Annotated in this window: 48 protein-coding genes, 1 tRNA gene and 1 other RNA gene (1 of these 50 running past the window's edge); 14 read left to right on the forward strand and 36 right to left on the reverse strand. The window is 65.8% G+C overall.

Features of this window, described 5'->3' with window-relative positions; genetic code table 11:
* A partial coding sequence (locus IWX81_RS09035; RefSeq protein ID WP_334593663.1) for a Z1 domain-containing protein occupies positions 1-1918 on the forward strand: 1918 nt, incomplete at its 5' end.
* Positions 1919-1932: 14 nt separating this feature from the next.
* Positions 1933-2997, forward strand: coding sequence for a PD-(D/E)XK motif protein (locus IWX81_RS09040; protein WP_199281012.1), 1065 nt, complete (start codon positions 1933-1935; stop codon positions 2995-2997).
* A 241-nt stretch (positions 2998-3238) separates the two neighbouring features.
* On the opposite strand, the gene IWX81_RS09045 is transcribed toward IWX81_RS09040, so the two are convergent.
* The 10 genes from IWX81_RS09045 to IWX81_RS09090 all read right to left on the reverse strand — a co-directional run bounded on the left by IWX81_RS09045 (position 3239) and on the right by IWX81_RS09090 (position 10613).
* Complete coding sequence (locus IWX81_RS09045; RefSeq protein WP_199281013.1) at positions 3239-4138, reverse strand: HNH endonuclease signature motif containing protein; 900 nt, start codon at positions 4136-4138, stop codon at positions 3239-3241.
* A 156-nt stretch (positions 4139-4294) separates the two neighbouring features.
* Entirely contained in the window at positions 4295-4519 is a 225-nt protein-coding gene (locus tag IWX81_RS09050) for a hypothetical protein (RefSeq protein ID WP_199281014.1), read from the reverse strand.
* 57 nt (positions 4520-4576) lie between these two features.
* Positions 4577-4789 carry a hypothetical protein gene (locus IWX81_RS09055; protein WP_199281015.1) on the reverse strand — a complete coding sequence of 71 codons (213 nt, stop codon included), beginning with the start codon at positions 4787-4789 and terminating at the stop codon, positions 4577-4579.
* A gap of 106 nt (positions 4790-4895) precedes the next feature.
* On the reverse strand, positions 4896-5042 hold the full coding sequence (locus IWX81_RS09060; protein WP_199281016.1) for a hypothetical protein: 147 nt from the start codon (positions 5040-5042) through the stop codon (positions 4896-4898).
* Positions 5043-5316: 274 nt separating this feature from the next.
* Positions 5317-6483 (reverse strand): hypothetical protein, encoded by a 1167-nt coding sequence (locus IWX81_RS09065; protein WP_199281017.1) that lies wholly within the window; start codon positions 6481-6483, stop codon positions 5317-5319.
* A 44-nt stretch (positions 6484-6527) separates the two neighbouring features.
* On the reverse strand, positions 6528-7814 hold the full coding sequence (locus IWX81_RS09070; RefSeq protein WP_199281018.1) for a type II toxin-antitoxin system HipA family toxin: 1287 nt from the start codon (positions 7812-7814) through the stop codon (positions 6528-6530).
* Positions 7815-7817: 3 nt separating this feature from the next.
* Complete coding sequence (locus IWX81_RS09075; RefSeq protein ID WP_199281019.1) at positions 7818-8186, reverse strand: helix-turn-helix transcriptional regulator; 369 nt, start codon at positions 8184-8186, stop codon at positions 7818-7820.
* 317 nt (positions 8187-8503) lie between these two features.
* Positions 8504-9940 (reverse strand): MDR family MFS transporter, encoded by a 1437-nt coding sequence (locus tag IWX81_RS09080; protein ID WP_199281020.1) that lies wholly within the window; start codon positions 9938-9940, stop codon positions 8504-8506.
* A gap of 35 nt (positions 9941-9975) precedes the next feature.
* Positions 9976-10365, reverse strand: a complete 390-nt coding sequence (locus IWX81_RS09085; protein WP_199281021.1) for a type II toxin-antitoxin system VapC family toxin — start codon at positions 10363-10365, stop codon at positions 9976-9978.
* The gene (locus IWX81_RS09090; protein WP_199281022.1) at positions 10362-10613 is read right to left on the reverse strand and encodes a type II toxin-antitoxin system Phd/YefM family antitoxin; all 252 of its coding nucleotides are present in this window, start codon (positions 10611-10613) and stop codon (positions 10362-10364) included. Before IWX81_RS09090 ends, IWX81_RS09085 begins: the two co-directional genes overlap by 4 nt.
* A gap of 77 nt (positions 10614-10690) precedes the next feature.
* Between IWX81_RS09090 and IWX81_RS09095 the strand changes: the two genes are divergently transcribed.
* Positions 10691-11596: a CPBP family intramembrane glutamic endopeptidase gene (locus IWX81_RS09095; RefSeq protein WP_199281023.1), complete on the forward strand. Its 906-nt coding sequence runs from the start codon at positions 10691-10693 to the stop codon at positions 11594-11596.
* A gap of 190 nt (positions 11597-11786) precedes the next feature.
* Here the strand turns inward: IWX81_RS09095 and IWX81_RS09100 are convergent, their stop codons facing one another.
* Positions 11787-12995 carry an MFS transporter gene (locus tag IWX81_RS09100; protein WP_199281024.1) on the reverse strand — a complete coding sequence of 403 codons (1209 nt, stop codon included), beginning with the start codon at positions 12993-12995 and terminating at the stop codon, positions 11787-11789.
* Positions 12996-13111: 116 nt separating this feature from the next.
* On the opposite strand from IWX81_RS09100, the gene IWX81_RS09105 reads away from it, so the two are divergent.
* Both IWX81_RS09105 and purU read left to right on the forward strand, forming a co-directional pair.
* Complete coding sequence (locus IWX81_RS09105; RefSeq protein WP_199281025.1) at positions 13112-14311, forward strand: low temperature requirement protein A; 1200 nt, start codon at positions 13112-13114, stop codon at positions 14309-14311.
* Positions 14308-15162 carry a formyltetrahydrofolate deformylase gene (gene purU / locus IWX81_RS09110; RefSeq protein WP_199281026.1) on the forward strand — a complete coding sequence of 285 codons (855 nt, stop codon included), beginning with the start codon at positions 14308-14310 and terminating at the stop codon, positions 15160-15162. Before IWX81_RS09105 ends, purU begins: the two co-directional genes overlap by 4 nt.
* Here purU and IWX81_RS09115 read toward each other — a convergent pair.
* From IWX81_RS09115 to ffs, 7 genes are all read right to left on the reverse strand, one after another.
* Entirely contained in the window at positions 15159-16223 is a 1065-nt protein-coding gene (locus IWX81_RS09115) for an aspartate-semialdehyde dehydrogenase (RefSeq protein ID WP_199281027.1), read from the reverse strand. The two genes, purU and IWX81_RS09115, sit on opposite strands and share 4 nt — an antisense overlap.
* A 419-nt stretch (positions 16224-16642) precedes the next feature.
* Positions 16643-17908: an aspartate kinase gene (locus IWX81_RS09120; RefSeq protein ID WP_199281268.1), complete on the reverse strand. Its 1266-nt coding sequence runs from the start codon at positions 17906-17908 to the stop codon at positions 16643-16645.
* A 115-nt stretch (positions 17909-18023) separates the two neighbouring features.
* On the reverse strand, positions 18024-18623 hold the full coding sequence (gene recR, locus IWX81_RS09125) for a recombination mediator RecR (protein ID WP_199281028.1): 600 nt from the start codon (positions 18621-18623) through the stop codon (positions 18024-18026).
* A 3-nt stretch (positions 18624-18626) separates the two neighbouring features.
* Positions 18627-20663, reverse strand: coding sequence for a DNA polymerase III subunit gamma and tau (locus tag IWX81_RS09130; protein ID WP_199281029.1), 2037 nt, complete (start codon positions 20661-20663; stop codon positions 18627-18629).
* 147 nt (positions 20664-20810) lie between these two features.
* Positions 20811-21929, reverse strand: coding sequence for an acetate/propionate family kinase (locus IWX81_RS09135; protein WP_199281030.1), 1119 nt, complete (start codon positions 21927-21929; stop codon positions 20811-20813).
* Positions 21926-24013: a phosphate acetyltransferase gene (gene pta / locus IWX81_RS09140; RefSeq protein ID WP_199281031.1), complete on the reverse strand. Its 2088-nt coding sequence runs from the start codon at positions 24011-24013 to the stop codon at positions 21926-21928. The genes IWX81_RS09135 and pta overlap by 4 nt, the downstream gene beginning before the upstream one ends.
* Before the next feature lie 24 nt (positions 24014-24037).
* Positions 24038-24134: signal recognition particle sRNA small type (gene ffs, locus IWX81_RS09145), an RNA gene on the reverse strand.
* Between the two features lie 82 nt (positions 24135-24216).
* On the opposite strand from ffs, the gene IWX81_RS09150 reads away from it, so the two are divergent.
* Positions 24217-24301: transfer RNA gene (locus tag IWX81_RS09150), tRNA-Ser, on the forward strand.
* A gap of 58 nt (positions 24302-24359) precedes the next feature.
* A complete protein-coding gene (locus IWX81_RS09155; RefSeq protein WP_199281032.1) occupies positions 24360-24989 on the forward strand; it encodes a hypothetical protein in 630 nt (209 codons plus the stop codon).
* Here the strand turns inward: IWX81_RS09155 and IWX81_RS09160 are convergent.
* The 5 genes from IWX81_RS09160 to IWX81_RS09180 all read right to left on the reverse strand — a co-directional run bounded on the left by IWX81_RS09160 (position 24986) and on the right by IWX81_RS09180 (position 30722).
* The gene (locus IWX81_RS09160; RefSeq protein WP_199281033.1) at positions 24986-26752 is read right to left on the reverse strand and encodes a helicase HerA-like domain-containing protein; all 1767 of its coding nucleotides are present in this window, start codon (positions 26750-26752) and stop codon (positions 24986-24988) included. The genes IWX81_RS09155 and IWX81_RS09160 overlap by 4 nt on opposite strands.
* 155 nt (positions 26753-26907) lie before the next feature.
* Positions 26908-27504: a GNAT family N-acetyltransferase gene (locus tag IWX81_RS09165; protein ID WP_199281034.1), complete on the reverse strand. Its 597-nt coding sequence runs from the start codon at positions 27502-27504 to the stop codon at positions 26908-26910.
* Complete coding sequence (locus IWX81_RS09170; RefSeq protein ID WP_199281035.1) at positions 27501-28772, reverse strand: saccharopine dehydrogenase family protein; 1272 nt, start codon at positions 28770-28772, stop codon at positions 27501-27503. The genes IWX81_RS09165 and IWX81_RS09170 overlap by 4 nt, the downstream gene beginning before the upstream one ends.
* A gap of 9 nt (positions 28773-28781) precedes the next feature.
* Positions 28782-29444: a phosphatase PAP2 family protein gene (locus IWX81_RS09175; RefSeq protein ID WP_199281036.1), complete on the reverse strand. Its 663-nt coding sequence runs from the start codon at positions 29442-29444 to the stop codon at positions 28782-28784.
* 48 nt (positions 29445-29492) lie between these two features.
* Positions 29493-30722, reverse strand: a complete 1230-nt coding sequence (locus IWX81_RS09180; protein ID WP_199281037.1) for a multidrug effflux MFS transporter — start codon at positions 30720-30722, stop codon at positions 29493-29495.
* A 170-nt stretch (positions 30723-30892) separates the two neighbouring features.
* Between IWX81_RS09180 and IWX81_RS09185 the strand changes: the two genes are divergently transcribed.
* On the forward strand, positions 30893-31855 hold the full coding sequence (locus IWX81_RS09185) for an acetylxylan esterase (RefSeq protein ID WP_199281038.1): 963 nt from the start codon (positions 30893-30895) through the stop codon (positions 31853-31855).
* A 58-nt stretch (positions 31856-31913) separates the two neighbouring features.
* Here the strand turns inward: IWX81_RS09185 and IWX81_RS09190 are convergent, their stop codons facing one another.
* The 5 genes from IWX81_RS09190 to IWX81_RS09210 all read right to left on the reverse strand — a co-directional run bounded on the left by IWX81_RS09190 (position 31914) and on the right by IWX81_RS09210 (position 38999).
* Positions 31914-33404: a glycoside hydrolase family 43 protein gene (locus IWX81_RS09190; RefSeq protein WP_199281039.1), complete on the reverse strand. Its 1491-nt coding sequence runs from the start codon at positions 33402-33404 to the stop codon at positions 31914-31916.
* Positions 33405-33450: 46 nt separating this feature from the next.
* Positions 33451-35691, reverse strand: coding sequence for a glycoside hydrolase family 3 N-terminal domain-containing protein (locus IWX81_RS09195; protein ID WP_199281269.1), 2241 nt, complete (start codon positions 35689-35691; stop codon positions 33451-33453).
* Between the two features lie 133 nt (positions 35692-35824).
* On the reverse strand, positions 35825-36691 hold the full coding sequence (locus IWX81_RS09200) for a carbohydrate ABC transporter permease (protein WP_199281040.1): 867 nt from the start codon (positions 36689-36691) through the stop codon (positions 35825-35827).
* Complete coding sequence (locus IWX81_RS09205; RefSeq protein ID WP_199281041.1) at positions 36691-37704, reverse strand: carbohydrate ABC transporter permease; 1014 nt, start codon at positions 37702-37704, stop codon at positions 36691-36693. Before IWX81_RS09205 ends, IWX81_RS09200 begins: the two co-directional genes overlap by 1 nt.
* 11 nt (positions 37705-37715) lie before the next feature.
* Entirely contained in the window at positions 37716-38999 is a 1284-nt protein-coding gene (locus IWX81_RS09210) for an extracellular solute-binding protein (protein ID WP_199281042.1), read from the reverse strand.
* 204 nt (positions 39000-39203) lie between these two features.
* On the opposite strand from IWX81_RS09210, the gene IWX81_RS09215 reads away from it, so the two are divergent.
* The 4 genes from IWX81_RS09215 (at position 39204) to xylB (ending at position 44598) form a co-directional block, all read left to right on the forward strand.
* Entirely contained in the window at positions 39204-40208 is a 1005-nt protein-coding gene (locus IWX81_RS09215; protein ID WP_199281043.1) for a LacI family DNA-binding transcriptional regulator, read from the forward strand.
* Positions 40209-40295: 87 nt separating this feature from the next.
* Positions 40296-41462: an ROK family protein gene (locus tag IWX81_RS09220; protein ID WP_199281044.1), complete on the forward strand. Its 1167-nt coding sequence runs from the start codon at positions 40296-40298 to the stop codon at positions 41460-41462.
* Positions 41463-41831: 369 nt separating this feature from the next.
* A complete protein-coding gene (gene xylA, locus IWX81_RS09225; protein WP_199281045.1) occupies positions 41832-43022 on the forward strand; it encodes a xylose isomerase in 1191 nt (396 codons plus the stop codon).
* Between the two features lie 175 nt (positions 43023-43197).
* Entirely contained in the window at positions 43198-44598 is a 1401-nt protein-coding gene (xylB, locus tag IWX81_RS09230) for a xylulokinase (protein ID WP_199281270.1), read from the forward strand.
* Between the two features lie 38 nt (positions 44599-44636).
* Here the strand turns inward: xylB and IWX81_RS09235 are convergent, their stop codons facing one another.
* Complete coding sequence (locus IWX81_RS09235) at positions 44637-45680, reverse strand: LacI family DNA-binding transcriptional regulator (protein WP_334593681.1); 1044 nt, start codon at positions 45678-45680, stop codon at positions 44637-44639.
* A gap of 145 nt (positions 45681-45825) precedes the next feature.
* Here IWX81_RS09235 and IWX81_RS09240 point away from each other — a divergent pair, with 145 nt between their 5' ends.
* The gene (locus IWX81_RS09240) at positions 45826-47853 is read left to right on the forward strand and encodes a beta-galactosidase (protein WP_334593683.1); all 2028 of its coding nucleotides are present in this window, start codon (positions 45826-45828) and stop codon (positions 47851-47853) included.
* On the opposite strand, the gene IWX81_RS09245 is transcribed toward IWX81_RS09240, so the two are convergent.
* The 5 genes from IWX81_RS09245 to IWX81_RS09265 all read right to left on the reverse strand — a co-directional run bounded on the left by IWX81_RS09245 (position 47850) and on the right by IWX81_RS09265 (position 54298).
* Entirely contained in the window at positions 47850-49907 is a 2058-nt protein-coding gene (locus IWX81_RS09245) for an alpha-galactosidase (protein WP_334593685.1), read from the reverse strand. The two genes, IWX81_RS09240 and IWX81_RS09245, sit on opposite strands and share 4 nt — an antisense overlap.
* A gap of 47 nt (positions 49908-49954) precedes the next feature.
* Complete coding sequence (locus IWX81_RS09250; RefSeq protein ID WP_334593687.1) at positions 49955-51250, reverse strand: ABC transporter substrate-binding protein; 1296 nt, start codon at positions 51248-51250, stop codon at positions 49955-49957.
* A gap of 90 nt (positions 51251-51340) precedes the next feature.
* A complete protein-coding gene (locus IWX81_RS09255) occupies positions 51341-52234 on the reverse strand; it encodes a carbohydrate ABC transporter permease (protein WP_199281048.1) in 894 nt (297 codons plus the stop codon).
* Positions 52231-53157 carry a carbohydrate ABC transporter permease gene (locus IWX81_RS09260; protein WP_199281049.1) on the reverse strand — a complete coding sequence of 309 codons (927 nt, stop codon included), beginning with the start codon at positions 53155-53157 and terminating at the stop codon, positions 52231-52233. Before IWX81_RS09260 ends, IWX81_RS09255 begins: the two co-directional genes overlap by 4 nt.
* 208 nt (positions 53158-53365) lie before the next feature.
* The gene (locus tag IWX81_RS09265; protein WP_199281050.1) at positions 53366-54298 is read right to left on the reverse strand and encodes a phytanoyl-CoA dioxygenase family protein; all 933 of its coding nucleotides are present in this window, start codon (positions 54296-54298) and stop codon (positions 53366-53368) included.
* Between the two features lie 122 nt (positions 54299-54420).
* Here IWX81_RS09265 and IWX81_RS09270 point away from each other — a divergent pair, with 122 nt between their 5' ends.
* Entirely contained in the window at positions 54421-55257 is an 837-nt protein-coding gene (locus tag IWX81_RS09270; protein ID WP_199281051.1) for a helix-turn-helix domain-containing protein, read from the forward strand.
* A gap of 70 nt (positions 55258-55327) precedes the next feature.
* On the opposite strand, the gene IWX81_RS09275 is transcribed toward IWX81_RS09270, so the two are convergent.
* Complete coding sequence (locus IWX81_RS09275) at positions 55328-56428, reverse strand: substrate-binding domain-containing protein (RefSeq protein WP_199281052.1); 1101 nt, start codon at positions 56426-56428, stop codon at positions 55328-55330.
* A 49-nt stretch (positions 56429-56477) separates the two neighbouring features.
* Positions 56478-57671, reverse strand: the 3' portion of a protein-coding gene (locus tag IWX81_RS09280; protein ID WP_334593692.1) for an ABC transporter permease subunit. The gene runs 192 nt beyond the window's last position; only the last 1194 of its 1386 coding nucleotides appear in the window; its start codon lies beyond the right edge, outside the window — the gene reads right to left on this strand; its stop codon occupies positions 56478-56480.

Consider the following 57671-nt stretch of genomic DNA (forward strand, 5'->3'; position numbering starts at 1 on the left):
GGCCCAACGAAGTCCACTATGGTTATCAGCAGCCAGCCCTGGCAGCGTAGACGAATCCACTAATTCCGCTGTCCGAAATCCCCGCAGCAGCCCAGTTTACTACGACCGCGGCGCGTCGGCCGGACTGTGTGTAGAACTGACTGGTCAAGCCTACGAGGACCTCGCCGAGTCGCTTCGTGCGTTTCTGGTGGCCGGGGCAATCAGGCTCTATCGATCGGCCAACGCGACCGGACCTGGATCACTTGCGAAATCTTCGTTTGCGAGCCTTGAGGAAGTGGTCGCCGCGTCGCCTGATCCCCATTCAATGCTTTTCCACCCGTCAGCGAACACCGACAAACACTTTGCTGGTGCCGAGGATGTGTTGCTTTGGGCCGGCGTAAGCGACCGCAGCGCGGCGCGGCAATTGGTTGAATCGGGAGACGCACGTTTACCCAAGACCCTGGTCGCGAGAATGAATACTGAACCAGCGCTCTGGGAGGCTTGGATCGATCGATACCGCCATTCGTCGAGCGAAATCGCTAGAGAGTTCAACGTAATTGATCCGAACCCAATCCCCGACTGGCCGACTGTCCGGCACCTCCTAGAGACAGAAATAATTCCCGGTACACGGGTATCTGTCGTGAATAGCGACGAGAGGGCTGACGATCGACCTGAGTACAAGCCGCGTTTCGATGAGACCACTGGATTGTGGTACGCAGCTCGAGACCTATCGACGATCTTCGTTTCTGGAAACGTGATGGCAAGAGGCTTAACTCTTGAGGGAATGACGACTGCGTTATTTCAGCGGGGATCAAGTAACCCATTTGCAGACACTCAGATGCAGATGCAGCGCTGGTTCGGATACCGCGGAGACTACATTGAGCTTTGCCGGATCTTCGCCACCCGACAGCAACTTGACCTATTCGGTGCCTATCACGATATCGATGAAGCCTTGCGTGAAGGGATTGCCGCCAAGATGGCCGGGCAGGCTCCATCCCCGATTGTGCTGCATGGCATGGACTTTCTCGCCACGGGGAAGATCGCGAACCTCGGCCGCCTTGCGTTGTGCCCAAGCGCAAAACCGTTCGTAACCATTGCCAACGAAGGCCGACTTGTTGATCCGAATGTCAAAACAGTGGCTGACCTTTTTTTAGGCGCGCCATCATCGGACGTCAACGTCGGCCGGAGCACGAGGGGTCGCGCACTCGACGAGACCATGTCGCTTACAGAAGCTGCGGACGTACTCGACAAGCTGGTGTACGAGTCCTACCGCCCGAGTGTGGAAAGTCGACTCGGAGATCTGTGGGCGCAAGTGCAGGCTCGTGTCGCGGCGACGCTGCCTCTCCCTGCAGGCACGCATCTCTACAACCCGCCCGGGTCTGCCTCTGGTAATTCGTCGCCGCCCCGGACCAACTGTCCGTTCGCCGTTGCGGCGTATCTGCGCCTTTGGGACGCATGTCTGACCCGACCTGTTAAGGGACTCTTTGTCACGGGCGTGCCATCGGGCAGATGGTCGTTGGTCGACCTGCGGAGCAAGCAAGCTAGCCAACCGAGGTTCACAGTAGGCATTCGGTACGGCGCTGGGGTGTCCATCGCTGACGGTGCGCTGGCGGATTTGGACTTCACGGTGCCGGCGACTACGAAGCGCGTAGGGTCAAACTTTGAGCTTGAGACGACCTGGGGTGCAAATGATCCGTCCGCGAGTTCCCTTGATTATCGCGGCGACGAATTTTTTGACTATTACCACCGCGACGAGCCGGTACCCCCGCATGCTGGAGAAGGTCCCTGGCGACCCGCCGGCTCTTTTGGTCAGATTCTGTTCTACATTAACCAGTTGCCGGGGCAAGCGCACCCTGTGGTAGCTGTTGGCGTATGTGTGCCCGCGGGTGGCCCAGAGCAATTTGCGGCAATCCGCGCAGGCTCGCTTGGTTCGGCGTAACGGAGTATCAGCCCGTGACGAACTACGAGGCAGTCCGCCGCTTGATCGAGAGCGTGCCGAGTGCAACCTCTCACCGAATCCGTGACATCCGGTGGGTAACTGAGGCACACATCATTGGAGTGTCAAGAGACCCCGATGGCCATATTGAGGTGTTTATGGCAGGCCCCGAACTGATCTCCACATCGGCGGCAGTTCGCGAAGCGCTCGAGTTCAGGACAGTGCACCGGGAAGGACAGCCGTCCTTCGACGCGAACCGGCTCGCGCTGCCAGTCCCTACGCATTTCGATCAAGTAGCGGCTTTTATCTGCACTGAATTATTGCGAAGCGGTGCGGATACCTCGCTTGCGGGGGCGTTCGCCGCGACCGAGCCAATCATCGAATTGGCAATTGAACGACTACTGGTCTTGGATCGAATAGTAGTCGGACTGCTGGGCGAACTTTTGTTGCTCGAGGCTCTTTGCCGACGCTCGACACCTACACACGTCGCACAACTCGTCGAATCGTGGGACGGTTGGAGGAGATCATCGCGCGACTTCACTCTGGGATCTCTCGGCATTGAGGTCAAGACGACCGCGGGCAACACCTCGTCCCATATCGTCGAGGGGGTCCACCAGGTCGAACGAAACACTATTGCTATGGACGGGGATGCCGAAGACCGCCTTCTTCTTGTGAGTATCGGCGTACAAGCGAATACGGGCGAAACGAACTCCGTCACGATCCCCGGGCTGGTGGACCGAATACTCGGGCGAATGGTAGACGCCGGGATGGACGAGACTGCGGTGGGCGCTTTCCTTTCCCACCTCGCGGAGTACGGTCGAGATTCTGGCGGTGGGTATGACCACAAAGAGAGAACTTCAAATGCTGCCTTTTCCAAGAGCTTCCTCACGACCTTCTTCCGTGCATATGACATGGCAGACGACGCAATTCAAGTTCTCCGTCGACAAGACGTCACGGTCCGCGCCCACGTCGATGTCGGCTCGGTGAAGTTTCGAATTGACCTCCCAGCGGCGGTCAGCGCTGAAAATCCAATGGTGGGCGCGAACCAGGTCGCTTTGGCCATACTTGATGAGCTTGCATAGAGTTGGAGCTGCAGGGACGTGCCCGCACGCGGACCGTTAAGCGGCTGGATCATCGGGGCTCGGCCCGATCCTCGCTCACGATGATGATGAGGCGTGGGTGGCAAGAGGCAGGAACGTGCCGGGGCGACGCCATTGCAACCACACGTCCAGCCATCTGGGATTGGTTGCCGGTCCCACACTTCGGACGAGCTCCGACATTCAAATGACTCGTTTCTCCTGCGCTTCCCGAAAGAGCCTCTGACTAGCTAGTCCGCGATCGGTGCCACTCCATGTATGAAGCACCCGGGCGGATTGCGCTTTCGGATAAGAGCAAAACAGGAGAGAGCCCTCCTGGTCCGAAATTTCGGTTCACGATTGGATCTGCAACTGCAGCGCTGGCTAGCGCAGTGCCGAGCACGACTTCCATCGTTGGACTGATCGTAAATAGGTGTCCGTCGAATCCCGCGTCATGTGTCGGGCAGGCGGCTAGCCCATTCGCCACGTCCAAGCGCTCGGCGCTTTCGCTATGTCGCCAGGCCTTTATATGACTTGCAATCAGCATCCGCGAAGGGGGCATCTCATTCTGGCGGAGACCCAAACCGCAGAAAACGCAGCCGAAACCGCCGTTCTCGAGAACCCTACGCGCGAACTGTTTTTGCCCCACGCGCGCTGAACCGATCATCGCGCGCTCGGTCTCGATCGGGTCCTCGCCGGGGTGTCCATCAATCCACCCTCGAAGCTTCTCCTCGATTGACTCCCGCAGGGCCGAAGACGAGACACGGTCAGCGCCAAGTACAGTTTCCATGGAATTAGACTCCCACCCCAGGAAGTCAGGTAGCCGTGCTTCATCGAGTCCAACAGCTCTCGCAGCACGGATAATGACCGAGTAGAGGTGTAAATAGTCGTTTAGGTCGCTGGAGGCGGTAAGAGCATTCCAGAGCAGTTGCTCATGCTTGGCCCCGTTCGCTCGTCGACCATCGAGATTCGCCAGCTTGAGAGCGAGGCTGCCGGGGCTGCGATTGGCGAGCATCGCTAGCTTGATGGTGGTGGGGTCGGACTCCCGGATATTTACTTTGCCGGAGGCGTTCGGATGGCCGACCAGACCCAGACCGAAACACAGCAGCGTCTCGATCGGGACAAAGGGTTCTTGCTTTTTGCCCACTGGAACGGCGACTCTCCTCAAAAGAGAGAGCCATTGACCGCGCGCGTCCGCGTCCGTCAGGAGTAGGTAATCCCGTAATTCCAGCATTGGTTCCCGTCACATCACCGGTGAATCAGATACATGGCGTTCGTCCTTTAGCGCCTGCGAAGCAGATCACTAGGCTCGCGGGTCGACCGAATACTGCTGCGTCTCCGGTCTTCCGGGCTTGACCGCCGGGTAGTGAAACTCGCGCAGCCCACGTCGGACTGCCCGCCAGATAATCGCGTACAGCAAGATGACGCCGAGCATGAACACCCCCGCCGCCACCGCAAGCGACAGGATGATTCCGACCATCGAGCCGCTGAGCATCGATGATATACCGGGCTCGTACTGACTGAACATTCTTCGACATTAGTGACTGCGGCGCAACAATCGCGCACCCCAGTTCGGGACGCGAGACTACGCAGCGAGCGCGTGCTGCCTGTCCGCAGCGACATCCTCGGCGGCCTCGCTCAGCGTGCCGTCCTCGTTCATGTGTAGCGTCACCGACGGGGTCAGCTCCGGCTCCACACGGGTGCGCGCGATCAGGAAGAACACCAGCGCGACGATGATCGCGGCGGCGAGGGGCATCCCCAGAAGGAGCAGGCCGTCAGCCAGCGAAAATTCCAACATGTGATCTCCCGTTCTCGAGCCCCGGTGGGGACACTTTTCACGGTATCCGCGGCGCTGGCGCTGGGCGATCCCCAGTCGGGGTGGCGCCGGTCCGGGGGTGGAACGGTTACTCTTCCGAGGGCTGGGCGAGAACCGGCGTGCACGGCATCGGCACGGTCGCAATCACGGTGGCGACCGCGACCACCAGCACCGCGACGAAGACGGCAGCCGAGCCGGCGGTGATCGTCGCGGGTGGGAGGTCTGCGGCATCCACTGGTCAAAGCTGGAGGGGTTTGCGCAGGTATCGGAACTCCCGTGTTGCCGATGCGAGCGATGACATCGGAACGATCACGGCGCAAATAGACGAATCGGATGATCGCTAACAGCAGGAGTCCGAGGAAGATCCACGGCAGCACTTTGAGGGCACCCCTGCAGCGCTCGTCGCCGGGCGATCCACCCTCACCGGCAAGCACCTCGGGGCCAACGTCGAGAGCTAGCCGATCGCGCGTCGAGAGGAGGCCGCGTACCTCCCGCTCTCAAGCATGCCGTCAGGGGATCCACACCGTCTCGGTGGAGACGCTGATGCTCGATACCTCGCCGGTCATCGATGCCCAGAGCTTGATGTCGTCGCCGGGCTGCTTCTGGTACGGCTTGCCATCGCGGTCATGGCAGTCGAATCCGACCTCTACCTCGAACGAGACCCCGATGCCGTAGGTGTGGCCGCCCTGAAGTTGCAGCAGCACAGAGAGATCGTCGAAGGCGTGGTGGTCGCTGCGTATCGCGGTTCCTCCATGCCCGCTCTCGCGATACTGGAAGAGCACCCGAGACCCGAACGGTCGCAGCAACTCCCATTGCCCGGTCGCCGGGCTGATTTCCCAGCCCGAAATGTAGACGGTGCCGCGGTAGGAGAAGTTCGCGAAACCGGCAGACGGACCAACGAGATACCACCAGCGGCTCTCGGCCACCAGATCGACGTGGGCACTGACTCGCACCGTCGAGAGCGAGTTCGTCGGCACGATCCGCACGCCGACACCCGCAGCACCGGTGTAGCTCGGGTTCAACCCCGACACGTTGGTCCAGCTGAACAGGCGCCCGGTCTTCTCTGACGCGCTGCTGGCGGTCGGCTGCGGATCGGTCCACCGGTAGCGATAGCGGTGATCGGCAGGCGGTGCGGTGATCCAGTACGTCGCCGGGTCTGCATCCGCGGGAATGTAGAGACTCGACGGCCAGGCCAGCGTGAAGATCGGCCGGTCGATGACGTATCGATCGAGGAGGGCATCCCGGTAGGTCAGCAGCGGATCGATAACTCCGGGGCCGTCGAGGGTATGACGCTCGAGCTCTCGATGGACCGTATCCAGAGCACCGTGATACGACCTACCCAGCGAGCTTGCCGGTCCGCCGGCATCATCGTGGATCACAGACTCGGGAGATTCTTCGCTGGCAGCCGACATGGTCGCGCCTTCTTCCTCATAGTGGAGTGAATGCGAACAATTGCTGGCAGCAGCGTAGCGCGCAGACTCGTCTTCGGCTAGGCATAATGTGGCCTGATAGTCCGTCGATTCGGAGGTCTGGGGGCAGTGCCGAGCCAGCAGCGATGGTCGCGGGTGAGAGGTCAGCGGCATCCCCCTCCCCGAAGGGGTGAGGTAGGAGCCGACCCGGGTGCGCGCTATGAGCACGAAGACCAGTGCGACCACGATCGTGGCGACGATAGGCATGCCCAGCAGGCCCACGGCCTCTCACCGCCGCGGCAACCGCGGGCTCAACGTCGGAGGTCGGCGAACTCCGATGCGATGCTGTCGATCACGGCATTGTCGAGCTGGGCCTCAGCGGCGAACTCGGGCCAGGCGTCGAGGGCGTCAGCAACTGCGCTGATGGCTTTTTTGGCGCCGGGAATTGCGAATCGGTCTGCCACGGCCAGCAGATCGGCGCGACTGATGTCGTGGAACTTTCCGTTCACGCTCATCAAATGCTGGTTCGGCCACACGCTCTTCGCGTCCCGCGCGTAGGTCACGTCGTAGGCGGGAGCAAGCTCCCAGTTTCCGTTCTCGCGCAGGAGAAACGAGTGATTTTTGGAGTGGTCATCGTGATTGGCGGCCGCGACGTTGAACGCCATCCGTCCAAAAATCTCGGTCATTGCCTCCTCACCGAGCCCCAGTTGCTGGGCGGCGGTGAACAACTGTGAGTAGTCGTTGGTCTCTCGCAGATTGAAGTCGACCGCGCTCAGGCCACACAGCGACTGCATATGGATGCGGGTGTTCGGCTCCCGATCGAACCTGCGGGTCAGAAAGTGGCTTCGACCGTTCTCGGCGAGCAATCTCGTAGGTGCCATGGTGAGGCCCGCCGCTCGCACCATCAGAGAATATGCGTACTCAATCCGGGTGTACTGCTGAGACTCCCCGAGCTGGCGGTCGGCGCCCACACCGTCGAACTTGAGGAGCCACGCCTGCTCTCCCGGGCCCGGCATCGTGTGACCCGCCCGTATCTCCTGGGTTGCGTCATTGATGTTGACTACAGCCTTCGCGCGGGCGCCACCCGCGCTGGTACCCACGGAAATGATCTGATGGAGCAGTTCGCCGGTCTGCACCTCATCGGCGAGAGTGCCAGCCATGACCGCTCGCGCGGCCTCGATCAGCCGCCCCAGATCGAGAGCAGTCGGATCCGGTGCATTCGGACCCCGATCCGGCACGAACTCCAGGGCTCCCATACCCCGGCTGCCGAGGTAGGCGAGCCTGTCGAGGGCGCTGATCTCGGATCGCCCAACGCCCTGCGTTGCGAGCCAGGCGTCGACGATGCTGTTGCCGAACCTGTCGGGAAGCGCGTCGGCCAGCATCGGAGGTAAGCCGTAAAAGGTCTCGTCGCTGAGGCTTCTGAAGCTGAATACACCGCGCCGATCTGTGGTGGGCATGAGCAGGGGGCTCAGCTCGATCGCGCCGCGTTTCCACTCCGGCGAGTATTCGAATCCGTACCCACGAGTTGTTCCGCTGACTGCACCAACCCTGGTGCCCCAGATCCTGACCTCGACAACTCGTGCAGACTCGTACACCACGGGCTATGCCCCCGGCCCCTCGGGAACCTGGGGCTTTTTCTGTCGCGGCTTCGAAACACGGTGTTGCGTGCGACGCGCCTCGCGCTGCGCATCGGCAAGAACCTGCAACGGGGTCGGCCCGACCTCGGGCATGATGCTCTCGAACGCATCAGAACGATCGAGCGCACGCAGCACTGCGAGCATCGTGCGCAGCCGGGTGCCCCGCCCCTGTTCCAGTGCCTGAATGGATGACCGGGAGAGGTTCGCCCGGTCGGCGAGCTCGACCTGTCCTAGCCCGGAACTGATCCTCAACTGGCGGATCGCATCGCCGATCTCACGTTCCCACTCTCCGATCGTGACGTTGGAGCTTGCGATATCGATCATTGTTGCCATAAATCACTATAAAGCTTGCTATATCATGCACACAAGGGCGCCGCTGACGAGAACGACCAATCCCCGCCCAAGCTGTGCGCCGACAACCTTGCCCCCGGCATCGCGCTCGAGGCTGGCGCAGTCGCGATCACCTACCTGCGGGCCGCGAAAACGAGCAAACCCTGACCGATCGGATGTTCCGCAGGTCATCCTGAGCGGAGCCGTTCGGTCGCGACCCGCCTCGAAACTCCACCTTCTACGCCGTTGCGCGGCAGGAACGTCGCGACTGGAGTTTCGGCCGGGTTCGTGGACGCTCGGTGCCGCATACCTCCCGAGCCTCAGTTCGCGTCCGCGCCAGTTGCCACATCCGCGGGCTGGGCGAGCACCGGCGTGCGCGGCATCGCCACGGTCGCGATCACGGTGGCGACCGCGACCGCCAGCACCGCGAGGAAGACGGCGGCCGAGCCGGCGGTGATGGTCGCGGGTGAGAGCTCGGCGGCATCCCCCTCGCCGAAGATGGAGTTGGCTATCGCACCGAAGATGGCGACGCCGATCGCGCTGCCGATGGAGCGGGCGAACAGGTTGGTTCCGGTGACGACTCCACGCTCATCCCATCCGACACTCGACTGGGCGGCAATCAGGGTGGGCACGGCCACGAAACCCATGCCGAGACCGACGATGAAGCAGCCGATCGCCACGATCGCGATCGACGGGGTGGCCGCGAAGAGCGCGACGGTGAGGGTGCCGATCACGACCAGACTGATGCCGATGAGCCCCGTGTTCTTGAAGCCGATGCGCAGGTAGAGGCGCCCGCAGAGCGCCGCCGCGATCGGCCAGCCGATGGTGAGCGCACCGAGGGCGAGACCGGCGACGAGGGGCGGGGCATCCACCGACCCTTCGAGGTACGTGGGCACGTAGGAGGTCAGGCCGATCAGAATCGCGCCGACCCCGAGACTGACGAGGGTGGTGGTGAGCAGCAGCCGGCGTGAGAACACCCACAGCGGCAGGATGGGCTCGACAGCCCGTTGCTCGACGAACATGAACGCCAGCAGCACCAGCCCGCCGATCGTGAAGGCGCCGATCGACTGCGGAGAGTTCCACGCCCAGGCCTGCCCGCCCTGGAGCACCGCGAGAATGATGAGGGTCAGTGAGACGGTCAACAGCACCGCTCCGAGATAGTCGACCTTATGTCGGCGCGGCTCCACCTTCTCGTGGAACGACCTGATGAGCGTCCATCCGGCGATCACACACAGCGGGATGTTGATGAAGAACACCCCGCGCCACGCGTCGAGCTGCGAGAAGATGCCGCCCAGCAGCGGGCCGACCACCGACGAGATGCCCCACACGCTCGCGAGGTAGCCCTGCACCCTTGCGCGCTCCTTCAGCGAATAGATGTCGCCCACGATCGTGATCGCCATCGGCTGCACGGCCCCGGCGCCGAGACCCTGCACCGCGCGGAACGCGATCAGGGCTGGCATGCTCCACGCGAAACCGCACAGGATCGAGCCCAGCAGAAACAGGCCGACACCGATCAGGATGATGGGCTTGCGCCCCACCACGTCAGACAGCTTCGCGTAGATCGGCACGGTCACCGCCTGGGCCAGCAGGTACACGCTGAACAGCCACGGAAACAGCGCGAAATCGCCCAGGTCGTTCACGATCGTCGGGATCGCGGTGGCAAGAACCGTCGAGTCAATCGCCACCAGCCCGGTCGTCACCATCAGCGAGATCAGGATGGGGCCGCGCTCGGAGCGGAAGCCAACGTCGGAGGTCATTACTGGTGCAAGCACTGCCAGAGGCGCGGCATTCCCTATTCGAGAACGTTGATCGCAAGCCCCCGAGCGGCCTTGGCTAGCCGAGCGTCATTGGTCCACAATTCGTCGCAACCCGCGAGTTGAGCCGCGGCCAGATGGAGCGCATCGGGGGCACGCAGGCCGTGACGAGCCCTCAGCTGGGCTGCTCGCTGGAACTGGTCCTTGCCGAGGTCAAGAATGGTGAACTGCTCGAAAGCCCTGAGATACAGGTCGTGGAGCGCGAGGTTGTCGTCTCGTAATGGCCCGACCAGGCATTCCATGGTGACGAGATGGGTGACGACGATCTCCGCGTCTCCCGCACCTGCCAATCGTTGGCGAACCGCGGAACCGCGCTCGCCCTCATCCTCGACCGCATAGATCACGATGGAGGAGTCAAGGTAGATCACTCCCACCCAGTTCGTTCGGCCGCGATCTGCGCATCCAGGTCTTCCGCACTGCGAGTGGCATGTGGCGGCACGTGATTCACCGTCAACCATTCGGCGGCGCGCGCCGCGGAGTGCACCTCGGGCTCGATCGCGACGAGTCGCGCCACCGGCACACCCCGCTTGGCTATGACAACCTCTTCGCCGGCGCTCGCTGCCGCCACCAGTTGCGACAGGTTGTTGCGCGCGGCGAGGATGTTCACGGTCTCCATGTACCCCATTATGGCTAGGAGTTCTAGCCATGTCTACGCTCTCGAGACCTTTCAGCTTCCCGTGACAGCATGACTGCATGCTCGATCCGAACTGGGCCGCGACCCGGCCGCTGCTGTGGATCGCGCTCGTGGTCATGCTCGTGCTGCTGGTGCTGCGCACCATCCGCAAAGACCGTCGCGAATACCAGCGCTTCAAGCGGTACCGCGGCACCGTGAAACGGCAGGCGACGTTCCGGCGGTGGCTGCGGGAATCCTTCCTCACGTTCGGCGGGCTGTCGATCGCGCTGCTGCCGCTCGCGGGCTCGTACGTCGGCCCGCTACTGGCTGAGCTGCAGGGCATCGACTGGGTTCGCGGCATCCGGAACTTCCTGGGCGGCTACCTCTGGATCTTCGCCGTCGTGGCGCTCGCCTTCGTCGTGCTCACCTGGCTCGGGGTGCGCGCTGCCCGGCGAGAAGATGCGGGCATCACGTCGGTCGGAGACATCCAGGCGATGCTGCCCCGCAACCGGCAAGAGGTGCGGCTCGGCGCCCTGCTGTCGATCAACGCCGGAATCGTGGAGGAGCTCGCGTTCCGCCTCGCCATCCCCGCCCTCGTCTTCGGCGCGAGCGGCAGCGCGATCGCCGCCGTCGTCGCCTCGGTGCTGCTGTTCGGCGCGCTGCACCTCTACCAGGGCGCCGCCGGCATCATCGGAACCACCATCATCGGCGCGTTCATGATGGCGCTCTACGTCATCTCCGGCAGCATCGTGGCACCCATCGTGCTGCACGTGCTCGTCGACCTGCGTTCGCTCGTGCTGATCCCGGTCGCCGTCATGGGAGTGCATAAAGTGGATGGCCGCAAGCAGCCCTGGCTGCCGGCCAAGCCGCGCACCCCGCGTCCGGCCGAGGCCGCGCCCGCCGAGGCCGCGCCAGCCGCCGAGGCCGCGCCAGCGCAGGCCGCGCCAGCTGCCGCCGAGGCCGCGCCGCAGCCGCCCGCGCGTTGAACCGCGGCTCGCGCGGCGACATCCACTCTCCCCCGGTGTGAGAGCGCAGTTTCCGCCGTTACAGGTCGACAGAAGGGCAGAAACTGCGCTTTCAACGGGGAATTGGCGCGCGAAAACCCGCAGCAGCGCGGCTCAAGCAGCAGCGCGGCTCAAGCAGCAGCGCAACTTGGGCAGCAGCAGCGCGGCCACCTCAGTGGACGCGCCGGGCTCCTCGCCGCAGCCACACGGCGACCACGATGATGAGGGCGAATCCGACGACGGTGATCGCGACATCCACGAAGGGCAAGACGGCGATGCCCCAGGTGTCGAGCAGCACGCCGCCCAGCAGCGCACCGCCGCCGATCGCCACGTTGAACGAGGTCGTGAAGTAGGCGGCAGCGGCATCCCGCACCCGCAGTGACGCGGTGTGCATCATGCGCGCCTGCATGAGCGACGGGAGCGCGCCGAACGCCATGCCCCACACGAAGATCGCCACGAGCACCACGGGGGTGACCGAGGTGAAGGTGCCGATCACGAGCACGGCCACCATCACGAGAGCCACGGAACCGATCAGCGTCGACTGCGGGAACCTGTCGCCGAGGGTGCCCGCGAGCACGAGACCCAGAGCGCCAGCGACACCATAGAGGAACAGCACCCCGGCGACGGATCCTGAATCGAAGCCGACGGGGCCGATCAGGTACGGCGCGATGTAGGTGTAGAAGAGGTTATGCCCCAGCGCCACGAGGATCAGGATGACGCCGACCGCGATGACCGCCGGCACCGTGCGGTCCTTGCGCATCGGGATGGGGATCTCGCCCGTCGAGAGCACGACCCCGTGCGAGACAGCGGGCAGCAGCTTCGCCGTGACGAGGGTCAGGATGACGATGATCGCCGCGATGATCCCGAACGCGAGCCTCCAGCCGACCGCGTGGCCGATGGCGGTGCCGAGGGGCACGCCGAGCACGAAGGCGGCCGTTCCTCCACCGCCGGTAATCGCGATCGCGCGACCGAGCTGGTGCTTAGGAACGAGGTGGGCAGAGTATGCCCCGACCACCGCCCAGAACAGTCCGTGTGCGAGGCCGCCGATCACGCGGGCTCCGATGAGCAGCTCGTAGGTGGGGGCAATCGCCGCGAGCACGTTCGCGACCGCGAACACCATGAGCACGACGATGACGAGCGACTTGCGGGAGTAGCGACGCGTGAGCACGCTCAGCGGCGCCGCGCTCAGCACGACGGTGCCCGCGAAGACCGTCACGAGCAGGCCGACCTGCGATTCCGAGACGTCGAGCTCCGCGGCGATATCCGGAAGCAGCCCGGTTGGCAGGAACTCGCTGGTGACCGACGTGAAGATCAGTGCGGAAAGGGTGAGCAGACCCGCCCAGGGAAAAGTGGTGGATGTGGTGTTTCGTGGCGCGCCCATGAAGGCGGAATCCGTTCGGTGGAAGTGGTGCGTTCGCCGCCCGCGGGACGACGCGGGCCATGCGCCGTCAGCCTAAGGATACTCTGATATGACAGTCCGGCGAGGGAGACGAACTCATGGCATCACGGCGCGGCAGCCTGCTTCGCGAGGAGAAGGACGGCCACTACGAGCCGTCACCGGTAGAGCTGCTCTTCGACCTCGTCTTCGTCTTCGCGGCGACCCGACTGTCGCTCTTCCTGGTGGAGCATCTCGACGTCACCGGGCTGCTGGAAGCATTCGTGCTGCTGCTCGCGGTGTGGTGGTTCTGGGATCACGTCGTGTGGACCACCAATTGGTTCAACCCCGATAAGTGGCCGGTGCGGCTGTTCCTCTTCGCGGCGATGGCGCTCGGGCTGGTCATGAGCACGTCCATCCTCGGTGCGTTCGAAGACCTCGGCGTCGTGTTCGTGGTCGGGTACCTGGGTATGCACGCGCTGCGGGCGGCGTTCATCATCGTGGCAGGATGGCGCGACAGTCGTGAGCTCGCGCTCAACATGGTGCGGGCATCCATCTGGGTCGCCGTCTCATCGCCGCTGTGGATCATCGGCGCGGTCGGAGACCCCGAGCAGCGGGTCTGGTGGTGGCTCGCCGCCATCGCGCTCAACTATCTCGCGCCCGCCGTGCGCTACTGGCTTCCCATCATGGGGCGCTCCCCGATCGAGAGCTGGGCGGTCTCGGGCCACCACATCTCCGAACGCGCGCGGCTGTTCGTGATCATCGCGCTCGGAGAATCGGTGCTCGTCATGGGATTCACCTTCGCCGGCGACTGGGCGAAGCCCGCGAGCGCCTTCGGCCTGTTCGCCGCCCTCGTGGGGACCCTCCTGCTGTGGCTCATCTACTTCAACAACACGGCCGGTGTCGCCCAGAAGTATTTCGAGAAGGCCAGGGAGTCAGGGCGCGTTGCGGCCAACTCGTACACCTACCTGCACCTGCTCATCGTGGCCGGGATCGTGCTCGTGGCCGTCGGCGACGAGCTCGTGCTCGCGCATCCTGACGACCCGCTCGACCCCGCGACCGCTGCCGTCGTCTTCGGGGGCCCAGCCCTCTACATCCTCGGAAACCTGCTGTTCAAGCGCTCGGTCGGCTACCGCTGGCTCAAGTCGCACATCATCAGCATCGGGGTCTTGATCGCCCTGTTCGTGCTCACCACCGCCCTTGGCGTATTCACCCCGCTCATCGCCACCTGGCTCGCGAACGCCGTCATGCTGGCCGTCGTAATCGGCGAAGAGGTGGCGCACCGCAGAAGCTCCGCGGTCGACGCTAGCCTTGCATCGTGACCGCAACTACCCACTGGATCCTCACTCTCGTCTGCGACGACAAGCCCGGTATCGTCAATGCCGTGAGTGGCGCCATCGTCGACGCCGACGGCAACATCACCGAATCGCAGCAGTTCTCGAGCGCAGACACGGGCCGCTTCTTCATGCGCCTGCAGGTGGAGTCAGCGGCATCCAGAGACCGCTTCGAGGCGGCGCTCGCACCGGTCACGGACAGGTACAGGATGACCTGGGAACTGGATGTCGTCGGGCGCCCCCTGCGCACCCTCGTGCTGGTCTCGAAGGCCGGCCACTGCCTCAACGACCTGCTCTACCGCGAGCGAGCCGGGCAACTCGCCATGGACCTTCCGCTCGTGATGAGCAACCACTCAGACCTCGGCAGCCTCGCCGCGTTCTACGACGTGCCGTTCGAAGCCCACCCCGTGACGAGCCCCGGCCAGAAGCTCGCGTTCGAGCAGCGCGTGCTCGAAGTCGTCGAGGAACACGACATCGAGCTCGTCGTGCTGGCGCGCTACATGCAGATCCTCTCCCCCGAGCTCTGCGCTGCTCTCGGCGGCAAGGCCATCAACATCCACCACTCGTTCCTGCCCGGATTCAAGGGCGCGAACCCCTACCGGCAGGCGCACGCCCGCGGCGTCAAGCTCATCGGGGCGACCGCGCACTTCGTCACGAGCGACCTCGACGAGGGGCCGATCATCGAGCAGAACGTCGTGCGGGTCGACCACTCCCGCGACGCGAGCGAACTCGTCGCCATCGGTCAGGATGAAGAATCGCGCACCCTCACGCAGGCCGTGAAATGGTTCGCCGAACACCGGGTGCTGCTCGACGGCGCGCGGACGATCATTTTCCGCTAGGAAACGCTCGCAGTCAGCTTCGCGGCGACGAGCTCTGCGATCTGCACCGCGTTCAGCGCTGCACCCTTGCGGAGGTTGTCGTTGCTGATGAACAGGGCGAGTCCGCGTCCATTCGGCACGCCCTCATCCTGGCGGATGCGACCCACATAGCTCGGGTCTGTGCCGGCGGCCTCGAGCGGCGTCGGGATATCCGTGAGCACCACGCCCGCGGCATCCTGCAGCAGCTCCTTCGCGCGTGCCACGCTCAGCGGGTTCGCGAACTCGGCGTTGATCGACAGGGAGTGGCCGGTGAAGACCGGCACTCGGACGCAGGTGCCGCTGACCAGCAGTTCAGGCAGTTCGAGGATCTTGCGGCTCTCGTTGCGCAGCTTCTTCTCTTCGTCGGTCTCGAACGAACCGTCATCGACGAGATTGCCGGCGAAAGGGATCACGTCGAACGCGATGGTCTTCGGGAACGTCTCGGCGACCGGGAAGTCCACGGCGGATCCATCGTGCACGAGACTGCGCGGATCCTGCTCGATCGCGGCCTTCGCCTGCGCGTAGAGCTCCTCGCCGCCGACGAGACCGGCACCGGAGACGGCCTGGTAGGTGCTGACGATGAGTCGCTGGAGACCGGCCTCGGCGTCGAGCACTTTGAGCACGGGCATGGCCGCCATCGTGGTGCAGTTCGGGTTGGCGATGATGCCGTTTCGCGCCTCGTCGATGGCGTGCGGGTTGACCTCGCTGACGACGAGCGGCACATCCGGGTCCATGCGGAACGCCGAGGAGTTGTCGATCACGGTGACCCCGGCGGCGGCGAACCGCGGAGCCTGCGCGCGCGAGGTGGTGGCGCCGGCGGAGAAGATCGCGATGTCGAGCCCGGCGGGATCTGCCGTCGAGGCATCCTCGACCGTGATCTGCTCGCCCTTGAACTCGAGGGTCGTGCCAGCGCTGCGGGCGCTCGCAAAGAAGCGGATCTCGGCGATGGGCACATCCCGCTCGACGAGAAGGCGGCGCACCACGGCGCCGACCTGGCCTGTGGCACCGACGACGCCGATACGGACGGGAGTGCTGTTGCTCATGTCGATAATTCTCGCACGCCGGGCGCGGCCGTTTCGGCGCGGTGGTGGGGCGCTGCTGCCCCGTGTTCATAACTCCTGCAGCGCGGGTTGCCGCGGCGCTCACTTCCCCGGAATGCCGGGTCTGCGCGGGCCGGTGCGCTGCGATGTGCAGGAGTTATGCGCACGGGGGGTGCGGCAGCCGTTCGGCGTTCTGGCACCCTGCGGCGGCGGGCGGGGCGGCCGGCCGAGGCGGCCGAACTCCAGTTCTGACCGATTCGGCGGCGCTGCACGCAGAAACTGGAGTTTCGCGGGGTGCGGCGGGCGCGGCGCAGCGCGGCAGCGCGGCGCAGCACGGCGGGCGCGGCGCAGCACGGCAGCGCGGCGCCGCGCGGGAGTCTGCGGCGGCGCGGCGGCGCCGCGCGGGATTCCGGGGCCGGGGTCTAGCGGCCGGTGCCGCCGTGCACGATGGCCTCGACCTCGCCATCGAGGCCGAAGGCGGTGTGCACCACCCGCACGGCGTCGTTGACGGTATCGGCGCGGGTGACGACCGAGATCCTGATCTCGCTGGTGGAAATCATCTCGATGTTGATGCCGGCCTCGAACAGCGCAGTGAAGAGCTTCGCCGAAACTCCGGCGTTCGTGCGCATGCCGGCTCCCACGACCGCGAGCTTCGCGATCTGGTCGTCGTGTTGCAGCGACGTGAATCCGATGTCGGCCTTCTGGGCGGTGAGCGCTTCCATCGCCGCCTGGGCGTCAGACTTCGGGCAGGTGAACGAGATGTCGGTCAGGCCTGTGCTGGCGGATGACACGTTCTGCACGATCATGTCGATGTTGACGTTCGTGCGTGCGATCAGGGTGAAGATCTGCGCGGCCTTACCCGGCATGTCGGGAACGCCGACGACCGTGATCTTGGCCTCGCTGAGGTCTGCAGCGACTCCGGTGACGATCGGCTCTTCCACGTTATCTCCTTCGATCGGGTTCACGACGAGCGTGCCCTCGTTGTTATTGAACGACGAACGCACGTGCAGTGTCACACCGTGCCTGCGGGCATATTCCACCGCGCGTATGTACAGCACCTTGGCGCCGGTTGCTGCGAGTTCGAGCATCTCTTCGCTCGTGATCCTGTCGAGCTTGCGAGCGGATGGCACCACTCGCGGGTCCGCGGTGTAGATGCCATCCACATCGGTGTAGATCTCGCAGACGTCGGCATCGAGGGCTGCGGCGAGGGCGACAGCCGTCGTGTCCGAGCCGCCGCGGCCGAGGGTCGTGATATCCCCGGTGCCCCGGTTGAACCCCTGGAAACCGGCGACGATCGCGACGGCTCCGTCGTCGAGGGCCTCGCGGACGCGCTTGGGCGACACCTCCACGATGCGCGCCGACCCGTGCTGGGCATCCGTCACCATGCCGGCCTGGCTGCCCGTGTAACTGCGGGCTTCGACGCCGAGGCTGCGGATGGCCATGGCGAGCAGCGCCATGGAGATGCGCTCGCCGGCAGTCAGGAGCATGTCGAGCTCGCGACCGGACGGAATCGGGACGACCTGCTTCGCGAGGTCGAGCAGTTCGTCGGTCGTGTCGCCCATCGCCGACACGACGACGACGACCTCGTTGCCCGCCTTGCGCGTCTCGACGATGCGCTTCGCGACGCGCTTGATGCTCTCGGCATCGGCGACCGACGAGCCACCAAACTTCTGGACGATGAGGCTCACGTGGTTCTCCTGCGGAAAGGGATGGCCTGAAAGATGGCCCAAGCTGCGATTCTAGACGGTTCGCCTCGGCGTTGAGTCAGCGTTACGGGACCAGCGTGTTTCGGAAACGCGCACCTTACGCCTGCACGACCCGACGGCCCTCGAAGGCGCGGCCGAGCGTGACCTCGTCGGCGTACTCGAGGTCTCCCCCGACGGGAAGGCCGGAAGCGAGTCGTGTGACTCGGAGGTTCGGGTACTGCAGCAGCCGGGTGAGGTAGGTGGCCGTCGCCTCCCCCTCGAGGTTCGGATCCGTGGCGATGATGACCTCGGTGACCGATCCATCGGCCAGCCTCCCGACGAGCTGCTTGATGCGGAGATCGTCGGGACCGACGCCGTCGATGGGGCTGATCGCGCCGCCGAGCACGTGGTACAGGCCCTTGAATTCGCGCGTGCGCTCGATCGCGACGACATCCTTCGCTTCTTCGACGACACAGATCGTGACGTGGGAGCGGCGCGGGTCGCGGCAGATGGAACAGGTCTGCTCTTCGGTGACGTTGCCGCAGATGTCGCAGAAGCGCACCTTGTCGCGCACATCACGCAGCACCTCGGAGAGCCGCGTGACGTCGAAACTCTCGGTCTGCAGGATATGGAACGCGATGCGCTGAGCCGACTTCGGACCGATGCCGGGCAGGCGCCCGAGCTCGTCGATCAGTTCCTGGACGATTCCGTCGTACATGGCTTAGTCGTCTTTCGGCATGGGGACGACGCGGGGTGCGACGGCCTGCTCTTCGATGAACGTGGCATTGAGCAGCTGGCGCACCACGGCCTCGCCGTAGCGGGCATTCACGGGGGCTGCGGTCGGGGTCGTCCCCGCGGGTGGAGCCGCCGGAGCCTGTGCTTTCCGCGGAGCGGCTGGCGGAGCGGCGGGCGGAGCGGTGACTGGTGCTGCGGCGGGCTTCGAGTCGCGCAGGCCGGAGACCGTCGCGGGCTCCGGCATCGGCTCGGAGTCCGGGATCGACACGACGGCCCAGCCGCCACCCTCCGTCGGCGGATATTCGTCTCGAGGCGGCTCGTCGACGGGAGGCGCCTCGGTGGAGACCGGCGGCACGACGTGCTGCTGGGCGGCCGAGGAATCCACTCTCGCAATGAAGGCGGGCTCGAAGCCGAGCACCTTCACGAAAGCCTTCTTGAGCAACTCGCCGACGCCCTGTCCCGGGGCCGCCTGCTGCTTGAGCGCGTCGACATCCTTCTGGCTGGCAAACGAGAGCACGAGCACGTTGTTCTCCCGCAGCTCGAGCGGCTTGGCCGTGAAGACGACCATCCAGGCGTTCAGTCGAGCGTCTTTGACCACATCGAGGATCTCGGTCCACGCATCCTTGACCTGCGCGAGCGTGACGGGCCCGACCGGGAGGGAGACCACCGGATCGACGGAGACGATGTCGGCTGCCGGCTGGGCCGTGGGGACCTCGACGGGCGTAGCTGCTGGCTTCTCCACGGGCGGCGCGACCACCTTCGGCGGCGCGGCTACCTTCGGCGGAGCGGATACCGTCGGCGGCGCGGCTACGGGAGTGGCTGCTGGCGCGGCGGCGCCCGACGTCTCCACCCCGATACGGCGCTCCAGGCGCTCCACCCTGGCGAGCGCTCCACGCTGGCTGTCGTCGCTGGCCGGGACCAGGATGCGCGCGATCATGAGTTCGAGATGGAGCCTCGGCGACGTGGCACCCGTCATCTCCGTCAGGGCGGCGTTGACGACATCCGCAGCCCTGGAGAGTTCGGCCTGGCCGAACGCCGCCGACTGGGCAGCCATGCGATCCAGCTGGTCCTGGGGCACGCCCCTGAGCACGGATGCGGCGTTGCCCGAGGTCGCGGCGACGATAATGAGGTCGCGCAGTCGCTCAAGCAGGTCCTCGACGAACCGGCGCGGATCCTGTCCGGTCTGGATGACGCGATCCACCGATCCGAACGCCGCAGCGGCATCACGGGAACCGAGTGCGTCGACGACCTCGTCGAGCAGGGCGCCGTGGGTGTAGCCGAGCAGCGCGACCGCGCGTTCGTACTTGACCTGCACACCGTCGACCGGATCGTTCTCTGAGCCGGCGATCAGCTGGTCGAGCAGCGACAGGGTGTCGCGCACTGAGCCTCCGCCCGCGCGCACCACGAGCGGCAGCACACCAGCCTCGACGTGCACCTTCTCGCTCTCGCAGAGCTGCTGCACGTAGTCGAGCATCTGCGCCGGCGGCACGAGGCGGAACGGGTAGTGGTGGGTGCGAGAGCGGATCGTGCCGATGACCTTCTCCGGCTCGGTCGTCGCGAAGATGAACTTCACGTGCTCCGGCGGCTCTTCCACGATCTTGAGCAGGGCGTTGAATCCCTGCGGCGTGACCATGTGCGCCTCGTCCAGGATGAAGATCTTGAACCTGTCGCGGGCGGGGGCGAACACTGCGCGCTCCCGCAGGTCGCGGGCATCATCCACGCCGTTATGCGACGCTGCGTCGATCTCGACGACATCGAGGGAGCCGCTGCCGTCACGGGCGAGCTCCACGCAACTGGGGCAGACGCCGCAGGGGGTGTCGGTGGGGCCCTCAGCACAGTTGAGGCACCGGGCCAGGATGCGGGCCGAGGTCGTCTTGCCACAACCTCGAGGCCCGCTGAACAGGTAGGCGTGGTTGACGCGGTCGGTGCGCAAAGCTGTGCGCAGCGGATCCGTCACCTGTGACTGGCCGATCAGTTCGGCAAACGTCTCGGGCCGGTAACGGCGATACAGGGCAGCAACCACGAGTCAACAGTAGCCGCCACCGCCGACGTTGAGTCACGGGCATCCACCGGTCCATCGAGCTGACGCCAGCAGTGGCTATCCCCGGCGAATAACCACCGTTTGCGTCACCTCGGCGGAGGATTCAGGCGGAGGATTCAGGCGGGGAAATCAGGCGGCGACCACGGCGATCGACTGGCGCGCGATCTCCAGCTCCTCGTTCGTCGGCACGACCAGCACGCTGATCGCCGAGGCCGCGGTCGAGATGACCCTCGCGTCGCGGGAGGTGCGGTTGTTGGCGAAGGTGTCGAGCGAGATCCCGAGCCAGTCGAGTCCGGCCAGTGCCGCTGCCCGAGTGGGGGCGCTGTTCTCACCGACTCCGGCCGTGAACACCACGGCATCGGCTCCCCCGAGCTGAACGAGGTACGCCCCGAGGTAGTGGCGGAGGCGGTGATAGTAGACGTCGAGCGCGAGGGTGGCCGCGGCATCCCCGGCCAGAGACGCCGCCTGGATGTCGCGCATGTCGCCGATGCCGCCGACCCCCAGCAGCCCGCTGCGACGGTTCAGGATGGTGTCGAGCTCGGGCAGGGTAAGCCCGGCCCTGCCGAGATGGAACAGGATGCCCGCATCGATGTCGCCCGAGCGGGTTCCCATCACGAGGCCCTCGAGCGGGGTCATCCCCATGGAGGTGTCGACGGAGCGCCCGCCGTCGATCGCGGTGACCGATGCCCCGTTGCCGAGGTGGAACACGATGAGCTTCAGTTGCTCCAACGGTCGCCCCAGCAGGCTCGCGGCCCTGGCTGCCACGTACTGGTACGAGGTGCCGTGGAAGCCGTAGCGGCGGATGCTGTGCGCATCGGCGAGCTCGGCGTCGATCGCGTAGGTGTACGCCTCGGGCGCGAGACTCTGGTGGAAGGCTGTATCGAACACTGCGACGTTCGCGACGCCGGGGAAGGCGGCGCGGGCAGCCCGGATTCCCGCCAGGTTCGCGGGGTTGTGCAGCGGCGCGAGGGCGGCGAGTCGCTCGATCGCGGCCTCGACCTCGTCGGTCACGAGAGTGGCGCGGGTGAACTCGTTGCCACCGTGCACCACACGATGGCCGATGACCGAGGGATGCTCGCCGCCGAGTTCGCCGAGAATGCCCTCCATCGCCTGCGCGTGGTCGGCCGCGGCTCCGGCCTCCCCGATGCGCTCGACGATCCCACCCCGCAGCCGGCGCTCCGTGTCGACATCGACGAGTTCCCACTTGATGGACGACGAGCCCGAGTTCACCACGAACGCTGTGATCATGCCGACACCCCCTGTGCCTGGATCGCGGTGATCGCCACGGTGTTGACGATGTCGCGCACGAGCGCGCCTCTCGACAGGTCATTCACGGGCTTGCGGAGGCCCTGCAACACGGGCCCGATGGCGACGGCTCCCGAGCTGCGCTGCACGGCTTTGTACGTATTGTTGCCGGTGTTGAGGTCGGGGAAGATGAACACCGTCGCGCGGCCGGCGACCTGCGAGTCCGGCATCTTCGCCTTCGCGACGGCAGCATCGGCCGCGGCGTCGTACTGGATCGGCCCCTCGACGAGCAGGTCGGGGCGGCGCTCACGCACGAGAGCGGTGGCGGCTCGCACCTTGTCGACGTCGGCGCCGGAGCCGGACTCCCCCGTCGAATACGACAGCATCGCAATCCTCGGTTCTATGCCGAACTGCGAGGCCGTTCCCGATGACGAGATCGCGATGTCGGCGAGCTGCCCGGCGTCGGGATCGGGGACGATGGCGCAGTCGCCGTAGACCAGCACACGGTCATCCAGCGCCATGAAGAAGACGCTCGACACGACGTCGACGCCATCGGAGGTCTTGATGAACTGCAGCGCGGGGGTGATGGTGTGCGCTGTCGTGTGGGCGGCTCCGGAGACCATCCCGTCGGCAAGTCCGAGGTGCACCATCATGGTGCCGAAGTACGACACATCGGTGACGATGTCGCGAGCACGTTCGACAGTCATGCCCTTATGGGCGCGCAGCCGGGTGTACTCCTCCGCGAACCTTTCCCGCAGTTCGGGAGTGGTGGGATCGGTCACGGTCGCTGCGCTGAGGTCCACGCCGAGCCCGGCCGCCCTGGCCCGCACCTCGGCCTCGTCGCCGAGAATCGTCAGGTCGACGACGTCGCGGCGCAGCAGGGTTCCCGCGGCGAGCAGGATGCGGTCATCCGATCCCTCGGGCAACACGATGTGACGGCGGTTCGATCGCGCGCGCTCCAGAAGCGCATATTCGAACATGAGCGGAGTGACCGCCGTCGTCTCGCCTGCGCCCAGTTCCGTCGCGAGCAGGTCCGAATCGATGTGCTTCTCGAAAAGGGCGAGCGCGGTATCGATCTTGCGCTGGGATGTCGCGGTCAGCCTGCCTCGCGTCTGCACTATGCGCTGCGCGGTGGCGTACGTTCCGTACTCCGTCGTCACGATCGGCAGGGTCTCGTCGAGCCCCGCGATGAGGCGCTGGATGACCGGGGACAGCTCGAAGCCGCCATTCAGCACGATGCCGGCCAGGGACGGGAAGGTCCCGGATGCGTGTGCCGTCAGTGCCGCGAGCACCATCTCGCTGCGGTCGCCCGGGATCACCACCACGCTGCCTTCGATGAGCCTCGGGAGCACGTTCTCCATCGACATCGCCGCGATCACGACGCCGAGGCTTTCGCGGGCGAGGAGTGCCGTGTCGCCCTTCAGGAGGGTGCCGTCGACGGCCTCCATGATCGCTTCGACGGTCGGGGCCATCATGAACGGATCCTCCGGCACGGCCCACGCCGTGACGCCCGTGACGCTCGCGACGGCGTCGATGATCTCGTGGAGGTGGTCAGGGTCGGCCCGGTTGGCGATGACGGCGAGCAGGCTCGCGTGGGCTGCGGTCAGTTCGGGCAGGCTCAACTCGGCCACCTGGCGCAGCTCGTCGGCGGTGCGGGCACGTGATTCTGACGGCTCCCGGCCCGTCAGCACGAGCAGCACGGGGGCGCCGAGGTTCGCCGCGATGCGGGCGTTGAAGCCGAGTTCGGTCGGTGTGGCGACGTCGGTGTAGTCGGAACCGACGATCACGACGGCGTCGCACGTGCTTTCCACGGCTTTGAAACGGTCGACTATGCGTGAGAGGGCGGCATCCGGATCATCGTGCACGGCCTCATAGGTCACGCCGACGCATTCGTCGTACTCGAGGTTCACGCCGTCGCGGCCGAGCAACAACTCGAGCACATAGTCGGGTTCGTCGGAGGTTCTCGCGACCGGCCGAAACACGCCGACTCTCTCGACGCTGCGCAGCAGGGTATCGAGCACCCCCAGGGCGATGGACGACTTGCCCGAGTGGCCTTCAGCAGAAGTGATATAAATCGATCGAGCCATGGGCTTAAGCCTACGTGCCGAAAATGCAAAGACCCCTCGCGCACCCGCCAGAGCCCGGTTACCCTTGCTACGTTTCCGTCCTGGGGGAGTTGGCCAAGGTGGCGCCACGCGAGGAGCCACCACGATTGTAGCTCGTGCAGGAGGTTCGTGATTCAACGGCTATGATTTCCTGAGGTCATTGCAATGCAGTGGATGACCGGCCAGGAGAATTCGCCTAGTGGCCTATGGCGCCAGCTTGGAAAGTTGGTTGGGTGCAAGCCCTCGGGGGTTCGAATCCCCCATTCTCCGCTCAAGCTTCAGCAGCTATGGCCCCGGAATGTTGGTCTGCCGGGGTTCGGGGGGAATTGTGGCGGCAGTGCGCGGCAGCGACTCGATCCGCCTGCGCCCCCATGCCTCCCTGATCTCGCAGGGCCTCATCGCCGCGACCGCTTTCCTCGCCCCTGTGTTCCTGGTGCTGTACTACCTCACCGTTCCCGACGGTCCGTGGCTGCTCATCGTGTACGTCCAGATCGCTGCGAGCCTGGTCGTTGCGCTTGCGGCATCACGCTATTACCGGGCAGCGATCTGGGTCGACGAGACCAGCATCTCCGAGCGGGGCTTCTTCCGCTCCAAAACGCGTTTCGAATCCAGCCAGATCGGCTCGATGCTGTTCGTCATCACGCTGTACTCCTCGCAACCGCTGGGCGCCCCGCAACTGTTCGTCTGCGACCATGACGGCCGCCAACTGGTGAGGATGCGCGGCCGATTCTGGTCACGCGCCGATATGGACACTGTCAGCAGCACCCTCAACGCGCCGTACGTTCGACTGGGCCAGCCGATGTCGACGTCGGAGATCCATGAGCAGTATCCCGGAATCGGGTACTGGTTCGAACGACGACCCGTGGTGGCCGCGCTGGTCTTCATTGCGTCAGCCACCGCAATCGGTGCTGTCAGCATCCTGGTCGTCTGGCTCGTCGGCCCGCTTCCCGGCAACTAGCGGCGTTTGAGGGTCGAGAAGATCCCGCGCAGCACTTCCCTCACGACCGTCTGGCCGGCGCGTGAGCCGAGAATGTCGCCAATCGGGTTGTCGTCGGCCCGAGGGCGCGTGGTCGTGCGTGTGGTGGTGCGTGGCTTGGTTTTCGGGGCCGACGACGTCGCCATGTCCCTGACGGCCCTGTCGTAGTCGGCCTGGGCCTTCGCTGCTTCTTTCGCCTGCTGGGCGGCGGATTTCTGCGCCTCCACCTGCGCGATCGCCGCTGCCGCGGCATTCATCTTGACCGCAAGCATCTCCCGCGCCGACTCCCGGTCGACGGGGGTGCCGAACTGCGCCAGCAGCGGGCTCGACGAGACTGTGGCCTGCATGGTTTCGATCGGCGTGGGCGACATGGATCCCTGCGGCGCGCGAAGTCTCGTCCACGCCACGGGCGACGGAGCGCCTTTCTCGTTCATGACCGTGATGATCGCCTCGCCTGTCGCAAGGGTGGTCAGCACTTCTTTCAGGTCGTAGCCCGAGGTCGGGTACGTCGATACCGTGGCCCTGAGCGCTTTGGCGTCATCCGGTGTGTGCGCTCGCAGCTGGTGCTGCACGCGGGACCCGATCTGGGCGAGCACCTCGCTCGGAACATCCTTGGGCGTCTGCGTCACGAAGAAAATGCCGACCCCCTTCGACCTGATCAGCCTGACCGTCTGGGTGATGGAGGCGATGAAGTCGTCGGATGCGCCGTTGAACAGCAGGTGGGCTTCGTCGAAGAAGAACACCAGCTTGGGCTTGTCGATGTCGCCGACCTCGGGGAGGTCGTTGAACAGGTCGGCGAGCAGCCACATCAGGAAGGTGGAGAAGACCGCGGGCTTGTCCTGAACGCCGGGAATCTCCAGGAGGCTCACAATGCCTTTGCCGTCGGCGGTGGTGCGAAGAAACAGGCTCGTGTCGATCTCGGGCTCACCGAAGAACACGTCGGCGCCCTGGTCCGAGAACCCGATCAGTTCGCGCAGGATGACCCCCGCCGTGGCGCTCGACAGCCCGCCGAGGTCTTTCAGCTCCGGCTTGCCGTCCTCGCTCGTGAGCCACTTGAGCACGGCACGGAGGTCGCTGAGGTCGACGAGCGGAAGCCCCGCTCGATCCGCATAGTGGAACACGAGCCCGAGGCTCGACTCCTGCGTCTCGTTGAGGCCGAGCACTTTGCTCAGCAGCAGTGGCCCGAAACTCGATACGGTGGCCCGGATCGGGATGCCCGTGCCGAGGCCCCCGAGTGTGAAGTATTCGGTGGGGCTGGCCGCGGCCGCCCAGTGCTGGCCGATGCTGGCCGTGCGATCGAGGAGCTTGGGGTTGCTCGTGCCTTCGCTCGCGATCCCGGAGAGGTCGCCTTTGATGTCCGCCGCGAATACAGGAACGCCCGCCGCCGAGAGCTGCTCCGCGAGCACCTGTAGCGTCTTGGTCTTGCCGGTGCCGGTCGCCCCCGCCACGAGACCGTGACGGTTGACCATGGCGAGCGGGATGCGCACCGGCACGTCAGCCAGCGGATCCCCGTTGACGAGCGCGCCCATCTCGAGGGCCGGGGCGTCGAAGGTGTAGCCCGCGCGGATCACATCGACCTGTGCAGGGCTCAGCGGCCCAGCATGTGCACCCCGCGCCGGCGAGGCGCTTGGGGCTGGAGCCTCGGGGGCTTCCTGCGCGGGGGCTGCCTGCTCGGCGGCCAGAGCCGCCTCAGCATCGGCAAGGGCTTTCTTCGCGGCTTCGACCAGGGCTGCTGCATCCGTCATGGTGGTCAGTTTATGGCTCGGACACCATCCGGATGGCAGTTCCCGTTCTGGAGATGTATGGCGTCACGCCATACATCTCCAGAACGGCAGGCCACAATCCGAGCCGCGCGCAGTCAGCGATGCGCAGTCAGCGATGCGCAGTCAGCGATGAGCAGTCAGGCGAGCTGACCTGGGGCGATGCCCAGCCAGGTGGTGCTGTCATCCGTCGATAACTCGCGGAAGCCCAGCCTGTCGTAGAACGCGAGGGCGCCGGTGTTGGAGCGCCCCACCCCGAGGTGGACGCCAGCAACCCCGGCAGAGATCGCAGCACGGCCGAGCCCGCGCATGAGCGCCCGGCCCGCGCCGCGGCCCTGGGCGGCCGGAAGCAGATCGATGTGCAGGTGGGCGGGAAAGGCGTCGGTGTGTGCGTTGAGCAGGTGCTCGGGTTCGACGCCAGCAACGTGCAGCCACCGCTCCCCCGGATCCGGAGCCGCTCGCGGATGCCGGGCGGCGAACACGGGGCTCCACTCCTGTCGCCAGCGCCGGACAAAATCGCGGGTGTCGAGCGTCGCGACGAGATAGCCGACAGGACGGTCATCCTGCTCGACGACCCAGGCTGTCGACGGCTCGATCACGAGATAGGGCTCGAGGAACACATCGGGAAGCAGGCCGTCGTCACTCCACTGCCCCGTGGCGTCCCGGCCGGCGTCCCCCGTGAGTACGCAGATCTGCCGCAGCGCGTCCAGGTCGTCCGGCCGGTAGGCGCGGATCACGCGAGGCGGTCTTCCATCCCCCACGCCTGCCCGAAGCCGCCGTCGGCGACAGGCAATGCCATCAGGTCGAGGAAGGGCTTGGCGTCGAACGCCTCGGGGCCGAGCACTCCCGTGCCCGTCCACACGCCGGTGGCGAGCATCTCGAGGGCGATGACGGGGTTGAGCGCGGTCTGCCAGACAACGCACTGGGCGTCGTACTCGGCCATCGTCCACTCGTTGTCGCTCACGTGGTACAGGTAGACCTCGCGCGGCTCGCCGTCGACTCCGGTGCCGGTCACCCACAGTCCAGCGCAGGTCTTGCCGGTCATCCGGGGTCCGAGGGTCGCCGGGTCGGGCAGGCCAGCCGCCACGACGTCGCGGGGGGCGACCATCACAGGTCCGTCCGCCGAGCGCACGCGCACGGGTTCGGTCTTATCGAGGCCGAGCTGGTTGAGGGTCTTCAGGATCCCGATGAACTCGTCACCGAGCCCGTATTTGAAGGTCACGCGCTTCGCGTCGACCCAGCGCGGCATGAGGAGCACTTCCTCGTGCTCGACGTTGACGCACTCGACGGGGCCGATTCCCTCGGGGAACACGAAGACCTCGGGCTCACTGAAGGGAGCAGTCGTGTACCAGCCGCGATCCTTCTCCCAGATCACGGGCGGGTTCAGGCATTCTTCGATGGTCGTCCAGATGCTGAACGACGGCGCGAAGATCTCGTTGCCTGCCTCGTCTCGCACGACGAGGTTGGCGCCGTCGCGGGTGCCGAGCTCGTCGATCTCGCTGAAGAGGTGATCGGCCGCGTAGCGCGCGAACACGTCGCTGAGCCCCGGCTCCACTCCCATGCCGACTAGCGCGAGCCTGCCGGCCGTCTCCCAGTCCGGCGATTGCGCGAACTGGTCATCGCCGAGCTTCACGCCGGTCTGATTGTGCGGGTCGGTCGGGTGCGGCTCAGACAGGCTCATCGCCATGTCGAGGTAGTCGGCGCCCGCCGCGAGCGCGCCAGCGAAGATGGTCGGCACGAACTTCGGCTCCACCGCGTTCATGACGTGGGTTGCGCCGTGTTCCCGAGCGACGGATGCCACGTTGTCGGGGTCTGACGCGTCGATGCGCGCCGCCACGAATCGTGCGCCGTGGTTGCCGTGCCGCTGCGTGATCCACGCGATAGTGCGCTCGGCCCGGGAGAGGTCGTAATCGCTGACGATCATCGTCTCGAAGAAGTCGCGGCGAGCCGCGATCTTGGCAATCGCGTCGCCGACGCCGCCGGCTCCGACCAGAAGGATTCTCATACTGTGACGCTATCGCGCCTTCGCGGCTGGCGCACTCCATTCACGCTGCAACCTCGACGCCAAAGGCGCCCACAACAGCACCGCCACGGCAGCGCCGACGAGCAGTCCACCGATGGTGTCACTGAGCCAGTGCGCGCCGAGGTACGTGCGGCTGAGCATCATCGCCACGACGTAGACGGCTCCGGCCACCCACACCCACACGCGCTGCAGCAGGATGGCGAGGGTCACCGCCATGGTCGCGGCATTGGCCACATGACCGGAGGGGAACGACCCGAAGTCCGCGGTCACCAGGATGTCGAGCGGTCGAGCGCGGCCGAACAGCGACTTGAGCAGTTGCACCATGCCGGCGCTGATCACCGTCGCCATCACGAAATACAGGGCCGACCACGGCTTCTTCACCACGATCAGGATGACCGCGATGGCGATCGGCACGAAGAAAATGCCGAACCATCCCCCGCCGAGAAAATCCATCGCGAACGCCGGCACATCCCAGATCGGGTTGCGATGCTCCACGAGCTCACCCAGCCAGCTGGTGTCGAAACCGTATGGTCCCGACCTGAAGGCGACGATCGCCCCGAGCGCCAGCGCGAGGGCAACAGCCGTGCCGCCGCTGATCAGGGGCCAGCGCCGGGAGACTTTCCGGGCGCCGGCGGGAGTGATGGGGGTGGTCATGGATTCACGCTAGCGCGAGCGACGGATCCTGATGTCCCCTTGCGCAGCTCAGCGCGATAGTGCAGGAACGCTGCGCGGGCGTACCACTGTCCACATCACGACGATCGAGACGATCGCGGTCAGCCCCATGATCACACCCATGGGAACGGCGTTCACGATGCCGAACAGCCCGACGATGGGCGAGATGAGACCAGCAAGTCCGAAGTTGAGCGCACCCAGCAGCGAGGCCGCCGTGCCCGCTTCGCTGCCGTGACCGTTCAGGGCGAGCACCTGGGTGGCCGGAAACGAGAATCCGCAGGCCATGATGAAGAAGAACAGGGGCACGAGGATGCCGACCAGCCCCGCGCCGGCGTTATCGAGCACCACGATCGTGGTGGACGTAATGAGAAGCGCGACACCGGCGCAGGCGAGGATCCACTGCGGCCCGACGAAGCGCATGAGAAATGCACTGATCTGCACACCGGAGACGATGCCGAGCGAATTGGCCGCGAACAGCAGCCCGTACTGCTGGGGGTCGAGTCCGTAGACATCCTGGAACAGGAACGACGACGACGACAGGTACGTGAACAATCCGGAGAAGGTCATGCCTCCGATGATCGCGACCCCGATGAAGACCCTGTCGCTCAGCAGCGACGTGTAGCGCTGTCTCATGGTGCTGTGCCCGAGGTCTCCTCGACGTTCCGGCGGCAGTGTCTCGACGATGAAAAACACCGCGGCAAGCACCACGAGAACTCCGTAGGCGGCGAGGAAGAAGAAGATCCCGCGCCACGGGAAGATCAGCAGCAGTTGGGAGCCGATCAGCGGGGCGAGGATCGGCGCGAGTCCGTTGACGAGGGCCAGTCTCGACAGCATCCTGACCAGGGGAAGACCGCCGAAGAGATCCCGCACGACCGCGACAGCGACGACGCCGCCCGCAGCGGCCCCTGCGCCCTGCAGCACACGGAACACCATCAGCAGCTCGATGCTCGGTGCGATGGCGACGCCGAGACTGGCGAAGACATGCACCGAGGTGGCGATGATGAGCGGGAGCCGGCGGCCGACCTTGTCACTCCACGGCCCGACCACGAGTTGGCCGAGCGCGAAGCCGAGGGTCGTGGCCGTGAGGGTCAGCTGGATGGCGGCGGTCGAGACATCCAGGTCCGCTTCGATCGTCGGAAACGCCGGGAGGTAGAGGTCGATCGTGAAAGGGCCGAGCGCCGTCAGGGCACCCAGCACCAGCACATAGACGAGTCGCTGGCGGGAGCGGAGAGCATCACCGGGGTGAATAACGCTGGTCACGGGGTCCTAAGAATGTCTGAGGGGCGGCGGGGTGCAACCGAAGTGGACACCTCCACTATTCTGCTGTCCCGCGCTCGCGTCGGTTGACCACGGGGGTCGTCCCTGCCGCCGGTGAGTAGGCCTAGATTGGAGTGATCTGCCACAGCCTGCCCTCGAAGTGGAGCCACCCCATGCCCTTGACCGACCTTCCGCTCGCTGAACTCGAGCAGTATCGACCGGACGTGCTGCAGCCCGCCGACTTCGATGCGTTCTGGTCGACCACGCTCGAGGAGTCGCGTGCCGCGGGCGGCCCTGTCACTCTCGAACCTGCCGACACGCCAGTGACCGAGCTGATCGTGGAGGACCTGACGTTCCCTGGCTTCGCGGGCGACCCCGTGCGCGGCTGGGTGACGCGGCCCCGCACGACCGGTCCGCTGCCGACGGTGGTGGAGTTCCTCGGGTACGGCGGCGGCCGCGGCCTGGCTCACGAGCACCTCACCTGGGCCGCGAGCGGATTCGTGCACATCCTGATGGATACCCGTGGCCAGGGCAGCGCGTGGGGCTCGGGTGGCGAGACCGCCGACCCGCACGGGTCGGGCGTGGCATTCCCGGGAGTCATGACCCGGGGCATCCTGGATCCGGCCGACTATTACTATCGCCGCCTGTTCACCGACGGTGTTCGGGCCGTGGATGCCGCCAGGGACCTGCCGTTCGTCGACGAATCGCGCATCGCGGTCACCGGGGGCAGCCAGGGTGGCGGAATCTCCCTCGCCGTGGCCGGACTGCGGGACGACCTGTGGGGAGTGATGCCCGACGTGCCGTTCCTCAGTGATTTCCGCCGCGCGATAGCGGTCACCCCCGGTGCGCCCTTCACCGAGATCACGCAGTACCTCGCCGTGCATCGCCAGCACGCCGCGCAGGTGCTCGACACACTGTCCTATTTCGACGGCGTGAACTTCGCGCGCCGTGCGACCGCGCCCGCCCTGTTCTCTGTGGCCCTGATGGACACGATCGTGATGCCGTCGACGGTGTTCGCCTCGTTCAACCACTACGCCGGCGCGGATCGCGAGATCGAGGTCTATCCGTACAACAACCACGAGGGCGGGCAGGGCCACCAGTGGCTGCGTCAGGCCCGGTGGCTTGCCGCCCACTGAACTCTCGCCGCCCACTGAACTCTCGCCGCCCACCGAACTCGATTCTGCCGATCGTCGGCTAACGGCGGTCGTGCTGGCTCCAGGCCGTGAATCGCACTGCAGCGCCCGTAGGCCCCTCCACGAATGGCCCGAAGGTCGTGCCCACGAAGCCTCCCGCGGTCTCGGTGCTGAGCGTGCTGAACGGCACCCGGCCGAGTTCGACCGGCTGTTCCTCCCCGCTCGCAGCGCTCACGGTGATCTCGCTACCGGTCAGCGCGGCGGACAGCGTGAACGGGCCGGAGGGAAGGGTCGCGGATCCGATCGCGGAGTCGACCCCGTCGCGGCGGACCAGCGTGAGCCGCACCCCATCCGGAGTCGCGACGGCGGAGGCGCGCACCTGGGCTGAATCACTCTGCCGCAGCAGCAGCCCGGCCGTGGCATCCTGCACATCGATGAGTTCGAGGGAGACGGCGACAGCGCTCTCGGTGCTCGTGAGTCGTCTCAGCAGCGCTGCCGACACGGCACCCGAGCTCACCGATTCGCCGGTCGAGCGCAGTTCGATCGCCGAATCCGTCTGCTCGGCGAAGTCGGCGAACCCCCGCACGCTCAGGAAGTCGGCGAGTTCGGGAGCACCGCTCGACTCCGACTGCCGTGGCTGCACCACCGGTGCATCGAGTCGACCCAGTCCGGGATTCACGACGGGCCAGCCGTCGTCCCATTCCACCGCCGCGAGATGGGTTTCCCGACCGAGGATGTGATGGCCGTCGATGGGGCGGATGCCCAGCATCACCATCCACCATTCGTCGCCGTCACCCTGCACCAGGTCGCCATGCCCGACGGCCTGCACATCGACGCCGTGGCCGAGGTGCCGGTGGGTGAGCACAGGATTGCGCGGGCACGGCAGGAACGGGCCGGCCAGCGACCGCGACCTCGCGACCATCACCGAGTGCTCGAACGCCGTGCCGCCCTCGGCGGTCACCAGGTAGAACCAGCCGTCACGCTCGTAGAGGTGCGGCGCCTCTGCCCAGACCGCGCGGGCCATTGTGCGCGTCCAGATGACGGATTCCTCGCCCACGAGCTCGCCCCGCTCGAGGTCGAGTTCGCGCATCCATACCTCGGTCTCCCCCTCGAATGTCTGCGGGACCACCTCACGGCAGCCGATCCACCACACGCGGCCATCGTGGAAGAACAGGGAGGGGTCGATGCCCCGCGCATCCGGAAGCATCACCGGTGGCGACCATGGTCCGGCGATATCGGTCGCGGTCAGGTAGAAGTTGCCGCTCACCTCGCCGGCATCCATGAGCGTGCACGCGATATAGAACGTGCCATCGTGATGACGGATGGTCGGCGCGAAGATGCCGCGCGAATCCGGCACAAGGCTGAAGTCGAACTGTCCGGGGTCGTGGATGGCATGACCCACGAGTCGCCAGCTCACCAGGTCGTCGCTGGCGTGGATCGGCAGGCCGGGCAGGTACTCGAACGTCGAGGTCACCAGGTAGTAGGTGCCGTCGACCCGGCAGATACTCGGGTCGGGATAGAGGCCGGTCAGAATGGGGTTGGCGGGGCGCAACGAAACTCCTTGGATCGAAAAACTGTGGTCATCAGGCAAGTGCAGCTCAGACGCTGGATGCCACGCGCTCGACACTCGCGGTCGCCAGTCGTCGATCGGCGGTGGTGAGCACATGCTCGACTCCGCTGAACTGCAGCATCGCCTCTGTCTCCTTCGCGGCGCACGATGGACCGACCCACAGCTGCACGTCTCCCGGTTCGACCACCCGCAGCCCCGAGGCCGCCGTCATGGCGAACCTCGCCGGCGGCACGGCGAAGGTCATGCGCACTCGCTCCCCCGCCGCCAGGTCGAGTCGCTGGTAGGCCAGCAACTGGGCCACCGGCCGGGTCACTGACGCGAAGAGATCGCGGCCGTAGAGCTGCACGACATCCGTCACTGCGCGGTCCCCGGTGTTCGTCACCTCGACCGTCACCTCCACCGTGTCGCCCGGCGCCACGCCACCCGTCACGACGAGATTCTCGTGCGTGACTGTGCTGTATCCGAGGCCATGACCGAACGGGAAGATGGGCGTCGTGTCCACGCTCGTCACCTCCGATGGGCCACCGAGGATCGGGTGCATGTACGTATACGGCTGGGCGCCGGCGGAGCGGGGCATCGATACCGGCAGCCTGCCGGAGGGCGCAGCACTGCCGGAGAGGATCGCGGCGAGCGCGGCAGCGCCCTCCTCCCCGGGGAAGAACGACTGGATTACGGCTGAGGGGGCGCCATCGCCCACCGCCCAGTCGAGCACGTACGGCCGACCGGTGAGCACGACCACGGCCACTCTCGCCCCGGTAGCCACGACAGCGTCGATCAGCTCCCGCTGCACGCCGGGCAGCTCCAGCGACTCGACATCGTTGCCTTCGCCGACGGTTCCGCGACCGAACAACCCCGCCCGGTCGCCGACGACCACGACCGCTGTGCCCGCCACGCGGGCCGCCTCGGCTGCTGCCGCGATGCCCGTGCGGTCACCGCCCTCGACCTCGCACCCTCGCACATAGTCGAGTGCGGCATCCGGGAACTCGGCACGCAGTGCCTCGAGGATCGTGGGGAGCTCGAAGCCCAGCTCGGTGCCGGGGTGATGCGCGAGCACGTGGTTCGCGAAGGAGTAGCAGCCCATGAGCGCATCGGTCGAGTCGGCGTTCGGGCCGATTACCGCAATCGTGCCACCGGTCATCTTCGACAGTGGGAGCAGCCCGTCGTTGGTCAGCAGCACCGTGGATTCCTCGGCCAGCAGCCGAGCGACGGCGCGATGGTCAGCGGTATCGAGGTCGACGGCGGTGGGCGGCGACTCGAAGGTCTCGTCGAGCAGTCCGAGCTCCTCCTTCTGTGACAGCACGCGAAGGACGGCCCGATCCACGTCGGCGATGTCGGTGAGCCCGTTCGCTATGCGGTCGGCGAGCTCGAGGAACGCGTCGCCGGTCGGCAGTTCCACGTCGATGCCCGCCGTGAGCGCGAGGTCGGCCGCTGCGGCGCGGTCGACGGCAACGGCGTGCATGCTGTGCAGGAACACGACGGCGAAGTAGTCGGAGACCACGACCCCATCGAAGCCCCACCGGGTGCGGAGGATGTCGGTCAGGTACCGGGGAGTGCCGCCGACGGGCTCGCCATCGATCTCGGAATACGAGTTCATGACCGACCTGGCACCGCCGTCGCGAATCGCCATCTCGAACGGGGGCAGCAGCACGTCCTCGAGTTCGCGCGGGCCGGCGTGCACCGGTGCGTGGTTGCGACCCGACTGCGACGCCGAGTAACCGACGAAATGCTTGAGGGTCGCGTGCACGCCCGCCGACTGGAGGCCGCGTACGTAGGAGGTGCCGATGGTCCCGACGAGGTACGGGTCTTCGGCGATGCACTCATCCACTCGACCCCAGCGGGCATCCCGAATGACATCGAGCACCGGAGCAAGACCCTGGTGGATGCCCAGCGACCGCATCGACTCGCCGATCAGCCGCGCCATGCGCTCTACGAGGTCGGGGTCGAATGCCGCACCCCAGGCCAGCGGGGTCGGAAACGTCGCTGCCTTCCAGGCGGCAAGACCGGTGAGGCACTCCTCGTGCACGATGGCCGGGATGCCCAGCCTCGACTTCTGGCGGAGCTTCCGCTGCTCGGCCCACAGCCAGCCGGCTCGCTCCACCGGGTCGACCGGTCTGGTGCCGTACACCCGCGTGAGGTGCCCGATTCCGTGGGTGCTGGCGGCCTCGTAGCCGTTCGACGAGACCATCTCGCCCGCCATCGGTGCGACGACCTCGTCGCCCTGGTCGACCCAGTAGCCGACCAGTTGCGAAATTTTTTCCGCCAGGGTCATCTGGCTGTGAAGGTCACGCACACGTCCGGAGACCGGGGGGATGTCACTTGCGGTCACGAGTTCAACTCTTTCTCTGAATTACTGATCGGATGCGCCAGCGCACGGGAGCCGATCCCGTCCGCCTGCGAGGGAGTCACCCCTTGACGGCACCCGTGAGTCCGCCGACGATCCTGCGCTCGAACAGGCTGAAGAACACGAGTGCCGGGATCATCGAGAGCGAGGTGAACGCGAGCACCCTCGCCGTGTCGACCGAGTACTGGGAGGCGAAGGCCTGCACTCCGAGCGGCAACGTGTACGACGCCTCACCGTTCAGGATGAACAGCGGCAGCAGGTAGCTGTTCCAGCTGGCGATGAACGCGAGGATGCCGACAGTGATCACCCCCGGCATCGAGAGCGGGATGACCATGCGCCAGAAGAATCCGATGCGGCTGGCCCCGTCGATCGCGGCGGCCTCCTGCAGCTCCCGCGGGATCGCCTGGAGGAAGGGCACCAGGATGATGACGGTGATCGGCAGCGCGAACGCTATCTGCGGCAGGATGACCCCGGCGAGCGAGTTCGTGAGACCGAGGTTGCGGACAAGGATGTACAGCGGTGTGATCGCGACGGTCATGGGAAACATCAGGCCGGCCGCGAACAGTGCGTACATCGCCCCGCGACCGCGGAAGCTGTAGCGCGCGAGCACGAAGCTCGCCATCAGGCCGAAGGCCACGACGAAGAACGTCGTCGAGATCGCCGCGATCGCGGAGTTGCCCACCTGCCGCCAGAATCCGCTGTTGGAGAGCACCTCGATGTAGTTGATGAACTGCCACGTCGTGGGCAGTCCCGACGGGTCGACGGTGATCTCGGAGTTGCTGCGGAACCCACCCAGGATGATGAACGCGACGGGGACCAGCAGCAGCGCCACGATCACCAGCGCGAGAAAGTACACAGCCGGGGTGGTGAACGAGCGTTTTTTCGGCCGCGAGCCGATGGGCCTCGGGGTCTGCAGGGTGATGGCCATCAGATCTTGGCTCCTGTTATGGCGCCCTCGGTGTCTCGACGCAGCACGAAGCGCTGGTAGAGCAGGGCGATGATCAGTGAAGTAAGGAACATGACGACCGCGACCGCGCTGCCGTAGCCGTAACTGCCGGCGTTGCGACCGTTGGCGACCATGTATGTCGCCATCGTGGACGTGCCCGCGGTCGATGCGATGTACTGACCCCAGATGATGTAGACGAGGTCGAACAGTTGGAACGAGCCGATGATCGACAGGAACGCCCAGATCCTGATCGTCGGGCCGAGCAGCGGCAGCACGATGAAGCGCTGCACCTGCCAGTACGACGCGCCGTCGATGGATGCCGCCTCCGACAGCTCATCGGGAACTCCCTGAAGACCGGCGAGAAAGAGGATGACCGCGAAGCCGATGTACTTCCACGTGATGATCACCATGAGCGACCAGATGGCGATGTTGGGGTTGCTGATCCAGTCCTGGCGCAGCGCGCCGAGGCCGACGTTCTCGAGGAACCCGTTGACCGCGCCGTTCGACGAGAGCATGAGGCCCCAGCCGAGGCCGACAACGACCTCGGAGATCACGTACGGCACGAAGATCAGAACGCGGAGCGCCGATTGCCCCCGCATCTTGCGGTTGAGCAGCAGGGCGAGGCCGATGGCGACGGGTGCCTGGAAGACCAGGGAGAGCACCGCGATGATCGCGTTGTGACGCAGCGCTTCCTGGAACGAGGAGTCGGTCAGAATCGTGACGTAGTTACGCAGGCCGATGAACTCGGTTGCGGGGCCGATGCCACTCCAACTGAAGAAGCCGTAATACGCGGCGATGAGCACCGGCACGATGACGAAGCCGACGAAGATGATGAGGGCAGGGCCGGCAAGCAGGGCGATCTCGAGGCGCATGCGCCAGTCGGAGCCTCCCGGCGCCCGCCGGCGGGCCGGGGACGATGGTGTTGCATCGCCCCCGGCCGCCTCGAGATCCACCTGCGGGGCCCCGGTGAGCGGAGTCTCGCGAATGGATGTCATGAGTTGTGGCCCTACGACCGCGCCGCTGCGTCGTTCACGGCCGTGACGATGTCTTCGGCACTGCCCTGGCCAGCGAGAAGGTCGACGACGGCCACGTTCAGCGCGTTTCCGACATTCTGCCCGAAGAGGGTGTCAAGCCATACCGAGACATACGGAGCCGCGTTGTAGGCGGTGAGAACCTCCTGCAGTGCCGGGTCCTCCACGACGCCCTGGGCATCCTGGCTCGCGGGCAGGGTCTGGAAGGCGACAGCGTAGGCCTCCTGGTTTTCCTGCGTGGCGATGAAGTCCAGGAAGTCGACGCAGGCATCCGGTGCCTCCACGTGGCACGAGAACCCATCGACACCACCCATCATGGCGGCGGGGTCACCGTCGCCACCGTCGACGGCGGGGAACGGGAACCAGCGCAGGTCGGCCAGCGGCTGCTGGTCGGGGGTCAGGTCGGTGATCACTCCGGGGTTCCACGCTCCCATGAGCTCCATCGCGGCGATCTTGTTCGCGACGAGGCCAGCAGACGATCCTGCACCCTGCTGGGCTGCCGTGGTGAGGAAGCCGGTGTTGAACGGCTCGGTCTCGTTGAAAGCAGCGAGTTCTTCGCCAGCCTCGAGCCAGCAGTCGTCGTCGAACGCGCGGTCTGCGGCGGCCTGGTTGATGACATCCTGCGAGCAAGCGCGCAACGCGAAATTGTAGTACCAGTGCGCCGCAGGCCAGGCATCCTTCGCCCCGAGCGCGATGGGCTCGATTCCCGCATCCTTGAGCTGGTCGTTGGCGGCTTCGAGTTCGTCCATGGTGGTGGGCGCCTCCGTGATACCGGCCTGGTCGAACAGGTCCTGGGTGTAGTAGATACCGCTCGGCAGAACGGCCGTCGCCAGCCCGTAGTTCTTGCCGTCGACCTCGAACGCCGAGATCACACCACCGAGGGCGGTCTTCGTCTCGTCGCTCAGCAGGTCGGTGAGATCCTTGGCCTGTCCGGCCGCGACCACGTCGGCGAGCTTGCCGCCACCACGAGCCATGAAGATGTCTGGGGCGTCGCCCGAGTTGAGCGCGGTCTGCAGCTTTCCGTCCATCTCTTCGTTCTGGATGGACTGCATTTCGATTGTGACGCCGGGATTTTCGGCCTCGAATGCGGCGATGGTGTCGACCCAGTACGCCTGGCCGGCGCCCGTCGTGGAGTTCTGCCAGAACGTCATGGAGACGCTACCGTCGTCACTTCCCTCGGCATCTGCACTACATCCGCTGAGGACGAGGGCGCCGGCGGCGACAATTGCTCCGGCTGTGAGGAGCCTCTTGGCTTTCATGTGATGTTCCACCTGTTCTCTTCGTTGAGTGAATACCTCGGCACCGAGGCATTGCGGGTGCGCCGCGCGGTGAGCACGGTGTGATGCAGGTCCCGAGTCGTGCCCGGGGTGCTGGATTATCTCCAGGTTCCGTCAGCTTCACATTTGCCAGAAACAGTGTCAAACGTTTTCAAAAACGGTTTCTAGCGCTACTCTCGGACCATCATGGGGCGCAGACCGACGATCAATGACGTGGCCGCCGCCGCCGGTGTTTCGGTGGCGACCGTGTCCAAAGCTGTCAATGGCAGATACGGGATCGCGCCCGAGACCGCCGCCCGGGTGCTCGAAATCGTCAGGGAGCTCGGGTACGAATCGAGCATCGTCGCCAGCAGCATGCGCTCGCGCAAGACCGGCGTGATCGGGGTGCTGGTCGCGGATTTCGAGCCGTTCAGCGCCGAAATCCTCAAGGGCGTGGGCTCCGAGCTCCGGGACTCACACTACGACCTCCTCGCCTACGCGGGCTCCCGCCAGGTCGAGGGTCCGGGGTGGGAGCGGCGGTCGCTCCAGCGCCTCAGTGGCACCCTCATCGACGGCGCGATCATGGTCACGCCGACCGTGGTGAGCGCGTCATCAGACATCCCGATCGTCGCGATCGACCCGCACACCGGTCGGGCCGACCTGCCGACGGTGGAATCTGACAGCTTCAGTGGCGCCCGCCAGGCGACCCAGCATCTCATCGAGCTCGGGCACACCCGCATCGGCTTTATCGGCGGTCGTCCCGACCTCCGCTCGGCGGCGCTTCGGGATGCCGGATATCGCCGCGCCCTCGCCGACGCGGGATTGCCATACGACCCTGCGCTCGTTCGCGACGGACTCTACCAACAGCAGACCTCCCGGGAGCCCGCGCTGTCGCTCTTGCGCGGACGCAACCGCCCCACTGCGGTATTCGCCGCCAATGACCTCTCGGGTATTGCCATTCTCGAGGTGGCCGCCGAGCTCGGGCTCGACGTGCCCGGCGACCTGTCGGTGATCGGGTTCGACGACATTCCCGAGGCATCGCAGATGACGCCGCCGCTGACGACCATCCGCCAACCGATGAAGACCCTCGGCGCGACAGCGGCGCGGATGGTCGTGGCACTGCTCGCCGGCGAGCAGCCTGAGACCATGCACAGCCTGCTTCCGACCCGGCTGGTCGCCCGGGCTACGACAGCACCACCGCGGCCCGCCTGACTTCCCGGCTGAGCATCACGCTGAGCATCACGCGCCGGCTGAGCATGGCACCCGGGTTGAGCGAACCGCGCTGGCTAAGGTATTCGCATGCCAGACCACCAGGGACGCAGTGACAACGCGCGGCGCCGCAACCTCGCGGCGGTGCTGCAGCTGGTCCACCGCGGCAGTGGTCCGTCCCGGGCGGAACTGACCGCCGTCACCGGACTCAACCGCTCCACGATCGGCGACCTTGTGGCGGAACTCACCGAGCTCGGGCTCGTGCGCGAGAGCGACGCTCTCTCCAGCAATCGGGTCGGCCGCCCCTCTCCCCTCGTGCACCCCGACCCCCGGCCGGTCATCATCGCCCTCAACCCGGAGGTCGACTCCGTTACCGCCGCAGTGGTCGGCCTCGGGGCGCGCGTGGAGCATCGCGTGCGCCGGGAGGTCGACCATCCACTCGACCCTGAGGAGATGACAGCCGTCATCGCAGAACTGGTACGCGAGATGCGCGAGGCGAGCCCTGACCGGCACGTGCACGCCGTCGGGCTCGCCGTCCCCGGCCTGGTCAGGTCGAGCGACGGAACGGTGCGCTGGGCGCCCCACCTCGAGTGGCGCGAGGTGCCGATCACAACGATGGTCGCGAACGCCACCGGGCTCCCGACGTACGCCGACAACGACGCGAGCCTCGGTGCGGTCGCCGAGCGGCTGTTCGGGGCAGGGCGGGGCGTTGACGAGCTGGTGTACCTCAATGGCGGTGCCAGCGGCATCGGCGGCGGGGTCGTCGTGCGCGGCATAGCGCTGTCGGGAGTGCGCGGCTACGCCGGCGAGTTCGGGCAGAACCGGCCTGGCCTCGGCGACCCCGGCGATCGCACCACGCAGTACGGCACTCTCGAAGACGAGGTCAGCCGTGCCCGGTTGCTCGAGGTGGTCGGTCTGGAGAGTGCCGACGAACCGCAGCTCCGAGATGCCCTGCTCGCGTCATCCGACCCGGCCGTGCACAGCGAACTCGCTCGACAACAGCGGATTCTCAGCGTCGCCCTCGGTAACGCGATCAATGTGTTCAACCCCGAGCTCGTCGTGCTGGGAGGTTTTCTCGATGCGCTGTTGGCGTGGGATGCCGCGCTGCTCTGCCGCGGAATCCGCGAGATGACGGTCGCCGCGGCCTGGGAGGATGTCACCATCCTCCCGGCCGCCCTGGGCGAGAATCGCCTGCTGATCGGGGCCGCGGAGCTGGCGTTCACCGCCATGCTCCGCGACCCCGCTGCTGCCCGCTAGCCGGAGCGCCCCGCCAGGCGGCGGCGCAGCATCAGCGCGCCGCCGGCCGTCAGGAGCAGTAGCGCCGCGAAGGCTCGGAAGAGAGTACGTCGTACCGTGGGCGCTCCTCGCGCACATAGGCCGGAAATCCGGGCCGACCTGCACACCCTAAGAATGTCTCAGCGGAAACGGCAAGGCTTTTGTCGTCGATGACAGCTGCACCTATCGAATCGTGATCGAGCGTTGCGAGCGTTCGCGGCGTGTCTGCTTTCGGCGAGCACTCCATCCCTCGTGCCGCGGAGAATCTTCGCGGACAGGTTCCGCCAACCACGCTTTCGCGATAAGTTTGCCAGAACAACAATTTCTCGACGATGAGCCAGGAGTCGCATTATGCCCGTCACCCCCACCCCAGCAGACAAGTTTTCCTTCGGCCTCTGGACGATCGGATACAACGGCGCAGACCCGTTCGGTGGCCCCACCCGCGCTCCCCTCGATGTCGTGCACGCCGTCGAGAAGCTCGCGGAGCTCGGTGCATACGGACTCACCTTCCACGATGACGACCTCTACGCATTCGGGTCGACCGACGCCGAGCGTGACACGCAGATCGGCCGCCTGAAGCAGGCGCTCGCCGACACCGGCCTCATCGTGCCGATGGTCACCACCAACCTCTTCAGCGCTCCGGTCTTCAAGGACGGCGGATTCACCTCCAACGACCGCGGAGTGCGCCGCTACGCCATGCGCAAGGCCATGCGCCAGCTCGAACTGGGCGTCGAACTCGGCGCAAAGACGTTCGTGATGTGGGGTGGACGCGAAGGCGCGGAGTACGACGCAGCCAAAGACATCCGCAGCGCCCTCGAGCGCTACCGCGAAGCCCTCAACGTGTTCGGCGACTACGTCACCGACAAGGGTTACGACATCCGGTTCGCGATCGAGCCGAAGCCGAACGAGCCCCGCGGCGATATCCTGCTGCCGACTGTCGGCCACGCCATGGCGTTCATCGAGACCCTCGAGCGCCCCGAACTGTTCGGCCTGAACCCCGAGGTCGGCCACGAGCAGATGGCCGGGCTCAACTTCGCCGCCGGAATCGCCCAGACCCTCTACCAGGGAAAGCTGTTCCACATCGACCTGAACGGCCAGCGCGGCATCAAGTACGACCAGGACCTCGTGTTCGGTCACGGTGACCTGCACAACGCCTTCGCGCTCGTCGACCTGCTCGAGAACGGTGGCCCCAACGGCGGACCCTCGTACGACGGCCCGCGCCACTTCGACTACAAGCCGAGCCGCACCGAGGACGAGACCGGCGTCTGGGACTCTGCCGCCGCCAACATGAACACCTACCTGCTGCTGAAGGAGCGTGCGGCGGCGTTCCGCGCCGACCCCGAGGTGCAGGAGGCGCTCTCGGCGGCTCGCGTTCCCGAGCTCGCCGAGCCCACCCTCTCCGCCGGTGAGACCTACGACGACCTCCTCGCCGACCGGGCATCGTTCGAAGACTTCGACACCGATTCCTACTTCAACGGGAAGGGATTCGGGTTCGTCAGGCTGCAGCAGCTGGCCACCGAGCACCTGATGGGCGCTCGCTAACCATCGACCCCGACCCCGACCCCGACCCCGACCCTCCGGCCTTTCATTATTCCGGAGGTGATGTGGATGGTGGGGCAGGAGAGCTCAGCGTGAGCTCAATGGCCCCACCAGCCACTCCACTTTCACCACCTCCTGAATAATGACAGAGCCCGAAACGGGTGAGGAGAACATCATCATGACCCTCGTTGCCGGAGTCGACAGCTCCACCCAGAACTGCAAGATCGTCATCGTGGATGCCGCCACCGGGGTGACGGTCCGCTCGGGCCGCGCGGCTCACCCCGCCGGCACCGAGGTCGACCCGGAGGCATGGTGGACCGCGCTGCAGCAGGCCATCGCTGACGCCGGCGGTCTCGCCGACGTCGCCGCGATCTCCGTCGGGGGGCAGCAGCACGGCATGGTGGTGCTGGATCACGGCGGCCGCGTCATCCGGCCCGCCCTGCTGTGGAACGACACTCGTTCCGCGCAGGCGGCGCGAGACCTGGCCGTCGAGGTTCCGGACATCATCACCCGCACGGGTTCGAAGCCTGTGGCGAGTTTCACGAGCACGAAGCTGCGCTGGCTGCGCGACACCGAACCGCAGCACGCTGCCGCTGTCGCCGCCGTGGCGCTCCCCCACGACTGGCTCACCTGGCGCCTCAGGGGTTTCGGCCCGCAGAATCCGCGGCTCGATGCGCTCACGACGGATCGCTCTGACGCGAGCGGAACCGGATACTTCGACCCGGTCTCCGGCGAGTACGACAGGGACCTGCTCGAGCTCGCCATCGGAAATTCAGGAACTCTCGTTCCGCGGATCGTCGCGCCCGGCGCGTCGGCCGGAACTATTGCGTCAACTCCTGAATTTCCGACACCGGAGGGCGGGATGGTGGTCGGAGCCGGCGCCGGCGACAATGCCGCAGCCGCCCTCGGCCTTGGCGCGCGCGACGGTGACGTCGTGGTGTCGATCGGCACGAGTGGCACAGTCTTCGCGGTCACCGCGACTCCCAGCCACGACGAGACTGGCGCCGTCGCGGGATTTGCCGATGCAAGCGGGCTCTTCCTGCCTCTCGTCGCGACCCTCAACGCCGCGCGGGTGCTCGACTCGATCGCCGGACTGCTCGGCGTCACCCACGACGAACTCGGCACGCTGGCGCTGCAGGCGGAACCCGGTTCAGGCGGTCTCGTGTTGCAGCCGTATTTCGAGGGCGAGCGGACGCCCAACCTGCCGGATGCCACGGCCACCCTGTTCGGAATGACCCTCGCCTCCACGACCCGACCCGACCTCGCCCGCGCGGCGATCGAGGGGCTGCTCTGCGGTCTCGCAGACGGCATGGACGCCCTGCGCGCACAGGGCGTGCAGGCCCGGCGGATCCTGTTGATCGGCGGTGCCGCCCAGAACCGCGCGGTCTCGGCGATTGCTGCGCAGGTATTCGAGGTTCCGGTCGTGGTTCCGACGCCGGGCGAATACGTGGCACTCGGTGCCGCTGCGCAGGCAGCGTGGGCCCTGCAGGGCGATCGCCCTAGGTGGGACGTGCCGGTGCATGCCGAGCCGGCGGTCGACACCCGGCCGGTCATCCGGCAGCAGTACTCCGCACGTTAGGTCGAGCCGGCGGGGTCTAACACGCTGGGCAGATCCCGCTAGGCGGAGTCGCGCCAGACGATTTCGGTCGGCAGGAGCGTTCCGGTCTTCTCTGGCCGGATCCCGTTGACCAGGTCGAGCACGATCGAGGCAGCCTGGCGTCCCAGCAGGTCGGCGGGCTGACGCACCGTCGACAGTAGTGGGTAACACCGCTGGGCCCATTCGCTGTCGTCGAACCCGACGATTCCGATGTCGTCAGGGATGCTGCGGCCGGCCTGGCGAAGAACGTCGATGGCCCCGGCGGCGATCGCGTCAGACGCGGCGAACACCCCGTCGATGTCGGGTTCGCGGGCGAGGAGTTCTTTCATTCCCGCGACTCCGGTCTCGCGCGAGTAGAGGGGGTAATCCACGACGAGCCGTTCGTCGAAACGATCCCCGATCGCCGATCGGAAACCCGCCAGCCGATCGGCGCCTGAGTCGCGGTCGAGGGCGGCGGCGATCATCCCGATCCTGGTCCGACCGGTGTCGCGAAGTCGAGCAGTCACATCCTGGGCAGCTGTGTAGTTGTCGATCCCGACGAAGGCGATCTTCGGCACATCGGATGGATGCCCGACGGTGACCGCCGGCAGCCCGATCTCACTGATGGCGAGCGCGATGGGGTCGTGTTCGCGGGCCGAGACGATGATCACTCCGTCCACGAATCCGCCGCGCAGGAAGTCGGCCACTCTTGCGGAGTCGCGGTCAGACCCGATGATGAGGCACACCAGCTGGTAGTCGTCCTCAGACAGGCGCTCGTTCGTACCCAGCAGGATGGCGCCGATATTGGGATCCTCGAGGAACACGGAGTGCGGCTCATGCACGATCAGCCCGACGGCGCGCGTGCGCTGGGAGGCCAGATTGCGCGCGGCCATGTTGCGCACATAGCCCACTTTGGCGATCGCGAGTTCGATGGCCTCCCGCGCCGAGTCCGAGACGTAACGCTCGCCGTTGAGCAGCCTGGATACAGTTCCCCTGGACACCTTCGCCTCATCGGCCACGTCGAAGATCGTTGCTCTTTTCGGGCGATCGTCACTCTGGCGCATGATCGCTACTTTAGCTGTCATGGCGCCGTTCGAGGGCGGAACGTGAGCGCTCACGATTGACACTCCGAACGGCTCCCAGCTACGATTAAGGCTGCCCGCCCTGTAGAGCGGGCTTATTTTTGACTTTGCTCTGTGCACGCTCACAGGCATGCTAAAGGAGGCTGCTGTGAGGCGACACGAGACAGCCTCGGCCGCGCACGGCTGGCAGCGCGACGGAATTCTTTTCGGTTGCGACTACAACCCCGAACAGTGGCCCGTGAGCGTGTGGCACGATGATGTCGCGCTCATGGTCCAGGCCGGAGTCGACATTGTCGCGATCAACATCTTCGGCTGGGCGTCGATCGAACCTCGCCCCGGCGAGTACGACTTCGACTCCCTCGACGCGATCATCGCGCTGCTCCACGAGAACGGCATCAGGGTCAACCTCGGCACCGGCACCTCGTCACCGCCGCCATGGCTGTCGACGCGGCATCCGGAGATCCTGCCGGTGATGGCCGACGGCACCCGACGCTGGCCCGGCGGACGGCAGGCGTGGTGCCCGAGCTCGCCGGTGTTCCGCGAACATGCACTTCGCCTGGCTTCTGTCGTAGCAGAGCGATATGGATCCCATCCGGCTGTGGCCCTCTGGCACGTCTCCAATGAGCTCGGGTGCCACAACGCGCTCTGCTATTGCGACGTCTCGGCTGCCTCGTTCCGACGGTGGCTCGAGGCGCGCTATGACAGCATCACCCGACTCAATGACGCCTGGGGCACCACGTTCTGGAGCCAGCACTACTCGGACTGGAGCGAGATCCTTCCGCCCCGCTCCACGTTGTCTGCGGGCAACCCCGCCCAGCGGCTCGACTTCGAGCGCTTCAGTTCCGAGGAATTGCTGGGCTACTACCGCGAGGAGCTCGCCGTCATCCGCGCGGCCAGCACGGCTCCCGTCACGACCAATTTCATGGTCACCGCCCACATCCGCACCCAGGACTACTGGCGCTGGGCGCCCGAGGTCGATCTCATCGCCAACGACCATTACGTCGACTACCGGCTCGATCGTCCCGAGGTCGAGTTGTCATTCTCGGCGGACCTGACCCGTGGTCTCGCCCACGGCGAGCCGTGGATGCTCATGGAGACGGCCACGAGCGCCGTCAGCTGGCAGCCGCACAACATCGCGAAGGTGCCCGGCGAACTCGTCCGCACCGTCGCCTCCCACCTCGCCCGCGGGGCCGACGGAATCTGCTTCTTCCAGTGGCGGGCTTCGCGTCAGGGCGCCGAGAAGTTCCACTCCGCTCTGCTGCCCCATGCGGGAACCGACTCCAAGATCTGGCGCGAGACGCTCGGACTCAGCGCGATGCTCGACCGGCTGGCCCCGGTCAGCGGCACCAGGGTCGACGCTCGCGTTGCCATCATGTTCAGTTGGGAATCACGGTGGTCGGCGAGCCATGAAACCCACCCGTCTGAAGACGTCAGCTATCTCACCGAGGCTCATCGTGCCTACTCCGCCCTCCGATCAGCGGGGGTGACAGTCGATTTCGTCCCTCCGGGTGCAGACCTGGCCGGCTATTCGCTCGTCATCGTGCCTACGCTCTACTGCGTCAACGACAGCGACGCCCGCGGACTGTCCGACTATGTCGCCGGCGGGGGCCACGCAGTCGTGACTTTCTTCTCCGGTCTGGCCGACGACGAACTCCGGCTGCGGATGGATGCCACGGGGGCAACGCCGCCCGGAGCGTTCGCCGAACTCCTTGGAGCCTGGACCGAAGAGTTCTTCCCGCTCGGCCAGGGCGGCACGGCTTCGCTGACCGACGGTGCCACGGGAAGCATCTGGACGGAAATCGTGCGGGTGACCACAGCCACGGTCATGACCGAGTTCGCCGACGGGCAGGTCGCCGGTCATCCGGCCATCACCTCGAATGCGTTCGGTGACGGCAGGGCCATTTACGTTGCAACCGCACTCGATGATGACTCGTACGAGACCCTCGTCGCCAGCGCCCTCGCCGAGGCTGGCGTGACCGGCCATACGCTGGGCGCGGATGTCGAGGTCGTCACCCGTTCCAACGGCACCGACAGGTTCGTATTCGTGATCAACCACTCGGCCTCCGACGTGTCGCTCGCCGGAACGGGCACGGAGCTGACCACGGGCGAAAGCATCGACGGAATCGTCGCCGTGCCTGCCGGGGCCGTGAGGGTGCTGCGCGAGTCGATCCGTTAGAGTCGCACGACCCGCAGCACGAGCGCCTGCTGTGCCTGCAGCGGCGGCCAGGCAAGACCGACCGATCCCAGCACGAGGCCCGAGAGCGTTGCGCCGCCCGCCGCCAGCCACGGCGGGATGCCGTGGAAGTACTGCACCGGCGCACCGAGATCGAGAGGCTCGACGCGATAGTCTGCTGCGGGATCGAGCCCGGGCAGGATCATGCCAGTACTGGCCGCGTCCCTGGGTGCTTCGAGACAGACCACGGCGAAGATCGCTTCGCTGAGGTCGGCGGCGACGACTCCATGAAGTTCCACCGCGGCATCCGCGGAGTCGGCACGCACCACGGTCCCGGAGTGCAGCATGGCGCGATGCTTCTTGAACTCGCCGATCCAGGTGGCTGCGGAGGCGAGCTCCTCCTCGGTCGACGTAGTGAGATCCCACTCGATTCCCGCAGAGCCGAAGAACGCCGTCGCCAGTCGAAAGCCGAGATCGGTTTGGCGGCCGGTGGTGTGCGCCACGGTCGCCCCGAGGTGGCTGCCGATCACTTCCGGTGGCAGCACGATCGAGGTGTATCGCTGGATCCGCTGGCGCTCGACCGGATCGTTGGTGTCACTGGCCCACACCCTGTCGGTGAACTGCAGCACGCCGAGGTCGGTACGGCCGCCGCCCGAGGAGCAGGATTCGATCTCCAGCGAGGGATAACGGGAATTCAGTTCCGCCATGAGCCGCCAGGTAGCGAGGGTCTGACGGTGGGCCGATCCGCCGAGCATGTCCCGGTTCTGGTCCCACTTCAGGTACGCGATGTCGTACTGGTCGAGCAGTGCGCACAACTGGCCGAGCACGGAGTCGAAGGCCTCGGGGTTCGCGAGGTCGAGCACGAACTGGTTACGCCACGGTTGGGGCAGCCGGTTCGGCGAGCCGGTGAGCACCCATTCCGGATGCGCGCGCGCCACGTCCGAGTCGAGGCTCACCATCTCGGGCTCGACCCACAACCCGAAATCCATCCCGAGCGAGTGCACATGATCGATGATCGGGGTCAGGCCCAGGGGCCAGCGCTCCGGGTCGACAGTCCAGTCCCCGAGGGCGCGGGTGTCGTCGGTGCGACCCGTCATCCATCCATCGTCGAGCACGAACCTTTCGACACCGACGGATGCCGCGACCGAGGCCAGCGACGTCAACCGCTCGAGATCGTGGTCGAAGTACACCGCCTCCCACGTATTCAGGATCACCGGTCGTACGCCGACAGGGCGTCGGTGACGGGCCCAGGAGTGGAAGCGCTCAGACACACCGTCGAGGCCGGCGGCTGAGAAGGCGGCGAGGATCTGTGGAGACTCGTACCGCTCCCCCGCGGCGAGGGTGATTTCGCCGGGCGCGAGCAATTCGGCGGCTCCGAGCACGGCGCGACCCGTCGCATGAGATTCCGCGTACAGGTCGTGGTCGCCGCTGAAGGCCAGGTGCACGGCCCAGACCTCGCCGCTGCGGAATCCAAAGCCCGGCGTTCCCGCCGCGAGCAGTTCGGGGCTGTCGTGGCCGTTTCGACCGTGACGCGTCTGCCTGCTCCAGCTCCCGTGGGCGAGCTCGCGACGCTGGGGACGGCGTTCGAACGACCAGCGGCCCGTGACATCCAGCACCTCCCTCGCTCTGGGAGGGACCGGGAGGGTCGCACCCAGCCTGCCCAGGGTGAAGTCGGTGTCACCGGTGTTGGTCACGGTGGTGCGGGTCACGAGCAGGCCTTCGGGCGACAGGTCGAGGTGTACCGATGCCTCGAGGCCCTCTGCGGGATCCCGCAACGCGAAGAGGACGCTGCCCTGATCGCGTCGGTCGATGCGAGAGAGCGTGAACGATGGTTCGACGGTCTGCGAGCCCCTGTGGCCGGAGAGCCCGGGTGTTCCACTCCAGCCTTCGCTGGAGACGGGCAGCAGGCTCAGGGTCGAAGGAATGCCGATGGAACTGGGTGGAATCGCCAGGGTCTGGGTGTCGACCATGCTCTCGAGCTGCTGTGGGCTGAGATCACCGAGGTCCGCACCCCAGTGCACACAAGAGGGAACCCCCACCCCCCGGGCGTCCAGCACGACGCTGGTTCCCGGGGAGCGGAGGTAGATGATATTTGTGATGTTTGTTACTCCGCGACAGGGATCGACTGTGCCTTGAGGGCCGCGATCGTTTTCTCCGACCCGGCCTCGAGCGCGTCGGCCAGCGTACCGCTGCCACCCAGCGCAGCACCGAAGCCGTCTGACACGTCAGTATAGGTCTGCGTCATGGTCGGTCCCCATACGAAGTTCGGGATGACCTGGGACGAAGCCTCGGCGAAGACGTCGTAGATCTTCTGTCCGCCGTAGAACTCCTGCTCAGCGGTGAAGACCGGCAGATCGGCGCCGTCCTTCGATGCCGGGTAGAGTCCACCGAGCTCGTTCGCGAGTTCGAGCGCGTCAGGGTCGGTGTTCAGCCACAGCGCGAACTGCGCTGCCTCGTACGGGTGCTTCGATCCCTTCAGCACGGCGGTCGACGAGCCACCCCAGTTTCCGGCGGCGTCGTCGCCGGCGTTCCACTGCGGCATCTGGGCCACGGCCCACTTGCCCGAGGTGTCTGGCGCACCGCTCTTGATGGTGCTGGCGCCCCAGACTGCCGAGATCCAGGTCCACTGCTGGCCCGTGTTGAACGATGCGTTCCACTCGTCCGAGAACGAGGCGAGGGTCGAAACCTCGCCGCGGTCGAGCAGTCCCTGCCAGTAGTCGGCGACTTCGAGCGACTCCGGGCTGGTCAGGTCGACCGACCACTCTTCGCCGTTGTTCTCGAACCACTGGCCGTCGTTCTGCCAGACCATTCCCGCGAACCAGTTGACGTCGGTCTTGGGGAAGTTGGTGATGTAGGAGCCGAGCGCCTTGATCTTCGCGGCGGCATCCGCATATTCTGCCCACGTCGTCGGGACGGGGATACCGGCAGCCTCGAACAGGTCGGCACGGTAGTACATCGCGGTGGGGCCGGAGTCCTGCGGGATGGCGTAGACAGCGTTGTCTTCACCGAAGGTCACCTGGCTCCAGGTCCAGTCGACGAACTGGTCGCCGGCCGCGAGGATGTCGCCGCACTCTGCAATGTTCTCGAGCCCGTCCTGCACGCGGAAATTGGGGAGAGCGTCGTATTCGACCTGGCCCACGTCGGGAGCGTTGCCCGCCGTGATCTGGTTGAAGAAGTTCTGGTAGGTGCCGGCGTTACCGCTCGGCCCCGTCTGGAACTCGACCTGGATGTCTGGGTTGTTCTCGTTCCAGAGCGCGACGACCTGGTCCATTCCCGGAACCCAGCTGGCGAAGGTGAGTTCGACGGGACCGTCGGACGGTTCACAGCCGCCGGCGGCGGCATCCGGTGTGGCACTCGAACATCCGGCGAGGGCCAGCGCCGAGACAACGGCAGCTGCCATAGCTACCGTTCTGAGGTTGCGTTGCATGAGTGTTCCAATCGTGTGCTGTGTTCACCATCCGGGGCCGGATCGTGAGTGATGGGTTGTGATCTACTTGATGCTTCCCGCCGCAAGACCGCCGCTCCAGAACCGTTGAAGGCTCAGGAAGGCGATGATGAGCGGGATGATCGACACGAACGCGCCGATGATGACGAACGACCGGAGTTCAGGATTCTGGCCGATCGCACTGTTCCAGGAGTACAGACCCAGGGTCACCGGGAACAGGCTGGGGTCCCGCAGCATGATGAGCGGCAGGAAGAAGTTGTTCCAGATCGCGACGAACTGGAACAGGAAGATGGTCACCAGGGCTGGCGCCATCAACCGGGTAGCGACGGTGAAGAAGGTGCGCACCTCGTTCGAGCCATCGAGTCGAGCGGCCTCCAGCAGTTCATCCGGGACGCTCGAGGCGGCGTAGATGCGCGCCAGGTAGACGCCGAAGGGGCTCACGATGCTCGGCAGGAAGACCGCCCAGAACGTGTTGGTGAGTCCGACCTGGCTGAAAATGAGAAAGAGCGGCAGAGCGAGCGCGGTGGCCGGAACCAGAACACCGGAGAGCACGACATTGAACACCGCCTCCCGCCCGCGGAATCCGTACTTGGCCAGCGCGTATCCGCACATGGACGCGACGACGGTACCGAGGAACGCGCCGGCGCCCGCGTACAGCACGCTGTTCAGTATCCACTTCAGAAAGACGCCGTCGTTGTACGTGAAGAGGCCGCTGATGTTGTTCACGAAGTTCGGTATCGCATCCGGCGTGAAGATCAGGGCCGGCGTCGTCGTGAACTGACCCTGCGTCTTGGTGGACGAGACCAGCAGCCACCAGATGGGAATGAGGAAGTACAGCGTGAAGACGCCCATGATCAGCATCGCGGCGGATCGGGACAGGATCGGCTCACGCTGCGAACCGCCTGTGGTCGAACTGCGAGTCAGGCTCGGGGCGCTCATGCGAATGCTCGCTTCTGTGTGACCTTGAGGAAGACGAACGACAGCACGAACGTCGAGAGGGCGAGCACGACGGAGAAGGCCGCCGCGAGGCTGTAATTCGGCACCGAGGCCGTGGTGTAGACGGCGAGGTTGGGTGTGAAGGTCGAGTTGATAGCCGTGCTGAAGCTGCGCAGTGTTTGCGGTTCGGCCAGCAACTGCAGCGTCCCGATGATCGAGAACACGGCGGTGAGGATGAGCGCGGGTGTGACGAGAGGGATCTTGATCTGCCAGGCGATGGCCCAGTTGCTCGCGCCATCGATTCTGGCGGCTTCGTAGATCTCTGTGGGGATGGCGAGCAGGGCCGAGTAGATGATCAGCATGTTGTAGCCGACATAAACCCACGTCACGATGTTCGCGATGGACCACAGCACCAGGTCAGCCCCCAGGAACGGGATGTTCTGGGTTATCGCGCTGAACGGGGACAGTGAGGGCGAGTACAGGAAGCCCCACATGATCGCCGCGATGACGCCAGGAACGGCGTAGGGAGCGAAGAAAGCGAGGCGGAAGAACTTCTTGCCCTTCAACAGCGGGGAGTCGAGCAGCAGCGCGAAGAGCAGCGCCAGCCCGAGCATGACCGGCACCTGCACTGCGCCGAAGGCGAGCACCCGCAGCACTGAGGCCCAGAAGTCGCTGGCCTGGAACACCGCGATGTACTGGGTGAACCCGCCGAAGACGGTCGTCGCTGGACCGAAGGTTCCCGAGCGTTCCACGGTCAGGAAAGACTGGTAGATCGCGTACCCGATCGGGATGACGTAAAAGAGCACATACAGCAGCAGGAAGGGCCCGACGAAGATGGCGAGCGCCTTGCGGTGACTCAGCCTTTTCCGCGGAGTCGCGCTCGTGCCTGACCCCTGGCGGGGGGCTCGTACTGAGGTCACCGTCATAGGAATTGCCCCGATCATCGTTGGTCTGGCGCAGCGGGCGAGCCCGGTCCGGGCCCTGGATGTGCTCGATCAGCCAGCGAAGGACGCTGCCGACATGATCTCTGTGAACGCTCCCATCTTATTCACATGGATTTCTGACTGTCAACCGAATAGGGGGTGCCGCGTCGCACCGGCGGGCCGATCGCGGCACCCCCACCGCACCAGCGGGCTAGGCGGGCAGCGGCACACTTCCCGCGCTGCAGTACGAACCCGGGCTGTGTGCGGTGTGTGCCACCCGCAGCTCAGCATCCCTGTCTCCCGATGAATCCGGGCGGAACTCGTCGCTGATCCCCCAGTCGAACTGAGTGGCGTCGGGACGGGCGCCCTGATGCTCGGCCAGCCCGAGCGGCAGAAGTCGAAGGCGCTGGTCGACCCACGCGGCATCCCACGGGCCCTCGCTCATGATCTGCTCGGCCGCCCTGAACTCGTAGTAGATCGTGCGGCGCAGCTTGTTGCCCGTCACGGCCTCTGAACCGTGCACGACCATGACGTCGTGCACGAGCACGTCACCGGGCTCCATCTCGACCTGCACGACGCCGGGTGCATCCCAGCCATACGTGTCCTTGAGGTCGCAAATATCCACTGGTCGCTTGTGCGACCCTGGAGCGACACGTAATGCTCCTTCTCCGATGCGCGACGAGTCGAGGTAGACGTCGACGTTGAAGACGCGAAAGTTGCGAGGGTGCACGGCATCCTGATGCCACTCGATCGCGGCGCCGTCCCCCTCGTTCTTGAAGACGAGGGATTCGTAGGTCGGGACGAAGTTGGGGCCGGCGAGGCTCTCGGCGATGCCGAGCACGGCGGGGCTCCCGAGCAACTCGAGCGATGCGGCCTGCCCCTTGTTGTGGACGTAGTCGACGCGGAACATCACTCGCCCGATCGAGCGATTCGCGTAGTGGTAATCGACGGAGGCTGGATCGTCGGCGTCGACGGTGCGCGCGTCCTCCATCCAGGTGGTAGCGGCGGCCTGGAGGCGCGAAAGCAGGTCCGCCGGGATGCGATCGCGGAGCACGAGGTACCCGTTCTCGTCGAAACTGCGCACCTCTTCCGCGCTCAGCAGGTACGGCGCGGCGACTGTCACGGCTGGGGTGGATGGGGTCATTCGTGGCTCCTGGTTCTCGTAGACGGCGATTCGATGTGCCTATCGGCATCTCGGTGTCTCCACGCTAATGACTAGGATGTCGAAGAGATTCGGTCTGAATCTCTAATAATTCCGGGATACTCATGCACATCGATTCGAGCCAGCCGAGCTTCGGTCTCGCCAGTCAGCGATCGAGCAGGGCCAGGATGATCGTCGCGCACCAACACGACGACATCGAATTCAACATCGCACCGACCGCCATGAGCTACCGCATCGACGGCACACTGGTCGATATCCCCCCGAACCGCCTCGCGGGATTCTGGGCGGCACGACCGCACCAGCTCATCGACGACGCCCCGGAAGACTGGGTGCACTGGCTCACAGTTCCGCTCGGATTGTTCCTGTCGTGGAACCTGCCGGACGGACTGGCCGCTCGCATGCTGCGCGGCGACGTCGTCCTCTTCTCGGATGCCCCACGGGGCGCGCCGGCAGTCGACAGGTTCGAGCAGTGGGGTGCAGACCTTGCTGCTGCGAACCCCTGGACCGACGACATAGTGAAACTCGAACTCGAGGCGTATCTGAGGCGGCTGGATTTCGCACCGCTCCGCGCCGATTCCCCGGGAGCCGAGAAGCGCATTCCCGGCAGGTCGGCGCTCCTTGCAGGCCGGATGGCCGAGTTCATCTCGACCAGATCGGCGGAGCCGATCTCGGTCGCCGACGTCGCGCGGGCGGTCCACGTTCATCCGGGATACGCGATGACGGCCTTCCGCACCTCGGTCGGCACGACCATCGGCTCGTACCTCGCGCAGTGCAGGGTGGCTCACGCCCAACGCCTGCTCATCACCACCACCCTGCCGGTCCAGGAGATCGGGCTGAGCGTCGGTTTCCAGTCCGTGAGCCAGTTCTACGACCGTTTCGGTGCCGCCTGCGGAATCACACCGGGGGCCTACCGGCGGCTCCACGCACAGAACGCGGGCTGAACGGGAATGGGAACGACAAAGGCCGGCCGGAGCGAACCCCGACCGGCCTTCGATGCCGAACTAAGAGCTGCTACTTGGTGAGCGGCTCGAGGCTGTCGTTGCCCTTGTAGACCTCAGCCGCGTTGTCCTTGGTGACAACCAGCGGTGCGAGGAGGTAGGACGGGACGACCTTGACGCCGTTGTCGTACGACTCGGTGTCGTTGACCTCGGGCTCGTTGCCGGCCTGCAGGTCCTGAACCATCACGATGGCCTGTGCCACGAGCGCACGGGTGTCCTTGTAGATGGTCATGTACTGCTCGCCAGCCATGATCGACTTGACGGACTCGACTTCTGAGTCCTGGCCGGTGATGACGGGCAGCGGCTTGCCTGCGGCGACGACGCCCTCGATGATGGCGCGAGCGAGGGTGTCGTTCGGCGAGAGCACACCGTCGAGGTCAGCCGATGCGTAGTTTCCCGAGAGCAGCGTGTCAGCGCGGCTGCGTGCGTTCTGCGCGAGCCATCCCTGCGTTGCGGTCTGGGCCACGTCCGTCTGGCCGGACACGACGACGAGAGTTCCGTCGTCGATCTTCGGCTGGAGAACGCTCATCGCACCGTCGAAGAAGACTCCGGCGTTGTTGTCATCGGGCGAGCCCGAGAACAGCTCGATGTTGTACGAGTCCTTGTCCGGGAACTTGGCCGCGAGGCCGTCCAGCAGAGCCTGGCCCTGCAGTTCGCCCACCTTGAAGTTGTCGAATGCGAGGTAGTAGTCGACGGCGTCGGTGTTCAGGATCAGTCGGTCATAGGCGATGACGGTCGCGCCGGCAGCGTTGGCCGCCTCGACCTGGGATGACAGCTGTGCGCCATCCTTGGCTCCGATGATGATGACCTTGGCGCCGTTGGTGACCATCGACGAGATCTGGTTCTGCTGCTCGGGAACAGTGTTGTTCGCGGGGGCGTACTGCACGTCGGGCTTGAAACCGGCTTCGGTGAGACCGTCGGTGAACAGCTGGCCGGCGAGCACCCAGTTCTCCGAGGTCTTGTCGGGCAGCGCAACTCCGATGGTGGAGTCAGCTGCGAATCCGGCCTCTGCGCTCGCTCCATCCGTGGCGACGTCGCCCCGGCTCGAGCAACCGGCGAGGGTCAACGCTGCGATGGCGGCGAAGGCCGTCGTCGCGATAACGAGTTTCTTCATTGGTACTCTCTTTTCTGGTGCATCTGGATTATCAAAAAACCGGTCTGTCTCAGCCTTCGGGAGTGAGGTCCTTGGGCCGAGCGGTTTCCTGTGGCCCACCCGAAGGGGTGGGAGTCTGTGTGCCCTGCGGTGCGGACGCTACCGGGGCGCCCTCGAGGGTCGACTTGCGGTCGCGAGTGAGCAGCCCGATGATGGACGGCTTACCCTGGCGCTTCGAGTAGACGTCGATTCCGACGGCCAGCAGCAGGACCATGCCCTTGATGATCTGCACCCGGTCGGCTCCTACGCTCATGAGCTGCAGTCCGTTGTTGAGCACAGCAATGACGAGCCCACCGATGATCGAGCCAGCGACGGTTCCGATGCCACCGGAGACGGCGGCGCCGCCGATGAAGACCGCCGCGATCGCGTCGAGCTCCCAGCCCACGCCATCTCCGGGGCCGGATGCCACGGACCGGGCGATCCACAACATGCCGGCGAGGGCGGCGATGATCGACATGTTCGCCATGACGAAGAAGTTGACCTTGCGGATGTTGACACCGGAGAGCTCAGCCGCCCTCCAGTTGCCACCGACGGCGTAGATGTGCCGTCCGATTGTCGTGTTGTTCGTGAGGAAGGAATAGCCGAGAACCAACACGCCGAGAATAAGACCGGCCACCGGGAAACTCGTTCCGGCACGGCCCGAGGCGAACAGCAGGGTGGCCGCGACGACCACGGCGAGCACGACGGCGACCTTCACGACGCTGACCCAGAGCGGCGCCTGCTCTGCACCCATCTTGGCCTGGTTGCGACGCAGGCGACGCTCCTGCCAGACGATGGCGATGGCGACGAGGAGGCCGAGGATCAGGGTGGGGTTCGAGAAGGGGCCCGGACCGAAGTCGGGCAGGAAGCCGCCACCGATGTAGGCGAACTCACGGGGAACCGGGATGGAGGTCGAGTTGCCCACAAACTGATTGGCTCCTCGGAAGATGAGCATGCCGGCGAGCGTGACGATGAATGCCGGAACGCCGACGTAGGCGACCCACCATCCCTGCCACGCGCCGACGAGCGCACCGATGATCAGGCCCACGATGATGCCGATGAACACGGTCAGGAACGAGCCGAGACCGTCGGGAAGCCCGGGGAAGCTGAGCCCGCGCATTACCTGCGCGACGACGATGCCCACGAACGCCGCGACGGAACCGACCGAGAGGTCGATGTGGCCGGCCACGATGACCATGACCATGCCGACGGCGAGGATCAGCAC

Source organism: Salinibacterium sp. CAN_S4 (assembly GCF_015752305.1).
Lineage (GTDB): Bacteria > Actinomycetota > Actinomycetes > Actinomycetales > Microbacteriaceae > Rhodoglobus.

Bases quoted from the DNA above. Each gene is read 5' to 3' on its own strand.
- IWX81_RS09135 (WP_199281030.1), bottom strand. From the start codon at position 21,929: ATGATCACAGCGTTCGTGGTGAACTCGGGCTCGTCGTCCATCAAGTGG.
- IWX81_RS09095 (WP_199281023.1), top strand. From the start codon at position 10,691: ATGCTCGATCCGAACTGGGCCGCGACCCGGCCGCTGCTGTGGATCGCG.
- IWX81_RS09260 (WP_199281049.1), bottom strand. From the start codon at position 53,157: ATGACGGTGACCTCAGTACGAGCCCCCCGCCAGGGGTCAGGCACGAGC.
- IWX81_RS09210 (WP_199281042.1), bottom strand. From the start codon at position 38,999: ATGAAAGCCAAGAGGCTCCTCACAGCCGGAGCAATTGTCGCCGCCGGC.
- IWX81_RS09195 (WP_199281269.1), bottom strand. From the start codon at position 35,691: ATGACCCTGGCGGAAAAAATTTCGCAACTGGTCGGCTACTGGGTCGAC.
- pta (WP_199281031.1), bottom strand. From the start codon at position 24,013: ATGGCTCGATCGATTTATATCACTTCTGCTGAAGGCCACTCGGGCAAG.
- IWX81_RS09115 (WP_199281027.1), bottom strand. From the start codon at position 16,223: ATGAGCAACAGCACTCCCGTCCGTATCGGCGTCGTCGGTGCCACAGGC.
- IWX81_RS09220 (WP_199281044.1), top strand. From the start codon at position 40,296: ATGCCAGACCACCAGGGACGCAGTGACAACGCGCGGCGCCGCAACCTC.
- IWX81_RS09235 (WP_334593681.1), bottom strand. From the start codon at position 45,680: ATGACAGCTAAAGTAGCGATCATGCGCCAGAGTGACGATCGCCCGAAA.
- IWX81_RS09265 (WP_199281050.1), bottom strand. From the start codon at position 54,298: ATGACCCCATCCACCCCAGCCGTGACAGTCGCCGCGCCGTACCTGCTG.
- IWX81_RS09275 (WP_199281052.1), bottom strand. From the start codon at position 56,428: ATGAAGAAACTCGTTATCGCGACGACGGCCTTCGCCGCCATCGCAGCG.
- IWX81_RS09250 (WP_334593687.1), bottom strand. From the start codon at position 51,250: ATGGCAGCTGCCGTTGTCTCGGCGCTGGCCCTCGCCGGATGTTCGAGT.
- xylB (WP_199281270.1), top strand. From the start codon at position 43,198: ATGACCCTCGTTGCCGGAGTCGACAGCTCCACCCAGAACTGCAAGATC.
- IWX81_RS09215 (WP_199281043.1), top strand. From the start codon at position 39,204: ATGGGGCGCAGACCGACGATCAATGACGTGGCCGCCGCCGCCGGTGTT.
- IWX81_RS09205 (WP_199281041.1), bottom strand. From the start codon at position 37,704: ATGACATCCATTCGCGAGACTCCGCTCACCGGGGCCCCGCAGGTGGAT.
- IWX81_RS09080 (WP_199281020.1), bottom strand. From the start codon at position 9,940: ATGACCTCCGACGTTGGCTTCCGCTCCGAGCGCGGCCCCATCCTGATC.
- IWX81_RS09105 (WP_199281025.1), top strand. From the start codon at position 13,112: ATGGCATCACGGCGCGGCAGCCTGCTTCGCGAGGAGAAGGACGGCCAC.
- IWX81_RS09175 (WP_199281036.1), bottom strand. From the start codon at position 29,444: ATGACCACCCCCATCACTCCCGCCGGCGCCCGGAAAGTCTCCCGGCGC.
- IWX81_RS09255 (WP_199281048.1), bottom strand. From the start codon at position 52,234: ATGAGCGCCCCGAGCCTGACTCGCAGTTCGACCACAGGCGGTTCGCAG.
- IWX81_RS09185 (WP_199281038.1), top strand. From the start codon at position 30,893: ATGCCCTTGACCGACCTTCCGCTCGCTGAACTCGAGCAGTATCGACCG.
- IWX81_RS09270 (WP_199281051.1), top strand. From the start codon at position 54,421: ATGCACATCGATTCGAGCCAGCCGAGCTTCGGTCTCGCCAGTCAGCGA.
- IWX81_RS09065 (WP_199281017.1), bottom strand. From the start codon at position 6,483: ATGCCTATCGTCGCCACGATCGTGGTCGCACTGGTCTTCGTGCTCATA.
- IWX81_RS09090 (WP_199281022.1), bottom strand. From the start codon at position 10,613: ATGGAGACCGTGAACATCCTCGCCGCGCGCAACAACCTGTCGCAACTG.
- IWX81_RS09160 (WP_199281033.1), bottom strand. From the start codon at position 26,752: ATGACGGATGCAGCAGCCCTGGTCGAAGCCGCGAAGAAAGCCCTTGCC.
- recR (WP_199281028.1), bottom strand. From the start codon at position 18,623: ATGTACGACGGAATCGTCCAGGAACTGATCGACGAGCTCGGGCGCCTG.
- IWX81_RS09170 (WP_199281035.1), bottom strand. From the start codon at position 28,772: ATGAGAATCCTTCTGGTCGGAGCCGGCGGCGTCGGCGACGCGATTGCC.
- IWX81_RS09200 (WP_199281040.1), bottom strand. From the start codon at position 36,691: ATGGCCATCACCCTGCAGACCCCGAGGCCCATCGGCTCGCGGCCGAAA.
- xylA (WP_199281045.1), top strand. From the start codon at position 41,832: ATGCCCGTCACCCCCACCCCAGCAGACAAGTTTTCCTTCGGCCTCTGG.
- IWX81_RS09050 (WP_199281014.1), bottom strand. From the start codon at position 4,519: ATGTTCAGTCAGTACGAGCCCGGTATATCATCGATGCTCAGCGGCTCG.
- IWX81_RS09055 (WP_199281015.1), bottom strand. From the start codon at position 4,789: ATGTTGGAATTTTCGCTGGCTGACGGCCTGCTCCTTCTGGGGATGCCC.
- IWX81_RS09100 (WP_199281024.1), bottom strand. From the start codon at position 12,995: ATGGGCGCGCCACGAAACACCACATCCACCACTTTTCCCTGGGCGGGT.
- IWX81_RS09075 (WP_199281019.1), bottom strand. From the start codon at position 8,186: ATGGCAACAATGATCGATATCGCAAGCTCCAACGTCACGATCGGAGAG.